The organism is Haematobacter sp., from assembly GCF_032102465.1.
In the GTDB taxonomy this organism is placed as follows: domain Bacteria; phylum Pseudomonadota; class Alphaproteobacteria; order Rhodobacterales; family Rhodobacteraceae; genus Haematobacter.
This window is the reverse complement of record NZ_DAMDHB010000001.1, coordinates 262,958-319,325: the sequence shown is the minus strand read 5'-3', so window position 1 is coordinate 319,325 and position 56,368 is coordinate 262,958. Positions and strand designations below refer to the sequence as shown.

The following is a 56,368-nucleotide window of genomic DNA, read 5'->3' as shown; positions in this document are numbered from 1 at the left end:
ATCGGCTGCACCGCCTGGAAATAGCCTTTGGAGGGGGGAATCACCCCGCCCGCGCCCTGAACCGGCTCGGCAAAGAAACCGGCAATGGTATCCGGCCCTTCGGCAAGGATCGTGTCCTCCAGTTCCTTTGCCATGCGTTGGGTGAACTGCTCCTCCGTCTCGCCCTGTTCCCCGAAGCGCCAGTAATGCGGGCAGGAGAGATGGATGAACCCCGGCAGCGGCAACCCGAAGACGGAGTTGTAGGGCTTGCCGGTCATGGAGGCCGAGACCGCTGTCACGCCATGATAGGCATTCACCCGTGTCAGAATCTTACGCCGCTCCGGCTTGCCCTCCGATTGGGCGAGGAACCAGAGCATCTTGACCATGGTGTCATTCGCCTCCGACCCGGAGTTGGTGTAGAAGACCTTGCCGCGCGGGAAGGGGGAGACATCGACCAGCCGCTCCGACAGCATGACCGTCTGGTCCGACATGCGCCCGAAGAAGGCGTGGTAGCCCGGGAAACGGGCGAACTGCTCCTGCCCGGCGGCGATCAGCCCCGGATGGTCGAAGCCTGCCACCATGTTCCACAGGCCGGAATTGGCGTCGAGATACCGCTTGCCGTGGGTATCGACGATATAAGGCCCCTCGCCATGCGTGAGGACGACCGTGCCCCGTTTATGGACGGAGGGCAGGTCGGTGAAACCGTAGAGGCTGTATTCCTCCGCCCGGGCTTCCCAGCTGTTCGGCACATCGTCACGCATCGCACGGTCCTTTCCTTGGCTCGCCTGAAAGCTAGCCCCTGCGCCACGTTTCTTCAACAGCGGCTCAGACTCCCAGCCGGTCGCGCAGGCCGTACCAGGTCATCGCCAGCACGAGGAGAGGATGGCGCAACGCCGCACCACCGGGAAAGCGGGGCGTGGGCAGGCGCGCCATCAGGTCGAACCGTTCCGCCTGACCGGCCACCGCCTCTGCCATGATCCGCCCGGCGAGCGTCGCCATGGCGACGCCATGCCCGGAATACCCCGAGGCGGACAGAAGGGTCGGCCCGAGCCGGAGAAAACAGGGCAAGCGCGTCATCGTGATGGCCAGCGTTCCACCCCAGGCGTAATCTATCCGCACGTCGCGGAGCTGCGGATAGACCCGGAGCATGGGTTTCCGCACCGTGGCGATCACGTCGGGAAAGCGGTAGCCGAAGCTCTCCCCCCCGCCGAACAGCAGCCGGTTGTCCTCCGACAGCCGCCAGTAGTTCACCACGAAGCGGGTGTCGGCAACGGCGACCGGTTCGGCCAGAATATCGCGTGCCGCATCCCCCAGCGGTTCAGTCGCAACAATGAAATTGTTGATCGGCATGACCCGCGCCGCGACCTCCGGCACCAGATCGCCGAGATAGCCATTGCAGGCGAGGATGACGTGATCCGCCGTAACGCTGCCGCTTGCCGTAACAACGCGCGTCGTCTGCCCGCGGGTGATCCCGGTGACGAGGGTATTCTCGTGGAGGGTGACGCCCGCGGCTTCTGCGGCCCGCGCCAGCCCGATGGCGAAGTTCAGCGGGTGGATATGGCCCGCGCCACGGTCGATGTCGCCGCCGACATAATCCTCGGAGCCGATCAGCGCCCGGATGCCCGCCCGGTCCAACGGTTCCACCTGATCGTAGCCATATTCGTGGGCGAGCTTTTCCGCCATGGTGCGGGAATGGCGAACTTCGGCTTCCGTCCGGCAGGCATGGGCAACGCCGGAATGGAAACGGATGGGCATCGCATGACGGGCGATAAGGTCGCGGACCAGCGCTTTCGCCTCCTCCGCGATGGCCCAGAGCCGGTGGGCATCGTCCCGACCCATGCGGCGTTCAAGCTCGTCCTGTTCCAGCCGCTGGCCGGAGCCGACCTGTCCCCCGTTCCGCCCCGAAGCACCGAAGCCCGCGCGATGCGCCTCCAGCAGCACGACAGAATAGCCCCGCTCGGCCAGATGCAGCGCCGCCGACAGACCCGTATAGCCTCCGCCCACGACGCAGACATCGGCCCGATGCGAGCCCTGAAGCGGGGGCGCGGGTTCCCGATCCGTGGCCGTCGCGGCGTAATAGCTGGCGGGGAAGGATCCCTGACGGTCGTTGGCGGTGAGAAGGTTCATACGTTGAGCAGCAGGTGCTCCCGCTCCCACGGGCTGATAACCTGAAGGAACTCCTTGTATTCGTTGCGCTTGACCGAGTCATAGACGGAGCAGAAGCCAAGGCCCAGAACCTCTCGCACGCCCTCGTCCTCCGCGAACAGGTCGAGCGCATCGCCGAGGTTGTAGGGCAACTCGTCGGCGGACATATAGGCATCGCCCAGACATTCGGGACGCGGCATCTTCTGTTCCAGCAGACCCAGATAGCCGCAGGCGAGCGATGCGGCCAGCCCGAGATAGGGGTTGCAGTCCATACCCGCCAGCCGGTTCTCGATCCGCCGCCCGGAGGGTTCGGAAATCGGCACGCGCAATCCCGTCGTCCGGTTGTCGCGCCCCCATTCGAGGTTGATGGGTGCCGCGAAATCCGGGACATAACGCCGGTAGCTGTTCACATAAGGCGCCAGCAGCGCGATGACCGCGGGCAGGTGATTCTGCATCCCCGCGATGAAATGCAGGAATGCCTGCGTCTCCGCGCCCTTTGCGTCGGAAAAGATGTTCTGGCCCGTTGCCGTATCCACCACCGAATGGTGGATATGCATGGCAGAACCCGGCTCGCCCTCGATGGGCTTGGCCATGAAGGTCGCAAAACAGTCGTGGCGGAGCGCGGCTTCCCGGATCAGGCGCTTGAAGTAGAAGATCTCGTCGGCCAGCCGCACCGGGTCGCCATGGGCGAGGTTGATCTCCACCTGACCCGCGCCGCCTTCCTGAAGGATGCCGTCGATCTCGAACCCCTGCGCCTCGGCGAAATCGTAGATATCGTCGATGACCGGACCGTACTCATCGACCGCGGACATGGAATACGCCTGCTTGGCCGCCGCACGACGGCCCGACCGGCCCATCGGCGGCTGCACCGGCATGTTCGGGTCGATGTTGCGCGCGACGAGGAAGAATTCCATCTCCGGCGCGACGATCGGCGTCCAGCCCTTTTCCTTGTAGAGATGCAGGACGCGTTTCAACACGTTGCGGGGCGCGGCGGCCACCGGTTCCCCCGTCTGGTCGATGGCGTCATGGATCACCTGAAGCGTGACATCGGCCGTCCAGGGCGCCGCGGTGGCGGTCGAGAAATCAGGCGCCATGATCATGTCGGGCTCGGTGAAGGCGCCTGTCGGATTGTCGGCCCAATCCCCGGTGATCGTCTGGAGAAAGATCGAATTCGGCAGGAAGAAGGATGTCTGCTTGGCGAACTTGAACGCGGGCATCGCCTTGCCGCGGGCGACGCCTGCAATGTCGGAGACGATGCATTCCACTTCATCCACACGGCGGCCCTGGATGTAGCGTTGCGCGGCTTCGGGGAGCTTTTCGGTCCAGTCAGACATGGGCCCTCTGCGTAAGAAAATCGGCGATCCGGTCGGCGAGAAGGGCGGAGCCGCCTTGTGTATCGGCATCATCCTCCGTCAGGCGGGTGAGGGCTGCGGAGACCCTGTCGTCCGGCACGCTGCCGCTCCGATGGTCGATGAGGCCCTGCGTCACCGTGCTGTCGAACTCAGGATGTGCCTGCACTGTAAGGATATCGTCACCATAGGCCAGCGCGGCATTGTCGCAGAAACCGGAGGAGCCGACGACCCGGGCTCCCTCCGGCCGCTCGACCACCTGATCCTGATGCCAGGCGTTGAGAGTGACGGTCCTGCCGCCGAAGTCGTAATCCTGCGGCCCGACCGACCAGCCGCCGGAGAATTTCTCCACCCGTCCGCCAAGCGCCTGCGCGATGATCTGGTGTCCGAAACAGATGCCGACCATCGGCACATGCGCCTCCTTCACCGCGCGGATGAAGGCTTCGAGCGGAGCGATGAAGGGGTGGTCCTCATAGACGCCGAAGCGGGAGCCGGTGATGATCCAGCCATCCGCGTCGCGGGGGGAGGCCGGAAATTGCATGTCCAGCACGCGCCAGGTGCGGAAGTCGAACCCCCGGCCTGCGAGCAGACGCTCGAACATGTCGGGGTAGTTGCCGGAGGCGGGCTGAATGGCGTCGGGCGCGTCGCCGGTCTGCAGGATGCCGATGAGCATGGGAGTCCTCGATGGAATGGCCCAAGGCTATCCCCGCCCGCCGCCGTCGGCAAGCGGCTCACACCGTGTCGAGATAGAGATCCATCTGCTCGTCCGGCCCGAGTTCCGCCATGTAGCGCACCTCCTGCCGCTTGGTCAGCACGTAGTTGCGGATCAGTTCCTGCGGAAAGATTCGCGCGACCAGCGAAGAGGTTTCGAAATCGTCGATCGCCTCTTCCCACGACGTCGGCAGGCGGGGCGATGCGCTGTCATAGGCGTTGCCAAGGAGCGGTGGCGGCGGGGTCAGCCCATCCTCGATGCCGATGAGAGCGGAGCCGAGAACGCCTGCGATCATCAGGTAGGGGTTCACGTCGCCCCCCGCCACGCGATGCTCTATCCGGCGCGCGACCGGCTTGCCGGAGGGAATGCGGATCGCGGTGGTCCGGTTCTCATAGGCCCAGCTTATCGCTGTGGGCGCATGGGCGCCGGGAACCAGTCGGTCGAAACTGTTGGCATGGGGTGCGAACACGAGCGTCGAATCATGCAGCGCGGCAAGGCATCCGGCGACGGCGCTTTTCAGGGCAGCGGTGCCCTCCGGCCCGCCGTTGTCGAAGATATTCCGCCCCTGCCGGTCCAGCACGGAGAAATGCATGTGCATTCCGTTGCCCGCATAATCCTCATAAGGCTTGGCCATGAAGCTCGCCGCGAAACCGTGTCGCCGGGCAAGGCCCTTCACCAGCAGCTTGAACAGCCACGTATCGTCCGCGGCCTTCAGCGCGTCGGACTGATGCATGAGGTTGATCTCGAACTGACCCAGACCTGCTTCCGAAATGGCGGTGTCGGCGGGAATGTCCATCTCCTCGCAGGCATCGTAGAGATCGGTGAAGAAGCGGTCGAAGGCGTCCAGCGCACGAAGGGCCAGCGTCTCCGCCCCGATCCGCCGCTTGCCGGAGCGCGGCGATTTGGGCATCTGGGGGCGCTTGCCGGAATCGTCGATCAAGTAGAACTCCAGCTCGGTCGCTACCACCGGGCGCAGCCCGTCCGCCGCATAGCGCTTGAGCACGGAGGCCAGCGCATGGCGGGGATCCCCGTCGTAGGGCCGGCCATCCTCGCGGAACATCCATAGCGGCAGAAGGGCGGTCGGCGCTTCCAGCCACGGCATCGGCATGAAGCCACGGTCAGTCGGCAGCAGGATGCCATCGGGATCGCCCTCGTCAAAGACAAGCGGGCTGTTCTCGACATCCTCTCCCCACACATCCAGCGACAGGACCGAGAGGGGGAAGCGCGTCCCGTCCTCGGCAATACGGTCGGCGAAGCGGCGGGGAATGCGCTTGCCCCGCGCCTGTCCGTTGAGGTCCGCCGCCGCTACGCGGATGGTTCTGACTTCGGGGTGTTCGCGCAGCCAATCGTGCATTCTTTACCTGACGTATTGCGGCCTGAATCTCAGTTTTCGCCGCGCCGTCCTTGGAACATGCCGGTTGAGCCGCCGGTTCACCAGCCCGAAAAGCCCGATCACCAGCAGGGTCAGCACAATGAAGTAGAGCCCGACCAGCGGATAGGCCACGAACGGGTTGAAGGTTCTCGAAACGAAGTAGCTCGCATAATAGAGACTGTCGCCGGATTGCTGCCACGCCGGGAAGGCGGAAAAAAAGATGAGCGTCGTGGCATGGAGCAGGAAGATCGCCTCGTTCGTATAGGCGGGCCAGGCGAGGCGCAGCATGGTCGGCCACACGATGCGCGTGAATTTCTGGCGGCTGGAGAAGCCATACGCATCCGCGGCCTCGATATCGCCTTTCGGAACCGCCATCAGCGCGCCGTAGAAGATCTGCCCCGAATAGGCGGCCGTGTTCAGACACAGCACGATCAGCGCGCCAAGCCATGCCCGCGTGAGCCAGCGCGTTTCAACGGTGAGCGTGGTGAAACCGAGCGGGATGTCCACGCCCACCTTCGGCAGCAGCATGAACAGTTCGTAGGCAAAGAAGAACTGGATGAAGAGCGGAGACCCGCGGAACAGGAAGATGAAGAGGTCCGCCGGTTTCGACAGCCAGCGCCGGGGGCTGGCCTTGGCAAGCGCAAGACCGGTGGCGAGGAAGAACCCGATCAGCAGGGCGAGCGCCGCGAAATAGATGTTCCACAGCAGGCCGGAACCGATGAGGACCACCTGCTCGCAAAGCCCGATCTCTCCCGTCGGGAGCCGCCGCTCCCCGAACCCCAGCGCGCGGAGGCCATAGAGCTGAAACGCCTCGCCGCAGGTCATGCCGCTCTCCTGATCTGTTCACCCGCGAGCGTGGCCTGCCCCATGGCGAGCCTGCGCGTGTAACGGGCGAGAACCCGCTCGCTCACCCATGTCAGCAGGAGATACCAGGCGAGCAGGACGAGAAAGTACCACAGCCGCCAGTCGCCATGCGGATAGTCGAAATGCGAGGTCTTGGAGGCACCGAGTTCGCGCGCCCAATAGACGATGTCCTGAACCCCCAGCAGGAACAGGAGCGGCGTGGCCTTGATGAGGATCATCCACAGGTTGGACAGGCCCGGAATCGCGTAGGTCCACATCTGTGGCACAAGGATGCGGCGGAAGATCTGGCCGTGGCTCATCCCGTAGGCTTCGCCCGTTTCCAGCTGCGCCCTGGGCACGGAATTCATCGCGCCATAGATCACATTGGCGGCGAAGGCCCCGAAGACGATGGCGAAGGCAACGACCGCCAGCGTGAACCCGTAGGTCTCATGGATCCACGGCGGCGACGAGGCGAGCGGCAGCTTTGCCTCCGGGCAGACGATAAAGTCCGACCCGCGCCGGACGGGCTCGGTCCAGTCGGGGCATTTGATCTTGTGACGCATCCATTCGAGCCCCTGGTCGATCATCAGCGGCACGAACAGGAAGAACACGATATCCGGCACACCGCGCACCATGGCGCTGTAGCCTTTGCCGATGAGGCTCATCGGCGCGAAATGCGACCGCGCGGCAACCGCTCCGGCAAAGCCGAGCGCGAGCGCCAGCGGCGCGGTGATGAGAAGAAGCGCGATCACCACCAGAAAGGAGCGGTAGAACAGCAGGTGCTTGCCCGATGTCAGGTAGCACGCATACCATTGAAGGCCGTCGAGTGTGGCGGGATCGGCGCAGAAGCTGAACATCGGCGGCTCGGATTATCCGGGAAGGGGAGAGAGGATCGGGGACGTACCCCGATCCCCGTCGCAATCAATAGACGACGGCGTCCTCGCCAAACCATTTCAGGATGAGCTTGTTGATGGAGCCGTCCTGCTTCATCTCCGCAATAGCGCCGTCGAAACGGTCGCGGAGCGCCGCATCGGACATGCGGAAGGCCGCGCCGACACCTTCGCCAAGCTGCACGCGATCCACGATGACCAGCTCGCCGTTCGACTGATCCGCGATCGGCTTGAGATAGTCCAGATCGGCCAGAACGGCATCGGCCTCACCGTTGCGCACGGCAGAGACGGTTTCGTCGGGCGTCGCGAACTCAACCAGCGTCGCGCCTGATTCGGCCACGTGCTGTGCCTGAATGGTCGCGGTCTGTGCGGCCACGATGCCCTTGGTCACATCGACATCATCGGAGGTGGCGACGTAGAGCGAGACGGTGGGCGGGGTGTAGTTTTGCGTGAAAAGCCGGTCCTTCTTCCGCTCGTCGGTGATGGACATGCCGGCCATGATCAGGTCGTAGTTCCCCGAGTTGAGGTTCGCCATGATCGTGTCCCAGTCGTTCTGCACGAATTCGCAGGTCAGGTTGAGCCGCTTGCAGAGTTCGCCGCCGAGTTCGATCTCATATCCGTCAAGCTTGCCGCTGTCGTTGATGAAGTTGTAGGGGGCATATGCACCCTCCGTCCCGATCCGCACCACCTGCTGGGCGAAGGCGGATCCCGCCATCGTCGCCAGAACCGCGGCGGTCATTGCGATTTTCTTCATAGTAGAACTCCCTGTCCTTTTATGGGCTTGCCGGGCGTTATTCACCGCCCGCGCGAAGAAACTGGCGCAACCGCTCGCTTCGCGGTGCGCCGAAAAGCGTATCCGGCGATCCTTCCTCCTCCACCCGTCCCTGATGGAGGAAGACGACGTGATCGGAAACGTCGGCGGCCATCCGCATGTCATGGGTCACGATGATCATCGTACGCCCCTCATCGGCCAGCGCCTTGATGACGCGGATCACCTCCTGCTCCAGCTCCGGGTCCAGCGCCGAGGTGGGTTCGTCGAAGAGCAAAGCCTTCGGTTCCATGCAAAGGGCCCGCGCGATAGCGGCCCGCTGCTGCTGCCCGCCGGAAAGCTGCGAGGGATAGCGGTCGGCCTTGTCGCCGATCCCCACCTTGTCCAGAAGCTGCAGCGCACGCGCCTCCACCTCCTCGCGGGGTTGTCCAAGCACGGTGACCGGCGCTTCCATGACATTCTGGAGAACCGTCATGTGGGACCACAGGTTGAACTGCTGGAACACCATGGACAGGTTCGTGCGGATCCTGAGCACTTGCGGGCGGGAGGCCGGCCGGCGGTGCAGCCCCTCTCCGTGCCACAGGACGGCTTCCCGCTCGAACAGGATCTCACCCTCCTGACTGTCCTCCAGCAGGTTGGCACAGCGCAGCAGCGTGGACTTCCCCGATCCTGAGGAGCCGATGAGCGAGACCACATGCCCCCGCGGTGCAGTGAGGCTGACGCCCTTCAGCACCTCGAGGTTGCCATAGGATTTGTGGAGATTGATGATTTCGATGACGGGCGGTGTCGCTGTTGTCACGGGGGGCATCGTCCTGTTGCTTGGTCGATAGTTGGACGATTTTCCTGATGAATTGCAACAAGTCCCGCGCGTCAGGGGCGATTGGTCGCATAAAATGCAGGCAATCTTTCACGTCCTGCCCCTTGGCTGGGCAGACTCGGTCAAGCGCGACGGCTTTCCACCCGCTGGCGGGCAAGTGCGCTGTCCCGGTCGTTCACGCCCAGCAGGTTCGCGGTGAGCCGCAGCATCGCGTTTTCCTCCTGGTTCCGCATCCCGTCAGCCAGGGCCACGTCCCACAAGGCCTCCATCACGCCTTCGCGCTCCTCATAGGCGACGGCATCCTTGATGACGCGGGTGAAACGCACCGTATCGGGGGCGACCTGCTCCAGCTTCTCCGCCTCGCGCAGCAAGGAGGCCGCCTCAAACGGACCCAGGGCGAAGCGGGTGCCGACGATCCGGGCGATCCGGTCGCTCTCTTCGTCGGAGTAGGTGCCGTCCACGCGTGCGACGCGGACCAGCAGGGCCGTCAGTGCCAGACGCACGTCGTCGGTGGCAAAGGAATGGCGATCGGTGTCGCCCGTGAAAAGGCGGATGAGATCCTGGAGCATGGGTGTCGATATAAGTCCGGTGGTGCGTGTTCGCGAATCACATCCTGCGGCGCAGAGTCAGATGCAGGCCCAGTAGGGGCCGGCGCCCTCGGCCATGGAGCAAGTGCAGATCTCCTGCTTGCTCTGCCCGTTCAACGGCTGCGGATTGATGAATCCGATGCCGCGATACTGACCGGTCAACGCCCGAATCGCTTGCGAGCCCTGCGGATAGGCACGGTCCCCGATAAGGCAGGCGGCAGGCAGGCTGATGGCCGCGACGCCGGAGCGGTCCCGAACCACCGGCACGCTCATGGCTTCGGTTTCCGGGGAAACGGTGACGGTGGGGGCGGAAGTGTAGGAGCCACGCTGCGAGCGGCCTGCCGGGTAGCTGGCGCCCAGATCACGGTCCCAGACGGTCTGGCAGCGGGCTTCCGCTCCTTCGCCGAGGCAGTTCAGACGATCAGGATCGGCTCCGCCGTTGATCAGCGGCCCGCAACCCGCGAGCGTGAGCAGAAAGGCGGGAAGAAGGATGTGGCGGATCATTGCGCGCTCCGATGTGTCTGGTTGAGCGAAATCTAACCGCTCTCGCGCGTCGGGCAAGGAAGAAGGCGGCCGGTATCCGCTTTCTGGCAGCTTTCTGTCTGGTTGCGGCATTGCTTTGCCGGTGACGCCGGGGGGCGCGGGGGGCGTCCCCCGCGCCGTGGCGCAGGGTCAGACCAGACGTTCGGCCTCTTTCGCGGCCCGCACGAAATCGGCGAACAGCGGATGCGGCGCAAAGGGTTTCGACTTCAGTTCCGGGTGGAACTGCACGCCGATGAACCACGGATGGTTCTCGTATTCGACGATCTCGGGGAGGCGCCCGTCGGGCGACATGCCGGAGAACACCAGCCCGTGCCCTTCGAGCTGATCGCGGTAGCGGATGTCCACCTCATAGCGGTGCCGGTGGCGTTCCTCGATCTCCGGCGAGCCATAGATGCCCGCAACGCGCGATCCCTGCTTCAGCACGGCCGTATAGGCGCCGAGCCGCATCGTGCCGCCCTTGTCGTCGCCCAGTTTGCGCTCGACCCGATGGTTGCCCTGCACCCATTCCTTGAGATGGTAAACGACCGGGGTGAAACGCTTTTCCCCCGCTTCGTGATCGAACTCCTCCGACCCCGCGTCATTCAACCGGGCAAGGTTGCGGGCGGATTCGATCACCGCCATCTGCATGCCGAGGCAGATCCCAAGATAGGGGATTTTCCGCTCCCGTGCAAAGCGGGCCGCGTTGATCATGCCTTCGGTGCCGCGCTCCCCGAAGCCGCCCGGAACGCAGATCGCGTGGAAATCCTCCAGCCAGGGGCCGGGATCCTCCCGCTCGAAAATCTCGCTGTCCACCCATTCCGCCTTGACCCGTACGCGGTTGGCCATGCCCCCATGCGTCAACGCCTCCGCGATGGATTTGTAGGCATCCTCAAGCTGCGTGTACTTGCCGACGACGGCTATGCGCACCTCGCCTTCGGCATTCTCGAGCCGGTCCATGACATCCTCCCAGCGGGAGAGGTCCGGGCGCGGGGCGGGGGCGATCTGGAAGGCGTCGAGCACCGCCTGATCCAGCCCTTCGCGGTGATAGGCCAGCGGCGCCTCGTAGATGGTCTTGAGGTCGGGCGCGGCGATCACCGCATCGGGCCGGACGTTGCAGAACAGGGCGATCTTCTCGCGCTCCTTCTGCGGAATGGGCTTCTCCGACCGGCAGACCAGAACGTCGGGCGCGATGCCGATGGAGCGCAGCTCCTTCACGGAATGCTGGGTGGGTTTCGTCTTCAGCTCACCGCTCGCGGCGATATAGGGCAGGAGGGTGAGATGCATGAAGATGCACTGCCCGCGCTGCCGCTCCTGCGCGAACTGGCGGATCGCCTCGAAGAAGGGCAGCCCCTCGATATCGCCGACGGTGCCGCCGATCTCGCAGAGCATGAAATCCACCTCATCTTCGCCCACGCGAAGGAAGTCCTTGATTTCGTTTGTGACGTGCGGGATCACTTGGATCGTCTTGCCAAGGTAGTCGCCGCGCCGTTCCTTCTCCAGCACGTTGGAATAGATCCGGCCGGAGGAGACGCTGTCGGTCTTGCGGGCCGAGACGCCGGTGAACCGCTCGTAATGGCCGAGGTCGAGGTCGGTCTCTGCGCCGTCATCGGTGACGAACACTTCACCATGCTCGAAAGGCGACATGGTGCCCGGATCGACGTTCAGATAGGGGTCCAGCTTGCGCAGGCGGACAGAATAGCCGCGCGCCTGAAGAAGCGCGCCCAAGGCAGCCGAGGCGAGCCCTTTTCCCAGGCTGGAGACTACCCCGCCCGTGATGAAGACGTAACGTGCCATGAAGCTGCTCCCGTGAGTTCCAATAAGAATCTGCCGCGGTTCATGCAAGAATCGCGGCATCACGGGACTTGGGATATAGCGGAAACCTTAAGGGTGCGCAATATCCTGCGGAAAGACTTCCTGAAGCCCCGATAACTTGTGTTGATGTAACAGTGAAATGGCGGGCGCGCGGGCGTCCGCCGGTATCGATCTTTCAGCCGGTCAGCCTGCTGGTCAGTCTGCGCGGGGCGGCGTGGCCGGTGCGCTGCCGGTCGAGGGCGGCAGGAGGCTGCCGCCATCCGCGGGAAGAGCAGGCTCGCTCGCCGCGGGCGGAGGCGTGAGATCGGAGCCGAGCCGGTCGAGAACCGAACCGCCGCCCGACCGCTCCGCCGAGATGATCGTCAGTGCGACCGAGGTGCACAGGAAGGCGATCGCAAAACCCCAGGTCAGCCGGGTCAGCGCGCTCGCCGCCTGCCGCCCGGTCATGACACCGGTTCCGCCGCCCCCGCTGCCCATGCCCAAGCCGCCGCCTTCCGACCGTTGGAGCAGCACGACGACGATCAGCGCCAGCGCGAGCAGGAGGTGGATGATGAGCAGGATGTTTTCCATGGGGCAGCCGGCCTTTCGTTCCGCGCCTATCTAGAGGCATGGCGGACGGGTCGCAAGTCACCCTGTTCGCCCCCGGTGCGATTTTCGCGTGGTTTTGCGCGCGCGGTCGCGGTAAGGACTCCCCGCATCGACCAGAGGCGGAGTCTTGAAATGGCCAATGTCGTCGTCGTCGGCGCCCAGTGGGGCGACGAGGGTAAGGGAAAAATCGTGGATTGGCTCTCGGAGCGGGCGGATATCATCGCGCGCTTCCAGGGGGGGCACAATGCCGGCCATACGCTCGTGATCGGCGAGAAGGTGTTCAAGCTGTCCCTGCTGCCCTCCGGGATCGTGCGGCCGGGCAAGCTCGCCGTGATCGGCAACGGCGTGGTGCTGGACCCGTGGGCGCTCTTTTCGGAGATCGACAAGCTTTCCGGCCAAGGTGTCGCGATTTCCACCGACAACCTGATGATCGCGGAAAACACGCCGCTGATCCTTCCTCTGCATCAGGATCTCGACAAGATCCGCGAGGAAGCGGCAGGCGCCTCCAAGATCGGCACCACGGGGCGCGGCATCGGCCCGGCCTATGAGGACAAGGTGGGCCGTCGGGCGATTCGCGTGGCCGATCTCGGCGATGAGGAAACGCTCGAGGCGCGGTTGGACAGGCTGCTCGCCCATCATGACGCGCTGCGTCAGGGTCTCGGCGCGCCTGCCGTGGATCGGGCGGAGCTGAAGGCGAAGCTGCTGGAGATCGCGCCGAAACTGCTGCCCTATGCGCAGCCGGTGTGGAAAATCCTCAACGAACAGCGCCGGGCTGGCAAGCGCATCCTGTTTGAAGGGGCGCAGGGCTCACTGCTGGATATCGACTTCGGCACCTATCCTTACGTGACCTCCTCCACCACCATGTCGGGGATGGCCGCGACGGGGACGGGGCTTGGCCCCTCCGCCATCGGCTTCGTGCTGGGAATCGCCAAGGCCTATACCACGCGGGTCGGTTCCGGTCCGTTCCCGACGGAGCTGGAGGATGAGATCGGTCAGCGTCTGGGCGAGCGGGGCCATGAATTCGGCACTGTCACCGGGCGGAAGCGCCGCTGCGGCTGGTTCGACGCGGTTCTGGTCCGTCAGACCTGCGCGATCTCGGGCGTCAACGGCATCGCGTTGACGAAGCTCGATGTGCTGGACGGGTTCGACACGCTGAAGATCTGCGTGGGCTATGAGGTGGACGGCGTGAAATACGACCACCTGCCGACCGCTGCGGCACTCCAGACCCGCGCGACGCCGATCTATGAGGAGCTGGAGGGCTGGCAGGAATCTACCGCGGGCGCGCGCTCATGGGCGGAGCTTCCGGCGGCGGCGGTGAAATACGTCCGCCGTATCGAGGAGTTGATCCAGTGCCCCGTGGCGCTCCTGTCCACCAGCCCGGAGCGGGACGACACGATCCTCGTCACCGATCCGTTCGCGGACTGATGGCGCTTGGCTACAAAGCCCGGCGGCGGTTGTCGCTGCTCATCCTGCTGGTGGGTGTGCCGCTCTATATCGCCGTCGCGGTCACGCTGATGAACTGGTTGGACGCCCGTTTCGGGCGCCAGCCGTTCTGGGTGGAACTGGCGATCTATGTCGGCCTGGGCATCCTCTGGGCGCTGCCGTTCCGGGCAGTGTTCCTGGGGGTGGGGCGCGCCGATCCCGACGCGCCGGAGGAATAGGCGGGATCAGGCGACGCTGCTGTGGGACTCATCGAAATACGCGGAGTCCTCCGCAACGGCGAAACGCCCTTCTCCCAGCCGCCGGAAGCGGCCTTCGCGGACGAGAACACCGAAGGATTTCAGCTCCTCCTCGAACGGATAGGGCGTGTTGCTCGATTTGGACAACGCATCCAGAAGCGCCGGACGGGTGAAATCCGTCCAGCCTTCCACCGCCATAAGATAGGCTGCGATCGCCTCCATCCGCTCCGTCAGACTGGCCGGCGCAATCTCGGCCAGCACGCTTTTCAGACGATCCGCCGAAATGGCGGGGTATTTTGTGACGGAAAGCTCATGAGGCATGAGCTTCAGGGGCGGCAGGCTCACCTGCTGGGCCGGGGCGGGCATGTCCACCCGCTGGGTTGCAAGAAGCAGGAGGGGAGCGCTCATGTCGTCCTGCAACGCGCGCTCTGCCTGGGCGGCGGGCTCCGCGCTTTCCCCGATATTCGGCTCCGCAAATGCCGCGATTTCCTCCGCCGAAAGGCCGTAGGTGGGTCTGTGATCCCGCTCTTCCGTCGTGGACGCCGTCAGCCGCAGCACGCCCTCGGAAACAGAGACGTCAGCGGGCGGAAACGCCTTCGACAGGGCCGCCAAGTCCGCCTGATCCACGACACGCGTGCCGAGCGCTGTGTTTCCCCCCGCGGCCTGCCGCAAAGCGGCCAGCACCTGCGCGAGAACCGGTGCGGGGGCCTCGTAGCCTTCGATACGGCAGGAGAAGTCGCCGTAGGTGACGGAAAGGGTCTTGCCGCTCGTTGTCATTCTTTTCGCCATATCCGCCGGACCGGGCCTGTTCCCGATCAAGCTGTTCCGCCCGTCCGAATGCGGCTTGCCGCCGCCGCCCGGACCGGTCAATCTGACGCGAGAGATTGCCAGTCCGGGCGTGGCCCGTCAACATGAGCCCATGCCCGAACCCGTCCTTACCGCAACATCTGGCATCACTTTGCTTGGCGGTGCCGATATTTCGCCATCCTCGCTTGAGTTGGCGCTGTCCCTCGCGCCGGTGGCCGTTGCCGCCGACGGCGGGGCCGACAGGGCGCTGGCCTTGGGTGTCCGTCCTGAGCTCGTCATCGGCGATCTCGACTCGCTGAGCGCTGCTGGCCGGGAGGCGATGGGCAACGCCGTTCTGGAGGTGGCCGAGCAGGACACCACGGATTTCGAGAAGTGCCTGCAGCGCCTGGCGGCTCCCTTCGTGCTGGGGCTGGGGTTTCTGGGCGGGCGGCTGGATCACGCCCTCGCCGCGCTGACGGTGCTCATCCGCGCCCCCATGCCCGTCCTGCTGATCGGCGAGGAGGATGTGGTGTTCTGCGCGCCCTCCACGCTGACGCTGCGCCTGCCCGTGGGAACGCGCCTCTCGCTCTATCCGCTCGCACCGGTCCGGGGGCGGAGCGAGGGGCTGGTCTGGCCGATCGACGGTATCGGCTTTGCTCCGGCGGGCAGGGTCGGCACCTCCAATCGCACTGCGGCGGAGGTCGTGCGCCTGTCCTTCACGGGACGAGGGATGCTGGTGCTGCTTCCCCGACAGGCATTGCAGCCGGCGCTGTCGGCGCTGCTGTCCGCTGTGCCACACGTTCCCGGTGCACGAGATAAAGACCCGAAGCGGTGATGATGGCGATTCCCGCCCAGCTGATGGCATCGGGGAGATCACCGAAGATCGTGTAGCCGAAGAACACCGTCGCGATCATCTCAAAGTAGTGCAGGGGGGCGAGCGTGGTCGATCCGGCAAAACGCAGCGCATAGGTCATCAGCATGTGTGCGACGGTGGCAGCGGCGCCCACCCCCGCCAGCGCCAGCCAGATCGCTCCGTTGTCCGGCCATGCCAGCCCAAGCTGCACGCCCGGAATATCCAGCGGCAGCAGCAAGGCAGGGATCGCCAGAACGCAGGCGGCGAGCGCCGTATGCGCCTGCATGGCGACCGGATGTTGCTGACGGGCGAGGCTCCTCGTGATGAGGATATAGAGCGCGAAAAAGACCGCTGTCATGAGGGGAAAGAAGGCGACCGGCCCGAAGGTCACAAAGCTCGGCCGAATAACGAGCAGGGCTCCCGCGAAACCAACCGCGCAGGCGGCGATCCGGCGCGGACCCACGCTTTCGCCGAACAACGCCCAGCCAAGCAGCAGGATGATGAACGGCTCCACGAAAGCGATGGCCAGCGCATCGGCCAGCGGCATGACCTGAACTGCGGCTATAAAGGCGTAGGTGGCGAGAATCGATACGGCGGCGCGGAGGAACGTCAGCCCGAGCACGCGGCGTGACATGCGCCATTCCACCCGCATCAGGATGACCACCGGCACCATGAGCGCGGCCTGCACGACAAAGCGCGCCACAGTCACCTGTCCCACCGGCACCGCCTGCGAGGCGATCTTGGAGGCCACGTCGATCATGGGGGCCGTCAGGCAGAAGCCGAGCATCAGCGCGATGCCGAGAAAGGTGCGATCCTGTGTCATCACGCCTCTTTAAGTCAGGCGGGGAACGGCTGGCTGTTCATTTGCGACATTCGGTGACGGTTTGAGCCATCCGTATTGACGGAACAATGTCGGCTTCGGCCGGAAAATCGCCTTGACGGGATCCATGGGCTCCTGTAATCCCCGCCTCGCGTCGGGCGACGTGCTGCAAGGTGCGGCAGCGGACTGTAACTCCGCCGGGGAGACCCATGCCTGGTTCGATTCCAGGGTCGCCCACCACTTCCACAAATTTCTTCGAGAAATCAATGGAGTGGCGGTTCCGCGACAGATGGCATGGACCATGCCTCTGGCATGGGATATGTGCATGTTTCCCTCTTTCATCATTAGGCCGTGGACGCGGTCCGGGGGCTTTTGAACGCCGGTTGCAACCGGTTGTCTGTGCGGGGCGTGCCATGAAAAAACCGGCTTGGGTCATTGATAAGGAGCGGGCCAAACGGGCCGCTGCGGCGGAAACCGTCTGGCTGTTCGGGCTGCACGCGGTGCGCGATGCGCTGCTCAACCCCAGACGCACGCGGCTGCGGCTTGTCGTGACCAAGAACGCCGCGGACCGGCTTGGGGACGCCATCGCCGAAAGCGGTATGACACCGGAGATTGCCGATCCGAGAAAGTTCGACGTTCCGATCGATCCGGGCTCCGTACATCAGGGCGCGGCTCTCGAGGTGAAGCCGCTCGACTGGGGCCGGCTGGAGGATGTCGCCATTTCGGGAGAAGGGGCGCCGCTTGTTGTCCTGCTCGATCAGGTGACGGATCCGCATAACGTGGGCGCGATCCTGCGATCCGCAGAGGTTTTCGGTGCGCGGGCCGTCATCGGCACCCAGCGGCACTCCGCCCCGGAGACGGGAGCCCTTGCGAAAAGTGCGTCCGGCGCGCTGGAGCGCCAGCCCTATCTGCGCATCCGTAACCTTTCCGACGGGATGGAGACGCTGCGCAACATGGGTTTCACGCTGATCGGTCTTGCCGGGGAGGCGACTGTCGCGCTGGACGCGGCGCTTTCCGATCTCGGTGACCGCCCGGTGGCGCTGGTGCTTGGCGCGGAAGGTCCGGGGCTGCGTGAAAAGACGCGGGAAACCTGCGATGTGATCGTCCACATTGCCGCAGCAGGAGAGTTCGGTTCCCTCAACGTCTCCAATGCTGCTGCGGTGGCGCTCTATGCTGCCGGTCACCGTGGCCGGTTGGGCACAGGTTCGGGAGAGTAGGCCCCGCGCCATCACGGTTGCGGGAGCGCGGGTTTTCCGCGCCCTTGGGCCATGTCATCTGTGACGGACAACTGACCGACTGAAGGAGCGCGCCATGACGGTGCTCACCGCACCCGGCGCTTTGCCGCACAGCCTTTCAGACCGCCGCGGAACCCTGCGCGGGGCAGGTCGCCGGATGGGGCGCCGGGAACTGTTCTTTCTGGGTGCGGGCGGGGTGGTGGCCTTGTCCGGGGCTGTTCCAGCGCTCGCGGGGACAAATCGCCGCATCTTCGCGCCCGGCGGGATCGCGCTCGCGGGCCGCGACCCGGTATCCTATTTCAGTGCCGCGCATCCCGTGAAGGGCAAGACGCAATACGCCCTGAAGTGGAAAGGTGCGATCTGGCTCTTTGCCTCGCATGAAAATCTTCTGGCTTTTGAAGCGGATCCGCGCGCCTATGCGCCGCAATTCGGCGGATGGTGCAGCCGGGCGATGGAGAGCGGCGGCCGAAAAGTAGCCTCCGACCCGGAGGTTTTCGCCATCCAGGACGGGCGCCTGTACCTGTTCCGCAGCGCCGATGAATTGACGGTCTGGGCCGCCGCGACAACCGGGATCGACAAAACTGCCACAGCGGAGGAGCAATCCATCGCATCCGGAAATTAGCATTCGTTCTGAATATGTTCACAGATTCGCGACTCCCCCCTTTAAAAGCGGGAAAGGGTCTCTATCTGCTCAATCAGAAGCGCGGAATCGGAACCTCCGTGCTTCGGTTCACTGTCCCTCGTTCCGCGACTGGCGCCCGGTCTTCGTGACTGGGCGCTTTTTTATTCTGGAGACACAGTCATGGTCCAGAGCGAATCCGCCCTGTTTGCCCGCATCCTGCGCGATACGCGAAATGTCGCCGTCGTCGGTCTGTCACCCAATCCGACGCGCCCCAGCTATGGCGTGGCCCGCTTCCTTCAGAGCCTGGGATGGCGGATCGTGCCGGTCAATCCGGGCCATGCGGGCGAAACCATCCTGGGCGAGACAGCGGTGGCCAGCCTCGCCGATATCCCCGATCCCGGTGCCATCGACATGATCGACATCTTCCGCCGTTCGGATGCCGCGGGCGCCGTTGTGGAGGAGGCGCTTGCCACCCTGCCCAATCTCAGGACGGTCTGGATGCAGCTGGGTGTCACCGCGCCTCAAGCGGCGGAGCTCGCCCGCGCCCGCGGGGTCGATGTGGTGCAGGATCGCTGCCCCGCGATAGAATTTCCCCGCCTGCTCGCGGCACGCTGACATTCTGTCACACAAGCGTCGCTTGGCAGTCGCCGCGATCGCTGGCAAAGTCATGCCATGCCACAGATGACAGAGTCCGCTCCCTCCGATCTGCCCTCCGATTTGCCCGGTGGCGTGCCGCGCCTGCGGCCCCGCCGTGAGGAGCTGATCGCGGATGGGATCGTGCATGGCGTCGGAGTGGCGCTGGCGCTTCTCGGGACGGTCGTTCTCGTCGTCTCTGCCTCGGGCGCGGGGTGGAGCGGGCAGGCGGCTGCCGCGCTCTACGGCGCCATCCTGGTGGTCGCTCTCTCAGTCTCGCTGGCTTACAACCTCTGGCCCGAAGGGGCGGTGAAGCTGGTTCTGCGCCGCTTCGATCACTCTTCAATTTTTCTTTTGATTGCAGCCACATACACGCCGTTTCTTGAGCGAAGCGCGAGCCATTATTCCGCCGTGGTGATGCTCTGCGCTATCTGGCTGATGGCTATCGCCGGAGTTGCGAGCAAGTGGATTTTTCCCGTCGGATACGGGTGGTTGTCGCTGATTCTCTACCTCTCGATGGGTTGGAGCGGCCTGCTGATCGCGGCACCGGTGATGCAGAGCATTCCCGTCCTGTCACAAGTGCTGATCCTGGCCGGCGGGCTGGTCTATTCGCTGGGCGTTATATTCTTCCTTTGGGAAAAACTGCGTTTCCAGACGGCGATCTGGCACGGGTTCGTGGTGACGGCGGCGGCGATGCACTATGCGGCCATTCTCGCCTGCTTCCGCTAGCGGAATGCCTGTCTGATCGGGGGTTGCGCCTGCGGGGCGGCGCGTCATCATGGGGGTGTTCAATCTCCGAGGTTCCCCATGATAAAGACGCCCTACCTCCTTTTTCTTGGTGACGCACCCGACCCGTTGGCGGCAAAGGTGGCGCAGGGCATCCGTGACTGGCGCCCCGAATTCGCCGTGGCGCAGTTCCGCATGGAGGGCTGCAAGGCCGACATGAAACTCCCCGACATGACCCTGGCGGAGGCGAAGGCGGCGGGCTGCAAGACGCTGGTCGTCGGGGTGGCGAACCGTGGCGGGGTGATTTCGGACAGCTGGATCAAGGTGTTGGTGGAGGCGCTGGAGGAGGGATTCGACATTGCCTCCGGGCTGCACAACCTGCTCCGGGATGAGCCGCTGCTGGTTGCCGCCGCGGAACGTTTCGGGCGGGAGCTTCATGATGTCCGGGTTCCGGTCGTGGATTATCCCATTGCCAACGGCAAGAAGCGCTCCGGCAAACGGATGCTGGCCGTGGGCACCGATTGCTCGGTCGGCAAGATGTACACCTGCCTTGCCATGGACAAGGAAATGCGGGAGCGGGGCCTGAAATCCGATTTCCGTGCGACCGGGCAGACGGGTATCCTCATTACCGGCGGGGGTGTGCCGCTTGACGCGGTCGTCGCTGATTTCATGGCGGGGTCGGTGGAATACCTGACGCCGGACAATGACGAGGACCATTGGGACATGATCGAGGGGCAGGGGAGCCTGTTCCACATCTCCTATTCCGGGGTGACGCTGGCGCTGGTGCATGGGGGCCAGCCGGATGCGCTGGTGCTCTGCCATGAGCCGACCCGGCCGCATATGCGCGGCCTGCCGGACTACAAACTGCCCAGCCTGGAGGACCTGCGGGACGTGTCGCTCCAGCTCGCCCGCGTGGGCAACCCGGAGTGCAAGGTCGTCGGCATCTCCGTCAACACCCAGCACATGAGCGAGGAGGAGGCCGTGCGTTATCTTCAGAACGTGGAGCAGCAGATGGGCCTGCCCACGGTCGATCCGTTCCGGCATGGCGCGGGCCGGCTGGTCGATGCGCTGATGGCGTCCTGACCATGAAGCTGACCGTAATCCCCGATACCTTCCGGCTCGCGGAAGTGTTCACCATATCGCGCGGCTCCCGCACGGAGGCCAAGGTGCTGACCGTCACGGCGGAGAAGGATGGCATCACCGGGCGCGGCGAATGCGTGCCCTATGCCCGCTACGGCGAAAGTCTGGAGAGCGTGACCCGGCAGATCGAGGGGCTTGAGCTTCCCGTAAGCCGGACGGAGCTGCAGGCCATGCTGCCGCCGGGCGCCGCGCGGAACGCGGTCGATTGCGCGCTCTGGGACTGGGAGGCGAAACGCGCGGGCCGGCGTGTCTGGGATATGGCGGGGCTGCCGAGGCCGGAGCCGATGATCACCGCCTTCACCCTGTCGCTGGATACGCCGGAACGGATGGAGGCGGCGGCGCGCCGGAACGCCTTCCGTCCTCTGCTGAAGATCAAGCTCGGCACCGCCGATGACATGGGCCGGCTGGAAGCCGTGCGGCGTGGCGCCCCGGAGGCGCGGATCATCGTCGATGCGAACGAAGGCTGGACGGCGGAGGTCTATCGCGACCTTGCCCCCCATCTCGTGCGGCTCGGCGTGGCGCTGGTGGAGCAGCCGCTCCCTGCAGGGGCGGACGAGATGCTGGCGGAAATGGCACGCCCCCTGCCGGTCTGCGCCGACGAAAGCTGTCATGACCGGCATTCGCTGGACGACATCGCGGGCAAATACGACCTCGTCAACATCAAGCTCGACAAGACAGGCGGCCTGACGGAGGCGCTGGCGCTGCGTGATGCGGCGCATGCGGCGGGCTATGGCATCATGGTCGGCTGCATGGTGGGGTCTTCCCTCGCCATGGCGCCTGCTGTGCTGGTGGCGCAGGGCGCGGCTGTTGTCGATCTTGACGGGCCGCTGCTTCTGGCCGAAGACCGCGTCAGCCCGCTGCTTTACGACGCTGCGGGCGTGCATCCGTCCGACGCCGAGCTTTGGGGGTAACATGAGCCGCATCGTCTATGTGAATGGTGACTATCTGCCGGAGGAGGAGGCGCGCGTCTCCATCTTTGATCGCGGCTTCCTCATGGCGGACGGTGTCTATGAGGTGACGAGCGTTCTGGGCGGCAAGCTGGTGGATTTCGACGGCCACACAAGGCGGCTCGCCCGCTCGCTGGGCGAGCTGGAGATGGCCGCGCCCGTTTCGGATGATGAGCTTCTGGAGATCCACCGGGAACTGATCGCGCGCAACGGGGTGGAGGATGGCATGGTCTATCTTCAGGTCACCCGCGGCAATCCGGGCGACCGCGATTTCGCCTTTCCCGACAAGAGTGTAACGCCAACGCTGGTGCTGTTCACCCAGTCGAAGCCCGGTCTGGCGGACAGTCCGCAGGCGAAGACCGGCGCGAAGGTGATCTCCGTCCCCGATATCCGCTGGGGGCGCCGGGACATCAAGACGGTGCAGCTTCTCTACCCGAGCATGGCCAAGATGATGGCCAAGAAAGCGGAGGTCGATGACGCCTGGTTCGTGGAGGACGGCTTCGTCACGGAGGGGTCGTCCAACAACGTCTATATCGTGAAAGGCGGGCGGATCATCACCCGGCCCCTCTCCGAGGAGATCCTGCATGGCATCACCCGCGCCGCGGTGATCCGTCTCGCCGCCGAGGCGCAGATGGAGGTCGAGGAGCGGCTGTTCACGGTCGAGGAAGCGCAGGCGGCGGACGAGGCGTTCTTCACCTCCGCCTCCGCTTTCGTGATGCCGGTGGTCGAAATCGACGGGGCAGCGATCGGGGAAGGGAAACCCGGCCCGGTGGCGGCACGCCTTCGGGAAATCTATCTCGACGAGATGCGCAAAGCGGCGGTCTGAGCTTCGGGTCTGAGCCCCCGGTCTGAGCCTCGGGCGGCAGGCCTTTGATAATGTGGGCGGGACGCAGGCGATGGCTTGCGTCCCGCTTCATTTCCGGCCGCTGTCCTCAGCCAGGGCTGAGGCCGCGGAGACGCTCCGACCGACGGCGCAGGAGTTCGACCGTGGTCAGAAGACCGATGGAGACCACGATGAGGATGGTCGCCACGGCGAGGATGGCGGGGCTGATCTGCTCCCTGATGCCGTTCCACATCTGGCGGGGAATGGTCTGCTCGTCCGGGCTGGCGAGGAACAGCACGACCACCACCTCGTCGAAGGAGGTCACGAAGGCGAAGAGCGCCCCGGAGATCAGCCCCGGCAGGATGATGGGCAGCGTCACCTTGAAGAAGCTTCGGACGGGAGACGCACCGAGGCTCGCCGCCGCGCGGCTGAGCGACCGGTCAAACCCGACCAGCGTCGCCGTCACCGTGATGATGACAAAAGGGATCCCGAGCGTCGCATGCGACAGGACAAGGCCGAGGTAGGGCACGCCCCACTGCTGGATCTGGATACGCGAGTAGAAGAAGAACAGCCCCGTCGCGGTGATGATGACCGGCACGATCATCGGCGAGATCAGCAGCGCCATGATCGACCGGCGGAACGGCATCTCGGGCCGGGAAAGGCCAAGCGCTGCAATGGTGCCGAGCGTCGTGGCGACCAGCGTCGCAAAGAAGCCGACGATGATCGAGTTCTTGGCGACCTTCACCCATGTCGCGTTCTGCCACACGTCTGCCCAGAAGGCGCTCGTCCGCGGAGCATCCGGGGCTTGCGTGCCGAAGGTCAGGAGCATGTCATACCAGCGCGTCGAATAGCCTTGGGGATCGAAGGCCAGCATCTTCTCCGTGAAGGTGAAGTAGGGCTCCGCGTTGAAGGAGAGCGGGATGACGACAAGGATCGGCGCGATCAGGAACAGGAAGATGAGCGTGCAGAGCGTCAGATAGACATAGTGCCAGACGCGTTCGAGCGGGCTTGCATAGACGGGAAGGGCCATCGTCGTTCCTCAGCCGAGCTTCATGTTGTCGATGCCGATCAGGCGATCATAGAGCCAGTAGAGCAGCAGCACCGCGGCCAGCAGGATCGCCGCCAGCGCCGCCGCCATCGACCAGTTCAGGCTGCCCTGCATGTGATAGGCGATCAGGTTGGAGATGAGCTGCCCGCTTGCCCCGCCGACCAGCGCGGGGGTGATGTAGTAGCCGACCGCAAGGATGAAGACGAGCAGCGACCCCGCCCCGATCCCCGGCAGGGTCTGCGGGAAATACACCCGGCGGAAGGCTGTCCAGGAGGTCGCGCCGAGGCTCCGCGCCGCGCGCACGTAGGAGGGGTTGATCGGCCGCATCACGGAGTAGAGCGGCAATACCATGAAGGGCAGCAGGATATGCGTCATCGCGATGATCGTGCCGAACTGGTTGTACATCATCGGCAGGCGCTGATCGTCGTTGATGATCCGCAGCGCGACGAGCATGTTGTTGACCACGCCCTGTTCCTGCAAAAGCACCATCCACGCCGTCGTCCTGACAAGAAGCGATGTCCAGAAGGGCAGCAGGACAAGGATCATCAGCAGGTTGGACCGCCGAAGCGGCAGCGTCGCCAGCAGATGCGCGATGGGATAGGCCAGAACGAGGCAGATGCCGGTGATGAGGGCGGAGAGCCAGAAGGTGCGCAGGAAGAGCGGCACATAGATGCGGCGGTCCTCCGGCACGCGCTCGATCGCGCCGGCGTCATCGCGCTGCATGTCGATCGCGGCGAGGTAGAAGTTGGCGGTATAGGGATGCGCGGCCTGACGCATCACGCCCCAGAGCACGGGGTCGCCCCAGCGCGCATCCTCCGCCACGATCGTCTCATGGTAGGGCGGCTGCCAGTCGCGCGACTTTCGCGCCGCGGAGGTGAAGAGCGAACGCGTGCCGGGCAGGTCGTAGTTCACCCGCGTGGCGACGGTGCCGAGGGTCTTGGCCTCCGCCGCATTCCTGATGTCGGTGGCGAGCGCGGCAAAGGCGCTCTCGTCGGGTTCCGCACCCGGGTGATCGTCCAGCCAGCCGGAGACCGCAGGCATGTTGGCCGAAAAGCCGTCGTTATAGACCGAGCGGAGCAGAAGCTGACCGATGGGCATCACGAAGGTGACGACGATGAACAGCAGCAGCGGCAGCACAAGCAGCAGCGCCCTGCGCCGTGCGCTCCTCTGCGACCGTGCCAGTGACCGTCTGAGCGCTTTGCCGCTCTCTTCCGGCAGGACACTGTCGGGCTGTCGTCCGGGCGGATAGACCGCGGTGGTTTCGACCATCTTGCTTCGATGCCTCTGGATTGGCGGCAGGCGCGCTGACATCCCGCCGCCGGATAGACTGGACATGCCCGGTCCCGCAGGGGCGGGGCCGGGACGGGCTTCTTCAGGTCAGTTGATGAGCCAGGCGTTGAAACGCTCTTTCAGATCCGCGTCGTGATCGACCCAGAATTCGAAGTTCGTCTCGACCGCATTGGTCATGTTGGCCGGGGTGGTGGGCAGATAGGGGGCCATGACGGTCTTGCCGTCCTTGTAGGTCCGCTCCATGGTCGCGGTGGATTTCCGCGTCGGGCCATAGCTGATGTATTGCGTCATGTCGGCGAGCTTCTCGGGCGAGGTCGAATAGTCGAGAAACTTGATCGCGTCCTCCAGATGCGGGGCACCTTTCGGGATGACGTAGCCTTCGAACTCGTACTGCATGCCATCCCAGACGGTGACGAAGGGTTTGCCCTCGCCGATCACCGCGTTGAAGATGCGCCCGTTATAGGCCATCGTCATGGAAACCTCACCATCCGCCAGAAGCTGCGGCGGCTGGGCGCCGGCTTCCCACCAGACGACATCCTTCTTGATCGTGTCGAGCTTCTTGAACGCGCGGTCCAGCCCTTCCGGGGTGGCCAGCACGTCATAGACCTCGGCCGCCGGCACGCCGTCCGCCATCAGGGCGAGTTCGATCACCGTCTTGGGCGATTTGCGCATACCGCGCTTGCCCGGGAACTTGGCGGTGTCGAAGAAGTCGGCGGCGGTTGCGGGCTTCTCGCCGGGGAACTTGGTCTCGTCATAGGCATAGATGGTGGCCCAGACGTCGGTGGCGACGAGGCAATCCGTCACGGCGCCCTCAAAGAAGTCGTCCGCGGCAGCGGTGCCATCGGGCGCCGCGGCGAGCTTGGAGACGTCGATCTCCTCCAGCAGCCCTTCGTCGCAAAGCCGCACCGCGTCGGAATATTCGAGCGACGCGATGTCCACGGTGACGTTGCCCGCCTCCACCATCGCCTTGATCGGCGCGGCGGGGTTGTCGGAATCCAGCATCGTCGCCTTGATGCCGGTGTCCTTCTCGAAGGGTTTCACATGCGCCTCGGTCTGCGCCATGCCATAGGCGCCGCCCCAGCTCATCACCACGACCTCGGCCTGCGCGGTGCTAAGGCCCGCCGCCGAGAGCGCCGTCGTCAGCGCAAGTATCTTCTTCATCTTCAGGCTCCCTGTTTGCCCTGTTATCCGGCGGTTTCCGCGGAAATCCGCCTTATGCTGTCCGTTGCCGCTTCCGGAGTCAGACCGGATCGAGCGCGCGCGCATCCTGCGGTGCCCAGCCGATCCTGAGTTGCTGCCCTGGCGAGAGTTTCGTCTGGCTCAACGTGTTGCGGCATTTCATCACGAAATCGTCCGACCCCGCGACCTTCATCCGGGTGCGGAGAACGTCGCCCATGTAGATCACCTCGATCACTTCCGCGTCGATCATGTGGGCGTCCTTCGGCATCATCTCCGGCTTGAACTCCACTCGTTCCGGGCGGATCGAAACCAGCGTCTCCTGCCCTTCGTGGCGCAGGTTGACCGGCGTCGCGTCGATCACCTCGCCCGTAGCGAGCCGGATGAGAGCCTTGTCCGGGCCGAGCTTCTCGACCGTGCCCGGAAGGCGGTTGTTCTCGCCGATGAACTGGGCGACGAAGCTGTTCCGCGGGCGTTCGTAAAGCTCATCGGGCGGGGCGAGCTGCTGGATGCGCCCGTCGTTGAACACGGCGACCCGGTCGGACATGGTCAGCGCTTCGCCCTGATCGTGGGTGACATAGACGACGGTGATCCCAAGCTCGTGGTGCAGGCGCTTTATCTCGAACTGCATGTGCTCGCGGAGCTGCTTGTCCAGCGCGCCCAGCGGCTCGTCCATCAGCACGAGCTTCGGATCGAACACCAGCGCCCGGGCGAGGGCGATGCGCTGCTGCTGGCCCCCCGAAAGCTGGGCCGGGCGCCTTGCCCCGAATGCGCCCATCTGCACCATGTCGAGCGCGCGGGCGATCTTTGCCTCACGTTCCGCCTTCCCCATCCCCCGCACTTCGAGCGGGAAGGCAAGATTTTCGGCCACGGTCATATGCGGAAAGAGCGCGTAATTCTGAAACACCATGCCGATGCCCCGCTTGTGCGGCGGCACGGTATTGATCGGACGGCCGTCCAGCCGGATCTCTCCGTGAGTCGCGGTCTCGAACCCTGCCAGCATCATGAGGCAGGTGGTCTTGCCCGAACCGGAGGGTCCGAGCATGGTGAGGAATTCTCCCTCGGAAATCGTGAGATTGAGGTCTTTGACGACGAGGTTTTCGCCGTCGTAGCTCTTCTGAACGTGCTCGAACTCCACGAACCGGTCGCGGCCCTGGGCTGGTTCCACGCAAGTCTCCCTGTCTGGCGGCTCGGGCCGCTCGTTCTTCTATAGCTCCATCGGAGCCATGAGTGGGTATCACGACCAGCGGCGCGCCTTGGCGCTAGGTCGTTTGCGACAATCCCGGTCAATTCTCGACATTTCTGCATAAACTAGCGGCATAATTCGAAACTATGCCCAGAGAATCACCGACTTTATGGTCGGAACGCTGCGATTATGGCCCCGGCAAGGCTAAGGTTTCGGCAGCAGTGAGGCGCAACGGGCGTTGTTGCCGCCGCTGATTTTCTGTGGCAAGACACCTTCGACGCAGGACTGGACGGGAACGGGCAATGTCGGATTTCGCGAGCCGCCGCACGGTGATGGTGGACACCCAGATCCGCCCCGCTGATGTGACGAAATACCCGATTATCGATGCGATGCTGAGCGTTCCGCGCGAAGTCTATATTCCCGCCCCGTTGCGCGAAGCCGCCTATGTCGGCGAGAACGTCTATATCGGGCGGGATCGGTTTCTGCTGGAACCCCGCACACTGGCCAAGCTCCTTGATGCTCTGGATATCGGGGCGGACGATCTCGTGCTCGATATCGGTGCGGGGCTCGGCTATTCGACCGCGGTGATCGCACGGCTGGCCGAAGCCGTCGTCGGCATCGAACAGGATGAGGAATTTGCCGCAGAAGCGCAGGATCTGCTCGCGGCGGAGGGTGTGGACAACGCCGTAATCGTCAAGGGTGACTTCGCCGAAGGCTCTCCCAAACACGGGCCTTTCGACGTGATCATCCTCGAAGGGGCTGTCGAAGACGTTCCGGAAAAGATCCTCGCCCAGCTCAAGGATGGCGGCCGCATCGGTTGCCTGTTCATGGAGCGTGCTCTCGGCGTCTGTCGCATCGGATACAAGATCGACGGCGAGATGACTTGGCGCTATGCTTTCAATGCTTCCGCGCCCGTCCTTCCGGGCTTTGCGGCAGAGCGGGGTTTCGTGTTCTAGACTGGATCTGGACAGGACACCGCCTGACTAATGAAAAAAAGATCAGGAACGAGGCGGGACATGGCAGGGCGATCGAAGGTCAGGTTTTTCGCGGCGTTATTCGCGGCGGGTTTGTCCGTTACTTCGGCTGGGGCCGAAACGCTGACAGACGCGCTCATCGCGGCCTATCGCAATTCCAACCTTCTGGAGCAGAACCGGGCCGTTCTCCGCGCAGCGGACGAAGATGTGGCTACTGCCGTCGCAGCGCTGCGCCCGACGCTCGCTTTCGTGGCGCAGTCGCGGTGGGTGGATCCCGTACTGACGCGGCGGCTCACAAGCACCATAGGGCTGTCCACAAGTCTCACGCTCTATGATTCGGGCCGCAATCGGCTTGGGATAGAGATCGCGCGCGAATCGGTGCTTGCCACGCGCGAGGCGTTGGTCGGGGTTGAGCAGCAGGTGCTGCTGAATGCCGTTCAGGCCTATATGAACGTGCGCAGTGCCATTGAGTATGTCTCGCTGAACCAAAATTCGGTGCGCGTGATCGGCGAGGAGCTTCGGGCCGCGCAGGATCGATTCGACGTGGGCGAGGTGACACGCACCGATGTCGCGCAGGCGGAGGCTCGGCTGGCCTCGACCCGCGCGCAGCTTTCCAGCGCTCAAGGTGATCTGACCACGGCACGGGAGGCTTACAAGGCCGCGACCGGGCAGTACCCGGGCACTCTCGCCACGCCGCCGACGCCGCCCCGCAGCGCGGCATCCGTGGATGATGCAAAGGCGGTCGGCGTTCGTACCCATCCCGATGTGCGTCAGGCGCAGCGTCAGGTCAACGTGGCGGAACTGAACGTCTCGCTCGCGGCGGCACAGCGCCTGCCGACAGTTTCTGCCACCGGTTCCGTCGCGCGGGATCAGAGCGGGGATGATGCCTCGGCCCTTACTCTCTCGCTGACCCAGCCGATCTATCAGGGGGGCGCGTTGTCATCCCTGCATCGTCAGGCGATCGCCGGTCGGGATCAGGCCCGCGCGGCGCTTCAGCAGTCGGCTGTGAACGTGGCCTATCAGGTTGGTGCCGCCTGGTCGCAACTGCAGGTTTCGCGTGCCTCTCTGGCGTCTATCGATGAACAGATCCGGGCGGCGCAGGTCGCCTATGATGGTGTCCGGGAGGAGGCCCGCTTCGGCGCGCGCACCACGCTTGACGTCCTGGACGCGGAGCAGGAGTTGCTGAACGCCCGGGCAAGCCGGATTTCCGCGCAGTCGCAACAATATGTTGCTGCCTATTCGGTCCTGTCCGCGATGGGCCTTCTTACCGTGGATCACCTGAAGCTCGGCATTCCGACATATGATCCGGCCGCCTACTACAATGCGGTGCGCGAGGCCCCCTATACTTCCATCCAGGGCCAGAAACTTGACCGTGTGCTGCAGAGCATAGGGAAAAAGTAACTATTTCCTGTCATGATGACATGTGAGTCGTGGGCTGGCCAAGCCACGTAGGGCGGCTCGATGCTCCAGCGGACAGAAGGATCGAGGCGATATGTCTGACTCCGGTAAACGTGGCGAGATCGAAGATGTGCTGACGGCGATCCGCCGTCTTCTCGCGCAGGACAGCGACGGGTTGGAGATGCGCCTCCAGGGAGAACGCGCTGCGGGGGAGCGTCTCATGCTCACCCCGGAATTACGCGTGGAGCACGCGGATGGACGTGGCTCCATAGAGGATGCGCTGGCCGTGCTCGAAGCGGCAGTCGCGGCGCGGGCAAGCGCACCCGAGCCGATAGAGAGCAGGGGGTTCCGCGACGATCTTCATGATGTCGATGAAGCGCCGTTTATCTCGATTGACGAGCCGGAACCACATACAGCGGAACCGATCGCTTTCCGTCAAACTCAAGCCCGCCGGTTCCAGCTTGTGCGGAATTCCTTCTCCCATAGCGATGAGAGCGAGGAACAGGACGAACTACATGCGGAGGCCGGTCGCCCTCCCGTGGAAGTTCCTCCAGAGCCCGATGCGCCCACCGAACTGCCCCCGGATACACCGGAGGAGGCACCTCCCCCCGACATCCCGGAAGACCCGGTAGAGGAGCCTGCCGAAATCCCCGTCGAAGAGCCGGTAGAGACCCCGCCGGACGCCCCCGATGAACTCCCTCTTGACGACCCGGGCGTGGAACAGATGGAATTCGCTCCTGCCGTCGGCCGCATTGAGGCAGAGGAACAGGTATATCTTCCCGAGGAGGTGCGCGTCGGTTGCGGCGCGGAAAACATGCCCTCGGCGGCGCTGCCTGATCTGGAAGACGACATTGGTCTTTTCGCGGATGAAAAACCGGAACTGAATGATGAACATCTCCGGATGCTTGTCGCGGAGATTCTGAGGGAAGAACTTCAGGGCCCGCTGGGCGAGCGTATGACGCGGAATGTCCGCAAACTCGTGCGGACGGAAATTCGCAGGGCGCTCGCGGGCAGAGAGTTCGAATAGTTCAGGGGCAGATGGACTCCCGTCAACCCAGCCGATCGCTGCGGAGCTTGGAAAATTTGTCAGGCATTGGTTAGCTCGAAGCGGACGCCAGCTGCCAAATTGCCATTGGTCTCGACGGTGCTGATGGAAAATCGATCGAGATGTGATCACGCGGTTGGATCAAAACCGTGGCCGCGAATGATCCGGCGCTTCATGTTTGAAGAACGGTCTCAATGCTGCAGTTGAAGTGATCCACGGCTCGGACCGGCGATTGGGGATACGCAGGCCTCGCAGCAGGTCGCGCCCTTACGTCCTCAATCAGAGGACGATCGGCCACGAATGCGAATCGACTGAGGAGCAGTGATATGCTCTCCCGCGAACTTCGGTCTTTTCATGTCCGGTCCTCTCCTCGGGCCGCACTCTAGGATCAGGCGGAAGAGTTATCGGGGGCCATAGCAGTTTCTGGCTGCAGTATTGCCAAACGCTGATGCACTCCATTGACATGTGTCTCAAAGTCCCGAGGCCCTTCGCCGCCTTCGCCGCCTTCGCCGCCTTCGCCGCCTTCGCCGCCCCAGATAAGCGAGGATCGATTTTATGGGATTTAGCCTATTATGGCTGAACTTCTTTGGGGTTGATGATCTGCTAGCATGGTAGCGAACTAGGTGGGCTGCAGCTGTTGTTCCATGTCGGCGCTCACTAGCGGGCCGGATACGCTCGGATCAACGGGCCAGCTTGCCTTTAGCAATCGCGGCTCCCTCCGCACTCCGAAGGATGTCTCTCAGCGGTCCTTGATCTTCGGCCCCCCTTGCCCGTCGTGATTACATGCTGGTTACAGCCTGCGCCAAGGGCTCGACGGGCCAATGAGGGTGGCGAGGCTGGAAGCCCATGAGATCAAAGTTGCCACGCGACAGAAGCAAGTGTGTTCAGCGCGCAGTATGAACTATTGCAGACAGCTTCTTCTGATCGCCTCGACCGGCTCCTAGCGCGGACATTGTTCCCTAGGGCATCCGACAGATTGAATGACGGCGATACAGCGCCATGCTGAGCGGAGCGAGAAGTGAGGAAAACGTCCGCTACAGGTTTCCCTTCTGCCCCGAACGATACCCGAACGATATCCGGCTGGCAGAAGCCCCGGGTAGTGCGTCTGCACGGACGGCGGCTTCCCTGATCGTTTGCCAGCCGAAATGTTCGGATGGCCATAAAAAAGGCGCGCCACGAGGCGCGCCCTTTTTGAGGCCAATCCTTCGGGCTCAGGCAGCTTCGGCCTGTTCCAGAAGATGGCGGCGTTCGCTTTCCTCACGGGAGAGGGCGACAGAAGTGCGGATGCCCTTCGCGACGAATTCCATGAGGCCCTTCACGACACGCTCGTTCGGGTCGATCCCGGCGCAGGAAAGAACTTCGCGCCCATCGCGAGACCTTGCCCAGCGAGCGATCTGTTCCGGTCCGTTCCCGTATTTCTTGTCATCAGCAATCGCATCGTCCAAGGCAGCAAGGACAACCGCGGCGAAGAGTTTACGAGCCCGCGCGCCTTGCTCGAAGTTGAAGGCATTGCCGTCGACGGAGTCGGCCATGATATCCGGTCCTTTTCTTGTTATTGCTCTTGCGTTCTTCGGAAGGTCGCCGAATATCGTGTTTAGGGCCGGGTTCGGTATTACCGTTCGGGAATACCTGCCATGCGGGCATGGCATGCCGAAACGGGGCCCATCACAATATGCAGTCGCCTTACCAGGGGAGTGCCGCCGATATATAGGCCCCCCTGTCTTTCGATCAAGCATTTATCGGCGGCGACGTCTTGTTGTTTTGCCGCAGGCGCAGTGTCGTCGCGTCACGTTCTGCGGAGCGCGATCCCGTCGGCGGTGAGCGGTCCGGCGGCGCGGTCGAAACGGAGATAGGCAATGGCGTGATTTCCGGCGACGGTAAAGACGCGGCCCGCAGGTTTTCCCTCTGCCAAAACCTCGGTTCCGGGCGTCACGGGACTGTCCAGCACGACCGAAACGAAGCCCTTGCGAAGCTCTGTCTTGTGCTTCATGCGGGCGGTCACTTCCTGTCCCACGTAGCAACCCTTGCGGAAGTCAACGCCGTTGATGCGGTCGAACCCTGCTTCGAGGATATACGTGTCGTCCGGCAGCAGCTCCACCCCCGCTTCGGGAATCGTTTCCGCCACCCGGATGGCATCCCAGTCCACGGCGGGCGGGCCACCTTCTTCATCTGTATAAAGCCGCCAGCCCAACGCAGGATGGCGCGGATCGCGCAACGCCCCTTCGGGCGGTTCTCCGAGGCCGCGCAGCACGTGGAGGGGGCTGGGTGCGATGGCGACAGCGGCGCGGAGCCGATACATCTGGAGACGGCGGGCGAGGGGCTCCGCCTGTTCCGCATCGGCGTCGAGCAGGATCCGGTCCCCCGCATCGGCAAGGAAGAAATCCGCCAGATACTTGCCCTGCGGCGTCAGCAGCGCTGCATAGACCAGCCCATCCTTCAACCGGCCGAGATCGTTGGTGACAAGGTTCTGCAGAAAGCTGACCCGGTCTGCGCCGGTGATTTCATAGATCTTGCGGTTCGATGCGCGTTCGCCCGTCATGCCCCTGCCTCCGTGTCATTCACCGATATGGGCATGGTCGACTGGAATTGCAGCCGGTAGAGCCCGGCATAGAGCCCGTCGCGGGACAGCAACTCCTCATGCGTACCCTCATCGACCACACGGCCCTGATCCATCACGACGATCTTGTGCGCGTCCCGGATGGTCGACAGCCGGTGCGCGATGACCAGCGTCGTCCGGCCGACGGAGAGCCTGTCCAACGCCGCCTGCACCAGCGCCTCCGAGCGGGCGTCTAGGGCGGAGGTCGCCTCGTCCAGCAGCAGGATCGGCGCGTCACGGAGCAGGGCGCGGGCGATGGCCACGCGCTGTCTCTGCCCGCCGGAGAGGGCGGAGCCGCGCGGCCCGGCCGGAGTGTCCACGCCAAGGGGCAGATGCTCCACGAACTCCGTCACATGGGCCGCGTCCATCACCTCGCGGAGCCGCTCGTCGCTCACATCCTGTCGGCCCAGGGTGATGTTCTCCCGAATCGTCTCGTCGAAGAGCGCGGCATCCTGGGTGACGACGGAAAACATGGCGCGGAGTTCGGGCAGCGGAATGTCCATGATGTCCACCCCGCCCACCGTCACAAGGCCGGACTGCGCATCCACAAGCCGGGTGAGCAGGTTGAACACCGTGCTCTTGCCAGCGCCAGAGGCGCCGACGAGCGCCGTCGTCCTGCCCGCTTCCGCCGTGAAGGTAACGCCGCGCAGCACCGGCATCTCACCATAGGCGAGGGTCACGTCCTGAAGCCGGATCTCCGTCTCGCCCGGTGCGGGAAGGCGTGGGTGAGCAGGCGGGCTGATGGAGGGAAGCGTATCCATCAGCCGATAGACCCGCTCAAGGCTCGCCGCCGCCACCTGCCAGGTGCCCGCCGTGTCGCCGAGCCTGCGGATCGGCTGGAAGGTCAGCGCCATGGCGGTGAAGAACGACATGAACTGCGCGAGGGTCTTTTCGCCCGCGATGATCTCCCGCCCGCCGAGCACGAGGACGGCAAAGAAGCCAAGCCCCGTCACCACGTCGATCAGCGCCGGGATGGTCGAGCGGCCGGCGGCGTTCTTCACCTCCGCCTTCACGATCGTATCGATGATTCGCTCGAACCGGCCGGACTGGTAGCCCTCCATCCGGTTCAGCTTGATCGGGATGATGCCGTGGAAGATCTCATCCAGCCGCGTCGCGCGGAGGCTGGCCTGACGGCGGCTCTGCGTCGTCTTCCGGCGGACGTAGCGCTGGATGCTGGCAATCGGCAGGATGAGGAGCGGCGTGCCGACCAGCGCCACCATCGTCCACACCGGGTCGATGGAAATCGCCACGGCAAACAGCGACACAAGCGCCACGCCATCCCGCCCCACGGCGGAGATCAGGGTGATCCAGATGCCCTGAATGGCCATCGTGTCACCCTGCACCCGTTCGATGAGGGCGCCGGGCGGGTTTTCCTGAAAGAACCGGCTGTCCAGCGTCAGGATATGGCGCAGCAGGTCAGCCTGCATGGCTGTGGAGGTGCGCTGTGCGATGCGCGACAGCATCGTCTTGCTGAGGATGGAGGTGATGGCGCGGATCAGGAACAGCCCGAAGATCGCCGCACCCACCCACCAGATCGCGGATGGGTCGGCGCCTGCGAACACCTTCTCGAACAGCGGCTGGAGCATGTAGCTCAGCGCGCCGAGGGTCGAGCCCTCGATCACCATCAGCACGGCGACCAGCGACATGGCCGGGATCTGGTGGCGCAGGTAATCGTGCCAGAGCCGGCCGAACAGCCTGCGGGAGGTATAGGGATCGCCCGTCGCGTGGCGGGACTTGCTCGGGTCAGACATCCGGGCGCTCTGCCTAGGGGGCGTTGGCTGCGGTGTAGCGGCTCTGCGGCCCAAGGGCAAGCCGTGCGCCCGGTTGACCCGTGCGGCGGCGCGCACTAGGGGTTGAACCACGCCTTGCATGGAGAGTTTTCGATGAGCCTCGGCTTCGGTCGTCATTACCTTGCCATCCCCGGTCCGTCAGTCATGCCCGACCGGGTTCTGAACGCCATGCACGTGCCGGCGCCGAACATCTATACCGGCGCGCTGGTCGATACGGTGGACGGTATCGTGGCGGATCTCCGCACGCTGGCCCATACGAAGGACAATGTGGCGATCTACATCGCCAATGGTCACGGAGCCTGGGAAGCGGCGAATGCCAATGTGTTCAGCCGGGGTGACCGGGCGCTCAGCCTTGCGACCGGGCGGTTCGGCATCAACTGGGCGGCGCAGGCGCGCGAGATGGGGGTGGAGATCGACATGATCGACTTCGGCCTGCGCGCGCCGGTCGATGCGCAACGGGTGGAGGAGGCGCTGCGCGCCGACACCGGGCACAGCTACAAGGCGGTCCTGCTGACGCATGTGGACACCGCGACCTCCGTCCGCAACGACGTGCAGGCCGTGCGGCAGGCAATGGACGCGGCCGGGCATCCGGCGCTGCTGATGGTGGATTGCGTGGCCTCCTTCGCCTGTGATCCTTTCGAGATGGACGCCTGGGGCGTGGACGTTCTGGTAACGGCGAGCCAGAAGGGCCTGATGACGCCGCCGGGGCTTGGCATCCTGTTCTTCTCCGACAAGGCGAAGCAGGCGACCCGCGGCAATGACCTGCGCACGCCCTATTGGGACTGGCAGCCGCGGGCGGAGCCGCAGGAGTTCTATCAGCATTTCTACGGCACCGCGCCCACGCATCTGCTGCTGGGTCTTGCCGAGGCGCTGAACATGATCCTGCGGGAGGAAGGGTATGAGGCGGTGATGCAGCGCCACAGGACGCTTGCCCGCACCGTCTGGGCTGCCTTCGATGCCTGGAGCCACGGGAGCGAGATCGCCCTCAACATCGCCGATCCGGCGTTCCGCGGCCATTCCGTGACCGCGGCCCGCATGGGCGCCCCGCACGGCACCGCGCTGCGCGAATGGACGGAACAGAACGTGGGCGTGACGCTGGGCATCGGGCTTGGCATGGCGGAGCCGGGTGACCCATCGTGGCACGGCTTCCTGCGGGTGGCGCATATGGGGCATGTCAACGCCCATATGACGCTGGGCGTTCTGTCGGTGATGGAAGCAGGGCTGCGCGCGCTCGACATTCCGCACGGGCCGGGTGCGCTGGACGCGGCGGCGCAGGTGATCGCATCCAGCTGCTGACCCGGATCGGCTCGCCTAGTGTCCGTGCTTGGCGAGCCAGTCGTTCATCCAGCCGATTTCCTTTTGCTGGGCGGAGATCACTTCCTCGGCAAGTTTCTTCACCTCGGGGTCCTTGCCGTATTCGAGCACGACCTTCGCCATGTCGATGGCGCCCTGATGGTGCGGGATCATGCCGCGGATAAAGTCCACATCGGCATCGCCGGTATAGGGCACGCCCATAGCGGAATGCATCTTCTCCATCGCCTCCATGTAGGCGGCGGTGGAAGGGCTTTCCATGCTGCTCCCCGGCATGCCATGCGCCGAATGATCCTGCGCAAGCGCGGGGAGGGTGAAAAGGCTGAGCGCCGCTGCGCAGAGAGCGGTGGTGATCGGTTGCATGATGGCCTCCGTTACTGGGAAACCGCACCGTCGGACCTTCCAGCCGGGGGAAGGCAAGTCACGCGAGCGTGACGCCCTCCCGTGCGGCGGCCAGCGCCCCCGGCAGCACCTCCTCCAAAAGGTCGAGATCGGCGGGCCGCCCCGCGCTGATGCGGATGCAGCGGTCGAGGGGCGCGACCCCCGGCATGCGGATGAACACGCCACGCGCGCCGAGTTCCGCGACGATCCGGCGGGCGAGCGCCCCATCCCCGCCGCTGTCGATGGCGACGAAGTTGGTGGCGGAGGGGAGGGCATGCAGCCCGTTCGCGGCGGCAATCGCACCGATCCGCTCCCGCGCAAAGCCAACCTTCCTGCGGGTCTGTTCCAGCCATTCGTTATCGGCCAGCGCGGCGAGCGCCCCCGCCTGCGCGATCCGCGACATGCCGAAATGGTTGCGCACCTTGTCGAACGCGCGGGCGAGGGGGGCGGCAGCCAGTGCATAGCCGACCCGTGCCCCCGCCATGCCGTAGGCCTTGGAGAAGGTCCGCATGCGGATCACCCGCGGATCCTCCGCCGCGATCCGCGCCGCCGTCCCTTCGGGGGCCAGCTCCACATAGGCCTCATCCAGCACGAGGAGGGTGCCGTCGGGCAGGGCCTCCACCATCTGCTCGATCAGCCTTCCGGGATGGTGGCTCGCCATCGGATTGTCGGGATTGGCAAGATAGATCAGCTTGGGCCGCAGCGTCGCCGCGAGCGCGACAAGCGCCGCTGGATCTTCATGATCCTGCCGATAGGGCACCTTGTGCAGCACCCCCCCGCAACCCGCCACATGGAAATTGAACGTGGGATAGGCCCCCTCCGAGGTGACGACCGCATCGCCGGGCGCGATGACCAGCCGGGCGAGATAGCCCAGAAGCCCGTCAATCCCTTCGCCGACCACCACGTTCTCCGGCCGGAGGCCATGATATGCGGCGAGCGCCTCCTTCAGATCGTGGTTTTCGGGATCGCCATACATCCACACGTCGCTGGCCGCGCGCGCCATGGCTTCGATCGCCTTTGGCGAGGGGCCGAAGACGTTCTCGTTCGCGCCGAGCCGGGCGCGGAAAGGGATGCCGCTCCGCCGCTCCAGCGTTTCGGGGCCGACGAACGGCACTGTGGCGGGGAGTGCATCGACAAGGGGGGTATAACGGGGTCCGGTCATGGCGCATGACAAGCGCAAACGCGCGCGCCGCGCAAGGGGGATCAGCCCTCCCGGCGGAAGGGACTGAAAAGCGCGGCGATACGCACGGAGGTTTCCCTCTGATCGGGGGTGTCGATGCGCCGGACCTGCCGGGTCGGCGTATGGAACCGGACGGTCGGGTGAAGGCGACCCTTCACCGGCCCGTTCGCGCGGGGACTGCGGATAAGGAACACCTTGCCCCATCCGTCGAATGTGCCCACCGCACGCGCGCTGGCGTCGCAGGGAAAACGGAGCCGCCAGTCCTGCGGCAGCGGCATGCCTTGCGCCTCCACGCGCTCGAGCATCCAGACCAGCGGAATATTGGCAAGCTGCCGACCCTGCCGGCCGGTATGCACCTGCCCGCCGATATCGGGATGCGCGCCGCGAAACCACGTGTCTTCTGCCTGTCCTTCCCAGTCGGGCAGGGTCTGCCACGGCAGGGGGCTGAAGGCGACGCGCGTCTCGTCGAGCGCCAGAGCCTGCGCGGCGTAGCGAACGGACGGGCCGAGGTCGAGCTGGTGAAAGGCGTGTTCCGCTTCCGTCAGGCGCCAGAGCAGCGGAAGCCGTAGGCCGAGCGCCTTCACGGTATCCCAGACGCCGATCATCGCGATTTCGACCTGCGTATGACAATGGGCGGCGCGGAAGGCGGAGGCGCTGTCGCTTTGGGGGGCAAGCCGGTAATGACGGAAGACCTGCCGGATGTTGCGCTCCGTGGCTTCTTCCGCACGCAAAAGGCCAAGCCGGTCGATCATCCCCGCAAGCGACCTGACGGCGAACCCGCCCCGAGAATACCCGAACAGGAACACCCGATCGCCCGGACGGTAGCGGGAGGCAAGGAAGCCATAGGCCCGCTGGATCTGATCGTTGATCGAGGCACCCGTGATGATGTCCGGCAGGCTGGACCAGCCCTTCCACTGAATGCCCGCCTCATAGAAAAGCGAAATCCGGGAAGCGCATCCGGCCTCCCGGAGCAGGCGGAACGTGTGGCCGGCATTCGTCTCCTGTCCCGAGGTCAGGCTGGAAAGCGTGCCGTCGAGAATGATGACGTGATCCATTGCGGGGCGCGCCTTCCGGCGCTTCGGCAGGGGAGTCGTGGCGGTGATCGGGGCAACATCCGCGAGGCCGAGGAGCCGCCGCATATCCGTGAACCGCCAGATGCCCATTCCGACCTCCGCTCCGCCGTCTGCCGATACCGGTTGACCGTCTCCCTGAAGGAGTGACACAGCCAGATCACCGTAACACGGCGAAAGCCCATCGACTTCATGACAATGCGGCGCGGCCGCTGCGGGTTGCGTGTGGGCGGAAAAATACTTTTTCTGCATGAAAAAGGCGCGTCCGCGGACGCGCCTCGGGCAGTTCTGTATCGGCCTGTTAGCGGGTGTCAGCCCTTCAGCTTGAGCACCGTCGCGACGCTGAGTTCGCCGAACCCGTTGAAGCGCGTATTGGTGGCGATGGAGTAGGCGCCCATGCCGTGGAACAGCACGTAATCTTCCTCGCGCATGTCGCCGGGCAGAGCCACGACGCCCGGCAGACGGTCAACACTGTCGCAGGTCGGCCCGAAAACGATGCGCTCCACCGTCTCGCCGCCGCGTTTCACCCCATCGGGAGAGATGACCTCCGTCCGGTCGATGATGCCGATGAGCGGGAGTTCCGCGAAGGCGCCATAGACGCCATCGTTGAGAAAGACGTGCTCATCGTCGCGCACCGCCTTCACCCGGCTGGCGAGCGAAAAGGCCCCGGCGCAGAGACCCCGCCCCGGCTCGCAGACCAGCGCCGGACGATCCGCGCCAAAGGCTTCCGTCGCGACCGTGTCGATCAGCCGGAAGATCGCCTCCAGTTGCGGCTCGATCTCGTTCAGCCGGTGAGAGGGGAAGCCGCCGCCGACATTGAGCCGCGCGATCCTCACCCCCGCCATGGACGAGATCTCTGACGCCGCACGGATGTACGCCTCCCATGCGGTGGGATCGGTGCATTGCGTGCCCGGATGGAAGGTCAGCGAGGGGATGAACCCCGCGCTGGCGACCATCGCCAGCAGGTCCGCCGCAAGCTCCACCGTCGCGCCGAATTTCGCACCGAAGTTGTAGGCCGCACCGGCGACGGGCAGCTTGAACCGCACGGAAATCTCGGTGCCCTGTGCGGGAACCAGCGCGATGAGCTTGGCCAGTTCGCTCCGCGAATCGACGGAGTAGGACGCCACGCCCAGTTCGACAGCCGTGAGGATTTCCGAGCGGGCGCGCACCGGGTTGTTGTAGTGCATGGCCGCGCTGGGCGCGAGCCGGCGGATCAGCCGCATCTCGGCGGGAGAGGCGACATCGAACCCCTGCACACCAGCGGCGGCAAGATTTTCGATGACGATCTCATCGGGATTCGATTTCACGGCATAGGTGACGAAGCCGGGGAAACCGTCGATGAACCGCCGCGCTGTCGCCTGCAGAACGGCGGGCGAGAAAAACATGACAGGCGCGTCGGGTTGCTGAATGCGGAGATATTCGGACGGAGTCGTCCAGATCGTTTTCGAGAGCCCCATCGGCGTGTTCCTTCTTCTGCCAACAGAGCGCAGCCTACCCCAGCCCTGGACCCACCAGTTCGGAGCCGCTTACGCGTCAAACCAAACCAGGCCAGGTGCGTATGAGCCGCCCTTTTCCTGAAAACGAGGATGTCGCATATGGAGCCAAACCGGGGCCTTGGGAAGTGTTGTTTTTGCCTGTGGCTTCGTTAAATTGACGAAAGACGCTGACAGATTCACGAGGTGAGATTCTGGACGATCTGGACAGGTCCATCGTTGCCCAACTGGCCGCGGATGCGCGCATTTCCCTCGCCACGCTGGCGCGGCGGCTGAAGGTGGCGCGCTCCACCCTGCAGTCGCGTCTGGAGCGTCTGGAAAGCTCCGGCGTCATCACCGGCTATACAGTCAAGCTGGGGGAGGCCGGACAGCGGGGGCGGTTGCGGGCGACCGTGTTGCTGACGATCGACCTTCGGCTTCAATCCGGAATCGTGAACCGGCTGAAGGCGATGCCGGAGGTGGAGACGATCCATTCCACCTCCGGGCGCGTCGATCTTCTGCTGACCCTGGCCGCCGCGACAACACAGTCGCTGGACACCGTGCTCGACGCCATCGGCGCGATTCCGGGCGTCAAGGCGTCGGAGAGCTTCATCCATCTGACGACAAAGCTCGACCGTGTGGTGGCAGGGGGCCTTCCGGCCTAATCCCGGCGCTTCAAGCCGCCGGTGCGGGCGACCTGCTCCACGGTCGCAATCACGGTGGAGAGGCGCTTCTCGTCCGGCGGATGGGTTCCCCAGAACGAAAGCTCCCCGTCCGTGGTCTTCGCCGCCTCGGGCCGGGCAAAGAAACGGGCGCCCTTCACCGGGTCATACCCGGCCCGTTCGGCGATCACCGTGCCGATCGCATCTGCCTCCAGTTCATAGGTCTGGCTGTAGGCCATGCCGCCCACCGCGCCCCCAAGCGCCATGTTCGCCTGCATCTGTTGCAGGTCGTCCGCCCGCGAGCGATAGGGGTTCGCGTTGCTGGCATTCACCTGTGCGGCTGCGGTCAACACGCCCATGATGACCGTTCCGGCAAGCATCTGCTGCCGCCTTTTCTCGATATGCTGGCCGATATGGTGCCCGAACTCATGGCCCAGCACAAAGGCGATCTCGTCCTCGTTCCGGGCGTCGCGGATCAGCGGCAGGGTGAATGTGACGGTCGGCTTGCCATCTTCGTAATGCTGGAAGGCGTTGCGCTGCCGCGCCGCCCCATCCACGACGAGTTGCACGTCGCAGTCGAAGCCCTTCCGCTCGACGGTTTCCTCACGACAGAACCGCTCTGCCACCGGCTTCACCCGCGCCAGCACCCGCTGATGCCGGGAGAGGGCAGCAGTGTCGCTCATGACGGGGGCGGATGTCTGGTGGGACTGTTCCTCCGCGAACATGGCGCGGGCGGCGGTGACATGGCCCTCCCCGGGGCGGGCGACCTGATAGGTGGTTCCGCAGGCCGTGATGCCAAGGGCTGCCGCAAGCAGCAGGGCGCTCCGACCCGTCAGTGGGCCGAAGGGAGGCAAAACGCCGGGCGTTGGAATGGCGAACAATGCGGTCTCCTGAAAAAAGCTGCAAACCGCGCCTTGGCGGCGGGGCAGTCCTTGGATAGACCTGCGGACGTTAAGAAAGTGGAACCCGACCATGGAAAAGACGTTCGACGCGCAATCCGCGGAAGCGCGGATCTACGAAACCTGGGAAAAGGCGGGTGCCTTCAAGGCGGGCGCGAATGCGTCGCGCGCGGAGACTTTCTGCGTGATGATCCCGCCGCCGAACGTCACCGGATCGCTCCATATGGGGCATGCGTTCAACAACACGCTTCAGGATATTCTGGTCCGCTGGCACCGGATGCGCGGCTTCGACACGCTGTGGCAACCGGGGCAGGACCATGCCGGGATCGCCACGCAGATGGTCGTCGAGCGGGAACTGGCCCGCAGCCAGCAGCCGGGCCGCCGGGAAATGGGACGCGAGGCCTTTCTGGAAAAGGTCTGGGAGTGGAAGGAACAGTCGGGCGGCACGATCATCAACCAGTTGAAGCGCCTTGGCGCCTCCTGCGATTGGTCGCGCAACGCCTTCACCATGGACCCGAACTTCCAGCAGGCGGTCATCAAGGTCTTTGTCGACATGTATGACAAGGGCTACATCTACCGCGGCAAGCGGCTGGTGAACTGGGATCCGCATTTCGAGACGGCGATCTCCGATCTGGAGGTGGAGAACGTCGAGGTGAAGGGCCACATGTGGCACTTCAAATACCCGCTGGAGAATGGCGAAACCTACGAATACGTGGAGAAGGACGCCGACGGCAATGTCACGCTCCGCGAGGTGCGGGACTATATCTCCATCGCCACCACGCGGCCCGAGACGATGCTGGGCGATGGGGCCGTGGCGGTTCATCCGTCGGATGAACGCTATGCGCCAATCGTCGGAAAACGTGTGCTTCTTCCGCTCGCGGACCGCTACATTCCGATCATCGCGGACGAGTATCCCGACCCGACCTTCGGTTCCGGCGCGGTGAAGATCACCGGCGCGCACGACTTCAACGACTACAAGGTCGCGGAGCGGCACGGTCTGCCGCTTTACGTGCTGCTGGACGGCAAGGGCCGGATGCGGGACGATGCTGCCGACGACAACATGGTGCCGGAGAAATACCGCGGCCTCGACCGGTTCGAGGCGCGCAAGCAGGTCATCGCCGATATCGAGGCGCTGGGACTTCTCGAGAAGATCGAGGACAAGATCATCACCCAGCCCTTCGGCGACCGCTCCAAGGTGGTGATCGAGCCGATGCTGACCGACCAGTGGTTCGTGGACACCACCCAGATCGTCGGCCCGGCGCTGGACGCGGTGCGCAACGGCGACACGCGCATCCTGCCGGAGCGGGACGAGAAGGTCTATTTCCACTGGCTGGAGAATATCGAGCCGTGGACCATCTCGCGCCAGCTCTGGTGGGGCCATCAGATCCCGGTGTGGTACGGGCTGGATCTCGGCGTGTCACAGGGCAGCGATCTCGGGGACGAGGATCGCGACGGGGAGATCGACGAGGTCGAGATCTTCGACCTGCTGATGAACGGCGGCATGCTGCATCGGGGTGAGGTCCATTACGCCGCCACCGATTTCGATGCCGTGCGGGAGCGGTTCCTCGACGAGATCGCCGATATTCCCGCGCCCTTCAGCCATTCGATGGTCGTGGAGGTGGCGGACAAGGCGGAGGCCATCGAGCGTCTGGCGGCGAGCCTTGCCGAATACAACATCAATCAGGATCCGACAAAACTCGTCTATCCGGTCTGGCGCGACGCGGATGTTCTGGACACGTGGTTCTCCTCCGGGCTCTGGCCGATCGGCACGCTTGGCTGGCCGGAGGATACGCCGGAACTGCGCAAGTATTTCCCGACGGATGTGCTCGTCACCGGCTTCGACATCATCTTCTTCTGGGTCGCCCGGATGATGATGATGCAGCTTGCGGTTGTTGGGAAGGTCCCGTTCCATACGGTCTATGTCCATGCGCTCGTCCGCGACGAAAAGGGTAAGAAGATGTCCAAGTCGCTGGGCAACGTGCTGGACCCGCTGGAACTCATCGACGAATACGGCGCGGATGCGGTGCGCTTCACGCTCACGGCCATGGCGGCGATGGGGCGCGACCTGAAGCTTTCCACCCAGCGGATCGCGGGCTATCGCAACTTCGGCACGAAGCTGTGGAACGCCACGCGCTTTGCCGAGATGAATGGCGTCTGGGAGAACCATGCGACCGGATCCGCGCCTCCGGCGACGGCGACAGCGAACCGCTGGATCCTCGGGGAGACGGGTCGCATCCGTGCGACAGTGGACGAGGCGCTGGCCGCCTACCGGTTCAACGATGCGGCGAATGCGCTTTATGCCTTTGTCTGGGGCAAGGTGTGCGACTGGTATGTGGAATTCGCCAAGCCCTTGCTGGCGGATGAGGCCACCGCGGCGGAAACCCGCGCGGTGATGGCTTGGGTGCTGGACCAATGCTTCATCCTGCTCCATCCGATGATGCCCTTCGTGACGGAAGAGCTGTGGGAGACGACGGGCAAACGGGCGAAGATGCTCGTCCATACCGACTGGCCGACCTATGGCGCGGAGCTCGGCGATGCCGAGGCCGACCGCGAGATGGGCTGGGTCATCGCGCTGATCGAGGAAATCCGCTCCGCCCGGGCGCAGATGCATGTGCCGGTGGCGCTGAAGCTGGCCATCGTCGTGACGTCCATCGACGCGGCTGGCCGCGCGGCCTGGGCGCGCAACGAGGCGTTGATCCGGCGGTTGGCGCGGATCGAGTCGCTGACGGAAGCGGAGACGGCGCCCCGTGGCTCCGTCACCATCGCGGTGGAAGGGGCGACCTTCGCCCTGCCGCTCGATGGGGTGATCGACATCGCGGAGGAAAAGGCGCGGCTGGAGAAAACGCTCCAGAAGCTCGACAAGGACCTGTCGGGGCTGCGCGGGCGGCTTGCCAACCCGAAGTTCGCCGAAAGCGCGCCGGAGGATGTGGTCGAGGAAACCCGTGAGAAGCTGGAACTCGGCGAGGAGGAGGCCGCGAAACTCCATGCCGCGCTGACCCGGCTGGCGGAGATCGCTTGATCGGGGATCGGGGGGAAGGCACGGGCTCAGGCGGGCGCTGCCCGCCCTCGCCCCTGCCTCGCGGCCTCCCTTCGGGGAGCCGCGGGACTGCCGATGATGTCTGGACTCAGTGAACGGCGGGGGGCAGCCGTGTGTCCTGCATGTGCGCCATCTCTGACGGCGCTGACCGGGTTCAGGCAGCGCTTTCGGCGGCGGGACGGATGCCGAGATTGGCGCAGACCTGTTGCGTCAGTTGCGGACGGTTCAGCGTGTAGAAGTGCAAGTCCTCAACCCCACCCGCGATGAGCGCCTCGCAGAGTTCGGTGCATTGCTCGACTGCGAAGGCGGCCTCCCGGCCCGCGTCCACCGCAGCGGTGAAGCGCGCATCGAGCGAGGCAGGCACGGATGCGCCGCAGCGGGCGGCAAAGCCGCGCACACCCTTCCAGCTGTTCACCGGCATGATGCCCGGTATGATCGGCACATCGACCCCCGCCGCGACAGCTGCATCCCGGAAACGGAAGTAGATGTCGGGCGAGAAGAAGAACTGGGTGATCGCCGATGAAGCGCCCGCGGCCACCTTGCGGCGGAGCCAGGCGACATCGGAGGGGGTGTCGGGCGACTCGGGATGAGGCTCCGGGTAAGCGCCGACATGGAGCCGGAAATCTCCCGTCGCGGCCAGCGCCTCCACCAGCTCCACCGAACTCGCGAACCCCTCCGGGTGTGGCGTGAAACCGGAGGCGCCCTTGGGCGGATCGCCCCTGAGCGCGACGATTTCCTTCACCCCGGCCTCGGCATAGGCGCGCGCGATCTCCAGCGTCTCCTCCCGTGTGGCATCCACGCAGGTCAGGTGTGCGGCGACGTTCAGCCCGTAGTTCCTGTGGATTGTCGTTACCGCCTCATGCGTGAGCTTCCGCGTCGTCCCGCCTGCACCGTAGGTCACGGAGACGAAGGCCGGGTTCAGCGGCGCGAGCGCCTGCACCGTCTCCCACAGGCGAAAGCTCGCCTCCAGCGACTGCGGGGGGAAGAACTCGAAAGAGATGCGAGGGGTCGTCATGGGCGTATCCGTCTTCTGGGCGGGTTCTTCTGCCATGTTCGCCGACCCGAGGCAAATCTTATGTCCCGAAGGCTGGGGAGGGCTTTCCTTTTCCTGCGCGCCCGCAGGCCCACCGCGTGGCACGGCTTGCCAATGGGGTGGCATTCGGGAACTCTGTCCGCCAGAAAACAGCCAGGAGGCCAGGATGAGCTGGAACCCCGCCCTCGACCCCACATGCCCGATCGGTGACGAAGTCGATGCCATCGAGACGGTCATCATCCCCCGGGCACGCGACATCGGCGGGTTCGAGGTGCGTCGCGCGCTTCCCGCCGCCTCCCGCCGGATGGTCGGCCCTTTCGTGTTCTTCGACCAGATGGGGCCGGCCGAGTTCCTGACGGGGCAGGGGATAGACGTGCGCCCGCATCCGCATATCGGTCTTTCCACCGTCACTTATCTTCTGCGCGGGCGTCTCCACCACCGCGATTCCATCGGCACGGACCAGTGGATCGAGCCGGGCGCGGTGAACCTGATGAGCGCGGGCAACGGCGTGACCCATTCGGAGCGCACGGATGGCGAGGCGCGGGAGCGGCCGCTGTCGATGTTCGGCATTCAGACATGGCTGGCCCTGCCGGAAGCGAACGAGGATGATCCCGCCGCCTTCCAGCATATCGAGAAAGCCTCCCTCCCCCTGCTGGAGGGGGAGGGCAAGCAGGTCCGGCTGATCCTTGGCGATGCCTGGGGAGAACGGGCGCCCGTGGCCCTGCCCTCCGAGACCTTCTATGCGGATGCCGTGCTGGAACCGGGCGCCGCGGTTCCGCTGCCCGACAACCATGAGGATCGGGGTGTCTATGTTCTTACGGGAGAGGTGACCGTAGCAGGACAATCCTTCGAGGCGGGCCGGATGATGGTCTTTCGCCCCGGGGACCGGATCAGCCTTGCCGCGGGGGTGAGGGGCGCGCGCATCCTGATCCTGGGCGGTGCCACGCTGAACGGTCCCCGCTTCATCTGGTGGAACTTCGTCGCCTCTTCGAAGGACCGGATCGACGCCGCGCGGGAGGCATGGCGGGCGGGTGACTGGCAGCATGGCCGCTTCCGCCTGCCACCGGGCGATAACCGCGAATTCGTGCCCGCGCCGGAGCGGTGAGGGCTCCTGACGGGACGTGGGCAAAAGTTTTTCCATGCGATCTATTTTTCCTTGCGCAATGCGCTTGACGCCACCCGCGGCGTTGCCTATTAGACCCCCACGCCCGACGGGATCGGGCGAAAAAGAGATGCGCGGTTGTAGCTCAGTTGGTTAGAGTACCGGCCTGTCACGCCGGGGGTCGCGGGTTCGAGCCCCGTCAACCGCGCCACTCTCTTCTTCCCTCTTCATCATAACATGTTGAAAAGGCGGCACTTGCCGAAGGAAGAAGAGTGTTGCGTCCCGTTCGCCGTTTCCGCTTTATGGGCCAACCGACAGGGGCATGGAATGAAGAACAGCGCAGAGATCTGGGATCTGGTGGAGCAGCGGCGGGCGCCTTACGTGGTCCTGGCCGATCAGGTGTTTGACACGCCGGAGATCGCCTATACCGAACGCCGCTCCGTCGAAGCGCATCTGGCGCAGATGGAGGCAGAGGGCTTCCGCGTCACGCGTGATCTTGCAGGTATTCCGACGGCGGTGATGGGAGAAGCGGGCGCTGATGGCCCGGTGATCGCGATTCTCGGTGAATATGACGCGCTTCCGGCACTGGGCCAGGAACCCGGCGTGGCAGAGCCGCGGCCCACGACGGAGTTTGACGGCGCCGGTCATGGATGCGGGCACAATCTTCTCGGTTCGGCGGCTCTCATGGCGGCGGCTGCGGTGAAGGACTGGCTGGAGCGGACGGGTACGCCGGGGCGCATCCGCTACTACGGCTGTCCGGCCGAGGAGGGTGGTGCTGCCAAGACATTCATGGTTCGCGCGGGCCTGTTCGATGACGTGGATGCGGCGATCTCCTGGCATCCCTCCGATTATAATGGCGTGTTCGAGGCCAACAGCCTGGCGAATACCCGGATCGATTTCACCTTCAACGGGCGCGCGTCCCACGCTGCTGCGGCGCCGGATCTGGGCCGGTCGGCGCTCGATGCGGTGGAGCTGATGAATGTCGGCGTGAACTACATGCGGGAGCACATGCCGGACGGGGCGCGGGTGCATTATGCGTATCTCGATGCCGGTGGGGTCGCGCCCAACGTGGTGCAGGCGAAGGCGACGGTGCGCCAGCTTATCCGTGCTCAGACCAACCGGGAGCTTCTGGATCTCGTGGCGCGCGTGCGCAAGATCGCGCAGGGTGCGGCGCTCATGACGGAGACAACCGTTTCCGAACAGGTGGTCAGCGCCGTCTCCAACCTGCTCGGCAACAGCGTGCTGGACAGGCTGATGCAGGCCCATATGGATCGGCTTGGTCCCGTGTCCTACGACGACGCGGACCGGGCTTTCGCGCAGGCGATCCGGTCCACGCTGACGCCCACGCATATTTCGGAGACCTTTCGCCGGTTACAGCGCCCGCTCGACGCCGATCTGCCGCTTTGCGACTTCGTCGCACCGCTCGGCGCGGCGCTGCCGGGTGGGCAAGGCTCCACGGATGTGGGCGATGTGTCCTGGGCCGTTCCGACGGTGCAGGCCTGGGTCGCCACATGCGCGATCGGCACGCCATTCCATAGCTGGCAACTGACGGCGCAGGGAAAGTCGCCCGCTGCCCACAAGGGAATGGAGCTGGCGGCGAAGATCATGGCGGCAACGGCGCAGGATCTCATTGCCGATCCTGCCGCTTTGGCCGCCGCGCAGGAAGAACATCGGCTGGTGCTGAAGCGGGAACCCTATGTCTGCCCGCTGCCCCCGGAGGTCAACCCGCCGATCCCGGCGGGCTGATCGAGGCTTCCCCGGGTGATCCCTGCAAGGGGATCCCCGGTCCGGGGCTACTGCTTGCGGAATTTGTCGAGACTGACGACCTCTCCCGAACCGCCATTGGAGCTGCCGCCCGACCCGTCCGGGTCGGTGTCGTCATCTCCCATGCCATGCTCTTCGATATCATCCAGTTCCTCGTCATCGGCCACCTGGCTTTCAAAGCGCAGCCCGAACTCCACCGAAGGATCGACAAAGGTCAGAAGCGCGTCGAAGGGCACATAGAGCCGCTCCGGCTGATCCCCGAAGTTCAGGGTGATGCCGAACCCGTCCTCGTCCACGTCCAGATCCTCGTACCAGTGCTGGATGACGACGGTGATCTCCTCTGGGTAGCGCGCGCGGAGCCAGTCGGCCAGCTCCACCTCCGGATGGGTGGTGTCGAAGCTGATGAAGAAGTGATGCTCTCCGGGAAGACCTTCGTCCGCCACCTGCTGAAGCACCTGACGGATCAGGCCCCGCATCTGTTCGTGCATGAGGCGACCGTAGTCTATCGTGTCGTGCATCCGTTCTTTTCTCCCTTGCCCGATGGGGCGGCGGTGGAACCAGACAATAGGCGTTTTGGGCCGGAAGAAAAGGGTTCGCGGCAGAATCCAGCCCTAAGGCGGATCAGGGGCGGGTCGGAAGGCTGATGCACCTTTCCCGCCGGGCGGCGTGAAGGAGCCAGCCCCCCTCCATCTCCCTGCTGGACCACTCGATGCGACCTCCATCCCGTGCGAGCACCGGCTTCAGCGAGAGAGACGCCGTTTCCTCCGCAACCTTCGCCAGTTCCGACGTTCCGAAGCACCAGACCGCATCGACCGCGTCGTGCCCTGCGAGAGGGGGAAGCAGCGCATCCCGGTTCCCGCTCACGACGCTGACCGTGCCCGGCGGCAGCCCGGCCGCAGACAGAAGCAGGGCCAGCCCGATGGCAGGTTGCGGATCTCGGGGGGAGGGCAGCATGACCACACGGTTGCCCCGGGCAAGGAGCGGCAGCAGGAGCGAGAGCGGCGCCATCAGCGGCGCATCTGCCGGGCAGGCAAGGGTAACGATGCCGAAAGGGTCCGGCTGACGCAGCATCAGCCGCTCCGCCCCGATCTGGCTCTCGCCCGTGCCGAGGGGCAGGGTGGCGTTTCGGAAGCGGTCGATCGCTGGCCCGAGCGCCTCCCGAGCGGTGGTGCCCGCAATGCGCCCCGCCTCGCGGGAGAACCGCTCCGCGCCGAGGTGCAGGATGCGCGCACGCTCCGCCGGGGGGAGGCGGCTCCACGCGGAGGCCTTCTGGGCGCTTTCGATGGCGGCCGCCACGTCCTTGGCAGAGCCGAGCGGTGCCACGCCGGCTTCTGCCGCATAGCCTTCGCCGCCTGCGGGTGACCTGGCCACGCCTCCGATCACCAGCCGGGCGCCGCTGTTCACCGGGATCGCCTGCGGCGGAGCCGAGGCCCGCTCCGGGCGTCCGCGCGATGGCACCTCGGGCCGCGACCAGTCCGCAAGCGACCAACCGCCGAAGCCGCTGTCGCCCCGCGGTGGCGCGCTGGCTTCGACCGGCGCATTTACCGCGATGCTGCCCGAGCGGAGTTGGAGCGTGAGCTGCAGGGCTCTTCCACCGCTGCCGCTCCAGACGGATACGGGCGCGGCAAAGCGGCTGTTGTTCGCAAGCGCCACCGCTTCCTCCACCGAGCGGAAAGTCGCGGTGATCGCGACCGGGCCGGGGATCGACGCGTCCCAGAGGGCGGAGGCGGGCGATACCGCCCGGATCAGCTCGGGCGCAACGCCGCCTTCTGCCGCGCGCCCGCGGACGATCTCCAGCCCCTCCGCCGAGGCGGTGGACAGGAGGTGCGCGAGCCGCGCTGTTGCCGCAGAGCGGAGCGCCCCCAGATCGTTGCCGCGCGCCAGCGGGTTGCCGGTGCGGAGCCGCTCGAACCGTCGCAGCAGCAGTGTCTCGAACCGAGCTGCCATGTCCGCCGCGATCAGCACCCGCGCGCCATGCCTGCCGAAACCTGCAACGATCGCCTCGATCGCTGCATCGGGATCGGCATCACCGAAGACGATGAACACCGGCGTTCCGCCGAGGCGAAGCGCCAGCGACTTGTGCAGACCCGCCGTCTCCCTGAGCAGCGAGCGCCCGGCCTCCTCACTGCCGAAAAGGACGATCCGCCCCGGGATTTCGCTTTGCGCCAGCGCGGTGCCCAGCGGAGCCCCGCCGCTCACGACGTTCAACAAACCGCGCGGGAGCCCGCCCTCCGCTGCAATGGCGGCAAGGGCGAGGGCGGTCAGGGGGGTCTTCGGCGCCGGTTTCAGCACGAGCGCATTTCCCGCCGCCAGTGCCGCCGCAAGGTCATGCGCTATGTCGCCAAGCCCCGTATCGGCCGAAAGGAGCATCAACCCCACACCCAGCGGGGCGTCGGACGGGGCCGTTGCAGCCGCGCGGAGCCGGCCGGGAAGCGCGGCGATCTCCTCCTGCACCCGCGTGATGGGGCGGCCGGTCTCCAGCACCGAAAGCAGGGTCAGCAGGGTGCGGTTCTCCTCCACCCTCCGCGCGAAGGACAAAAGATGGTCCGTCCGCTCCCAGGGGGCGAGTGCGGCCCAGCGTTTCCCCGCACGGCGCGCGACCCGCAGCGCCCGCAGACCTTCCTCGACCGTCGTCTCGGTTGCATGAGCGATCATCGCCCCGTCGAGCGCGGTGATGACCGGAAGGTCCGCGCCCGGCGGGGCGAACCTGCCATCGACAAAGGCGCCAAGCCGATTTCCGTGGCTTGAGAGCCAGCGGCGGGCAGGTGCCGGATCTTCCACCGCAGGGCTGTAATTCAGATCCGTCATGAGATCGGTAAGGCCGGTCATCCTGCTTCCCCCTCAGGCGATGCCCTGACGCCAGTCGGCTGTGCCCCGACCCGTCACGTGTTGTTCAAGTTGACGCTCGATTCCCGCCAGGAGGGACGAGGCGCCGATGCGGAAAAGATGCGGCTCCAGCCAGGCGCGGCCCAGCTCCTCCCGCATCAGGATCTGCCAGTCGAGGGCGTCTTCCGCGCTTCTCAGGCCACCGGCCGGCTTGAAACCCACGGCATGGCCGGTCGCATCGTGGTAATCGCGGATCGCGCGCATCATCACCAGGCTCACCGGCAACGTGGCGTTCACCGTCTCCTTGCCGGTCGATGTCTTGATGAAATCCGCCCCGGCCTGCATGGCCACCATGGAAGCCTGATAGACACGAGAGAGGTCGCCCAGTTCGCCGGTGGCAAGGATCGCCTTCAGATGCGCCGCGCCACATGCCTCCCGCATCGTCGCGATTTCGTCATGGAGCGCGCCCCAGGCTCCCTTCAGCGCCCATTCCCGCGTGATGACGATGTCTATCTCCGCAGCACCCTCCGCCACGGCATAGCGGATCTCCTCCAGGCGGAGGCGGAGCGGCATCAGCCCGGCCGGGAAGCCCGTCGCGACCGAGGCCACCGGAATGCCCGAACCCTGCAGGGAGCGGACGGCGTGGGGCACCATCGTCGGGTAAACGCAGACCGCGCCCGTGGTCAGCCCCTCGACCCCCAGCGCATGGCGGATCGCGGGGGACAGCGGTCGGCGGGCCTTGTCACAAAGCCGCGCAACACGCTCCGCCGTATCGTCGCCGGCGAGGGTGGTGAGGTCCATGCAGCGGATCGCATTCAACAGCCACGCCACCCTGTTCTCTCCGGAAAGCGCGCGGTTTCTGGCGATACGCGGCGCATCCCGTTCCGCCGCCGTGGTGTCCACCGTCCGCTCCTCGAAAAGCCGCGGGTTGAGTGGGGTGCCGGGATTTCGGGGCGGCGCTGGCAGAAAGGCGGCGAGGCGGGCGGGCAGCCCTGTGCGGTGCCGTCCGATACGCTCCTGCTCCATCGCCGCTCCTTTCCCGTTCCGCTTTCGTCAGCGGGCGATCTTCTGTTTCAACCCGTCCACCGTGCTGGCAAAGGCATTGGCAAGGGTGAAGGTATCATGCCCGACGGAGACGACCTGATAGCCTTCGGCGATAAGCTCCGCCGCGCGTTCCGCCCGGCCGCCAAAGGCACAGGCGAGCTTGCCACGCGCCCGCGTGCGCCGCGCGATCTCCCGCATCGCCTCTCGCACGGCCGTGCCCTCCGGTTCGATGGTCCCGTTGGAAAGCGCGATCGACAGGTCGGCCGGGCCGACAAGGATGCCGTCGATACCCGGCACGGACAGGATATCGTCCAGCACTGCGAGAGCTTCCCGCGTCTCGCACATGGCGATGGCGGCGGTCGAAGCGTTGGCTTTGCCGAAGTAATCGGCGGGGGTCATGCCGTGCGCCTGAAGCGCCCGCCCCGGACCCCAGCTTCTGCGCCCGAGCGGGGGATACTTGATCTCCGCGGCAAAGGCGGCGGCATCTTCCGCCGAGTTTATCATCGGAGCCACGATCCCCGCCGCGCCGAGATCAAGCGCGCGGGCCGCCATCGCCCAGTCCCGTACCGGAACCCGGACCAGGGCGGGGGTCTGTGCGAGCGTCGCCTCGGTGATGCTGTCCCGCATGCTGGCGATATCGTGCTGACCGTGCTGAAGGTCTATCAGAACCGCGTCGTAACCCGAACGCGCCATCAGCCCCACCACGGCAGGAGCGGCGATCTCCGACCAGCCCAGAAGGACTGTCCCCTGTTCTTCGGCAGTGAGGGAGAGGGAGGGGAGCGTCTGTGTCATGGCTTGTGCCTTCGTTGCTTCGCCTAAGGCGTAGCGCGGGCCTTGTCGTGGGTTCAAGCGGAAGTTCTGCCCGCTCATGCTCCATCCTGTTCGGCCATCACCTCCGACATCGTGTCGATCAGCGCACGTCCCAGCGGGCCGGGGCGGCGTTCGACCGGCCAGGCGGCGGCGATGGTGCGGGCCGGATGGAACTGCGCATCCGCACAGGTCAGCCGCCGGATGCGCCCCGACCGGACCTCGTCCTCGAAGGTGCCGGAGGCCGCGAAACACCAGCCGAGACCCAAAAGGACGATCTGCCGGATCTGCTCGACATCATTCACCGTCCAGACATCGGTGGAGAAGACCCGGCCCACCCGTTCCATGTCGATCTCCGGCGCGCCGACATAATAGATCTGGCGCTCCCGGTCGAAGGCGCGGGCGGCGAGCGGCAGGGGAAGCGCCGCGAGCGGGTGCGTCATCGCGCAGACGGGCGACAACGTCTCTATGGCGAAGGAGCGCGCCTCCATGTCCAGCGGAATGGCTGCGGCGAGGGAGAAGGCCATGTCGAAGCGCCCCCCGCGGAGATCGTCCCACAATGTCGCGAGCGATGAGTTGAAGAACTGAAAGGTGGCCCGGGGATGCAGATCCGCGAACCGGCCCAAAGCCTGCGTCAGCCGCGCGCGTGGGAAAAGCACATCCACCGCCACCCTTATGCGCGTCTCCAGCCCCTGCTCCAGAGAGGCGGCGTGCGAAGTGAAACGCCGCGCCCGCTCCACCACCGATTTCGCCTCGGCAAAGAGCGCGCGGCCCTGTTCCGTCAGCGTGGCGGGGCGCTGGGCGCGCTCAATGAGGGGAAAACCGCACTGTGTCTCCAGTTGGACGAGCGAGTAGTTGATGGAGGAGACCGGCCGCCGCAAGGCGCGCCCGGCGGCCGACTGGCTGCCCGTTTCTATCACGGCAATGAAAGCGGTCAGGTGATCGACCAGATTGGGATGCACTTTCCGATTTCCTGAAAGATATTTACGATTATTTTCATATTACCAGAAATCAGAATCATGCTAACCTCCAAGTTGCCGGAAAATGCCTAAGGCATGCCGGACCTGTTTTGGGAGGAACGGGAATGCGGGAGGATCGTCGGGCCGCGCTTCACGCGCAGCCGCCGCTGCGTCATTTCACATTGCTCAACGGGCCGCGCGCGTGACGGGGGCTTCACCTGCCGTCGCACCGGCGGAAGCGGTAACACCGGCGGAAGCTGTGCTGGTCTGCGACCATGTGAGCCGCCGTTTCGGTGGGGTGAAGGCGCTGACGGATGTCTCGGTCGCGGTGCGGCAGGGTGAAATCTTCGGGCTGGTCGGTCCGAATGGCTCGGGCAAGACGACCCTTGTCAATGCGATCACCGGGTTCTATCCGCCGCAGGAAGGCACGATCACGCTTGAGGGCAGGCAGATCAACGGCCTGAAACCCTATCGTATCGCCGGTATGGGGGTGGCGCGGACCTTTCAGAACGTCGCGCTGTTTCACGGGATGAGCGTGCTCGACAACATCCTGATGGGCCGGCACATCTACATGAAGCCCAATCCGCTGGCCTCGTTCTTCTACCCGTGGTGGGCGCGCAAGGAAGAGGTCGCGCATCGCCGCAAGGTGGAGGAGGTCATCGATCTTCTGCAACTCGAAAGCGCGCGGGACGAGCATGTGGATGTCATCCCGCTCGGCCTTCAGAAGCGGGTGGAACTGGCACGCGCCCTTTGTGCGGAGCCGCGGCTTCTGGTCCTGGACGAGCCCATGGCGGGCATGAACCAGGAGGAGAAGGAATACATGGTCCGCTTCATCCTCGATGCTCAGGAGGCGCTGGGCCTGACGGTTCTCATCATCGAGCACCACATGGACGTGATCACCGCGATCTGCGACCGGGTGCTCGTCCTGTCCAACGGCACCGAGATCGCCCAGGGTCCGGCACGCGAGGCGATCGCCGATCCGAAAGTGGTCGAAGCCTATATCGGAAAGGCACGCCATGCAGCTTGAGCCGGTCCGCGCCGCGCCCTTGTCCGCGCCCGAGGCACTGCATCCCGACTGGGTCGCCGATGATCACCTGATGAGCCTGCTGGCCCGGAATGCGCGCGACCACGGCTCCGATGTGGCCCTGCGGGAGCGCAACCACGGCATCTGGCAGGAGTACACCTGGAAGGATTACCACGACGCCGTGCTTGCCTTTGCCGCCGGGCTGGAGGCGGAGGGCGTCGGGCAGGGTGACATCGTTCTGGTGATCGGGGACAACCGGCCCAACCTGTATTTCGGCATGCTGGGGGCCGTGGCGCTCCGCGCGATCCCGTCGCCTGCCTATGCGGATGCCCCGGCGGAGGAGCTGGCGCAGCAGATGAAGCGCGAAGGCGTTCATGTCGCCATCGCAGAGGATCAGGAGCAGGTGGACAAGTTGCTCGCCGCCCGCGAAACCCATCCCGGTCTCCGGCTCATCATCTATGATGATCCGCGCGGGCTGAAGGGGAAGGAGGCGCCGGGCGTCATTGCTTTCAGCGAAATTTCCGAGCGGGGCAGGGCGCGGCTGGCGGCGGAGCCGGGGCTGGCGGAGGATCTGCTCTCGCGGCCCTCCGTGCATGATGTGGCGATCCTGCTGCATTCCTCCGGCACCACAGGCGCGCCGAAGGG

General features: G+C 65.0%; 53 protein-coding genes and 2 tRNA genes (2 of these 55 cut by a window edge). 22 read left to right on the top strand and 33 right to left on the bottom strand.

From position 1 onward, the window contains the following. The 13 genes from RT513_RS01525 to secG all read right to left on the bottom strand — a co-directional run. Positions 1–740, bottom strand: partial view of an aminotransferase gene (locus tag RT513_RS01525; RefSeq protein ID WP_290689672.1) — the 5' portion only. It extends 628 nt beyond the left edge of the window; the window shows 740 of its 1,368 coding nt (coding positions 1–740); the start codon lies at positions 738–740; its stop codon lies beyond the left edge, outside the window. A 64-nt stretch (positions 741–804) separates the two neighbouring features. Next, on the bottom strand, positions 805–2,106 hold the full coding sequence (locus RT513_RS01520) for an FAD-binding oxidoreductase (RefSeq protein WP_290689670.1): 1,302 nt from the start codon (positions 2,104–2,106) through the stop codon (positions 805–807). After that, positions 2,103–3,458, bottom strand: coding sequence for a glutamine synthetase family protein (locus RT513_RS01515; RefSeq protein WP_088216158.1), 1,356 nt, complete (start codon positions 3,456–3,458; stop codon positions 2,103–2,105). Before RT513_RS01515 ends, RT513_RS01520 begins: the two co-directional genes overlap by 4 nt. After that, a complete protein-coding gene (locus RT513_RS01510) occupies positions 3,451–4,146 on the bottom strand; it encodes a type 1 glutamine amidotransferase (protein ID WP_088216157.1) in 696 nt (231 codons plus the stop codon). Before RT513_RS01510 ends, RT513_RS01515 begins: the two co-directional genes overlap by 8 nt. Before the next feature lie 58 nt (positions 4,147–4,204). After that, positions 4,205–5,539 carry a glutamine synthetase family protein gene (locus RT513_RS01505; RefSeq protein WP_290689669.1) on the bottom strand — a complete coding sequence of 445 codons (1,335 nt, stop codon included), beginning with the start codon at positions 5,537–5,539 and terminating at the stop codon, positions 4,205–4,207. Between the two features lie 3 nt (positions 5,540–5,542). Then, the gene (locus tag RT513_RS01500; RefSeq protein WP_088216155.1) at positions 5,543–6,382 is read right to left on the bottom strand and encodes an ABC transporter permease; all 840 of its coding nucleotides are present in this window, start codon (positions 6,380–6,382) and stop codon (positions 5,543–5,545) included. Further along, positions 6,379–7,257: an ABC transporter permease gene (locus RT513_RS01495; protein ID WP_290689668.1), complete on the bottom strand. Its 879-nt coding sequence runs from the start codon at positions 7,255–7,257 to the stop codon at positions 6,379–6,381. Before RT513_RS01495 ends, RT513_RS01500 begins: the two co-directional genes overlap by 4 nt. A 64-nt stretch (positions 7,258–7,321) precedes the next feature. Beyond that, entirely contained in the window at positions 7,322–8,044 is a 723-nt protein-coding gene (locus RT513_RS01490) for a transporter substrate-binding domain-containing protein (RefSeq protein ID WP_290689667.1), read from the bottom strand. A gap of 37 nt (positions 8,045–8,081) precedes the next feature. Then, on the bottom strand, positions 8,082–8,858 hold the full coding sequence (locus RT513_RS01485; RefSeq protein ID WP_256947355.1) for an ABC transporter ATP-binding protein: 777 nt from the start codon (positions 8,856–8,858) through the stop codon (positions 8,082–8,084). Positions 8,859–8,998: 140 nt separating this feature from the next. After that, positions 8,999–9,445, bottom strand: coding sequence for a TerB family tellurite resistance protein (locus tag RT513_RS01480; protein ID WP_290689665.1), 447 nt, complete (start codon positions 9,443–9,445; stop codon positions 8,999–9,001). Between the two features lie 57 nt (positions 9,446–9,502). Then, entirely contained in the window at positions 9,503–9,967 is a 465-nt protein-coding gene (locus tag RT513_RS01475) for a hypothetical protein (protein WP_088216150.1), read from the bottom strand. A 168-nt stretch (positions 9,968–10,135) separates the two neighbouring features. After that, the gene (locus RT513_RS01470; protein ID WP_088216149.1) at positions 10,136–11,779 is read right to left on the bottom strand and encodes a CTP synthase; all 1,644 of its coding nucleotides are present in this window, start codon (positions 11,777–11,779) and stop codon (positions 10,136–10,138) included. A gap of 213 nt (positions 11,780–11,992) precedes the next feature. Beyond that, positions 11,993–12,367: a preprotein translocase subunit SecG gene (gene secG, locus RT513_RS01465; RefSeq protein WP_088216148.1), complete on the bottom strand. Its 375-nt coding sequence runs from the start codon at positions 12,365–12,367 to the stop codon at positions 11,993–11,995. 150 nt (positions 12,368–12,517) lie between these two features. Between secG and RT513_RS01460 the strand changes: the two genes are divergently transcribed. Next, positions 12,518–13,810 (top strand): adenylosuccinate synthase, encoded by a 1,293-nt coding sequence (locus RT513_RS01460; protein WP_088216147.1) that lies wholly within the window; start codon positions 12,518–12,520, stop codon positions 13,808–13,810. After that, entirely contained in the window at positions 13,810–14,046 is a 237-nt protein-coding gene (locus tag RT513_RS01455; RefSeq protein ID WP_035740816.1) for a DUF2842 domain-containing protein, read from the top strand. The genes RT513_RS01460 and RT513_RS01455 overlap by 1 nt, the downstream gene beginning before the upstream one ends. A gap of 6 nt (positions 14,047–14,052) precedes the next feature. Here RT513_RS01455 and RT513_RS01450 read toward each other — a convergent pair whose 3' ends face one another. After that, the gene (locus RT513_RS01450) at positions 14,053–14,841 is read right to left on the bottom strand and encodes a hypothetical protein (protein ID WP_290689661.1); all 789 of its coding nucleotides are present in this window, start codon (positions 14,839–14,841) and stop codon (positions 14,053–14,055) included. On the opposite strand from RT513_RS01450, the gene RT513_RS01445 reads away from it, so the two are divergent. Beyond that, positions 14,825–15,685 (top strand): thiamine diphosphokinase, encoded by an 861-nt coding sequence (locus RT513_RS01445; protein ID WP_290689660.1) that lies wholly within the window; start codon positions 14,825–14,827, stop codon positions 15,683–15,685. The genes RT513_RS01450 and RT513_RS01445 overlap by 17 nt on opposite strands. Here RT513_RS01445 and RT513_RS01440 read toward each other — a convergent pair. After that, positions 15,567–16,526, bottom strand: coding sequence for a DMT family transporter (locus tag RT513_RS01440; RefSeq protein WP_290689659.1), 960 nt, complete (start codon positions 16,524–16,526; stop codon positions 15,567–15,569). The two genes, RT513_RS01445 and RT513_RS01440, sit on opposite strands and share 119 nt — an antisense overlap. Positions 16,527–16,679: 153 nt before the next feature. Here RT513_RS01440 and RT513_RS01435 point away from each other — a divergent pair. The 8 genes from RT513_RS01435 to RT513_RS01400 all read left to right on the top strand — a co-directional run bounded on the left by RT513_RS01435 (position 16,680) and on the right by RT513_RS01400 (position 22,652). Then, positions 16,680–16,763, top strand: a tRNA-Tyr gene (locus RT513_RS01435). 173 nt (positions 16,764–16,936) lie between these two features. After that, positions 16,937–17,740, top strand: coding sequence for a 23S rRNA (guanosine(2251)-2'-O)-methyltransferase RlmB (gene rlmB, locus RT513_RS01430; RefSeq protein ID WP_035741257.1), 804 nt, complete (start codon positions 16,937–16,939; stop codon positions 17,738–17,740). Positions 17,741–17,834: 94 nt separating this feature from the next. Then, positions 17,835–18,380 carry a YHS domain-containing (seleno)protein gene (locus RT513_RS01425; protein ID WP_290689658.1) on the top strand — a complete coding sequence of 182 codons (546 nt, stop codon included), beginning with the start codon at positions 17,835–17,837 and terminating at the stop codon, positions 18,378–18,380. Between the two features lie 180 nt (positions 18,381–18,560). Continuing rightward, positions 18,561–18,995, top strand: a complete 435-nt coding sequence (locus RT513_RS01420) for a CoA-binding protein (protein WP_088216143.1) — start codon at positions 18,561–18,563, stop codon at positions 18,993–18,995. Between the two features lie 57 nt (positions 18,996–19,052). Next, positions 19,053–19,742 (top strand): PAQR family membrane homeostasis protein TrhA, encoded by a 690-nt coding sequence (gene trhA, locus RT513_RS01415; protein ID WP_290689656.1) that lies wholly within the window; start codon positions 19,053–19,055, stop codon positions 19,740–19,742. 78 nt (positions 19,743–19,820) lie between these two features. Continuing rightward, entirely contained in the window at positions 19,821–20,822 is a 1,002-nt protein-coding gene (dgcN, locus tag RT513_RS01410; RefSeq protein ID WP_290689655.1) for an N-acetyltransferase DgcN, read from the top strand. A 2-nt stretch (positions 20,823–20,824) separates the two neighbouring features. Continuing rightward, complete coding sequence (gene dgcA / locus RT513_RS01405; RefSeq protein ID WP_290689654.1) at positions 20,825–21,790, top strand: N-acetyl-D-Glu racemase DgcA; 966 nt, start codon at positions 20,825–20,827, stop codon at positions 21,788–21,790. Between the two features lies 1 nt (position 21,791). After that, positions 21,792–22,652: a D-amino-acid transaminase gene (locus RT513_RS01400; RefSeq protein ID WP_088216140.1), complete on the top strand. Its 861-nt coding sequence runs from the start codon at positions 21,792–21,794 to the stop codon at positions 22,650–22,652. A gap of 106 nt (positions 22,653–22,758) precedes the next feature. Here RT513_RS01400 and RT513_RS01395 read toward each other — a convergent pair whose 3' ends face one another. From RT513_RS01395 to RT513_RS01380, 4 genes are all read right to left on the bottom strand, one after another. Then, positions 22,759–23,679, bottom strand: coding sequence for an ABC transporter permease (locus RT513_RS01395; RefSeq protein ID WP_088216139.1), 921 nt, complete (start codon positions 23,677–23,679; stop codon positions 22,759–22,761). Positions 23,680–23,688: 9 nt separating this feature from the next. After that, entirely contained in the window at positions 23,689–24,966 is a 1,278-nt protein-coding gene (locus tag RT513_RS01390; RefSeq protein ID WP_290689652.1) for an ABC transporter permease, read from the bottom strand. Positions 24,967–25,074: 108 nt separating this feature from the next. Then, a complete protein-coding gene (locus RT513_RS01385; RefSeq protein ID WP_290689650.1) occupies positions 25,075–26,148 on the bottom strand; it encodes an ABC transporter substrate-binding protein in 1,074 nt (357 codons plus the stop codon). A 79-nt stretch (positions 26,149–26,227) separates the two neighbouring features. Further along, positions 26,228–27,331, bottom strand: coding sequence for an ABC transporter ATP-binding protein (locus RT513_RS01380; RefSeq protein ID WP_088216137.1), 1,104 nt, complete (start codon positions 27,329–27,331; stop codon positions 26,228–26,230). A 320-nt stretch (positions 27,332–27,651) separates the two neighbouring features. Between RT513_RS01380 and RT513_RS01375 the strand changes: the two genes are divergently transcribed. The 3 genes from RT513_RS01375 (at position 27,652) to RT513_RS01365 (ending at position 30,748) form a co-directional block, all read left to right on the top strand. Then, on the top strand, positions 27,652–28,305 hold the full coding sequence (locus RT513_RS01375; protein WP_088216136.1) for a protein-L-isoaspartate O-methyltransferase family protein: 654 nt from the start codon (positions 27,652–27,654) through the stop codon (positions 28,303–28,305). A gap of 60 nt (positions 28,306–28,365) precedes the next feature. Continuing rightward, on the top strand, positions 28,366–29,724 hold the full coding sequence (locus RT513_RS01370) for a TolC family outer membrane protein (RefSeq protein WP_088216135.1): 1,359 nt from the start codon (positions 28,366–28,368) through the stop codon (positions 29,722–29,724). A 91-nt stretch (positions 29,725–29,815) separates the two neighbouring features. Beyond that, positions 29,816–30,748 carry a hypothetical protein gene (locus RT513_RS01365; protein ID WP_290689647.1) on the top strand — a complete coding sequence of 311 codons (933 nt, stop codon included), beginning with the start codon at positions 29,816–29,818 and terminating at the stop codon, positions 30,746–30,748. A 1,229-nt stretch (positions 30,749–31,977) separates the two neighbouring features. Here the strand turns inward: RT513_RS01365 and RT513_RS01360 are convergent. The 3 genes from RT513_RS01360 to RT513_RS01350 all read right to left on the bottom strand — a co-directional run bounded on the left by RT513_RS01360 (position 31,978) and on the right by RT513_RS01350 (position 35,113). Next, positions 31,978–32,298 carry a DUF6280 family protein gene (locus RT513_RS01360; protein ID WP_035706383.1) on the bottom strand — a complete coding sequence of 107 codons (321 nt, stop codon included), beginning with the start codon at positions 32,296–32,298 and terminating at the stop codon, positions 31,978–31,980. Positions 32,299–32,552: 254 nt separating this feature from the next. Next, the gene (locus RT513_RS01355) at positions 32,553–33,305 is read right to left on the bottom strand and encodes a folate-binding protein YgfZ (protein WP_290689645.1); all 753 of its coding nucleotides are present in this window, start codon (positions 33,303–33,305) and stop codon (positions 32,553–32,555) included. Next, the gene (locus RT513_RS01350) at positions 33,302–35,113 is read right to left on the bottom strand and encodes an ABC transporter ATP-binding protein (RefSeq protein WP_290689644.1); all 1,812 of its coding nucleotides are present in this window, start codon (positions 35,111–35,113) and stop codon (positions 33,302–33,304) included. Before RT513_RS01350 ends, RT513_RS01355 begins: the two co-directional genes overlap by 4 nt. 132 nt (positions 35,114–35,245) lie before the next feature. Here RT513_RS01350 and RT513_RS01345 point away from each other — a divergent pair, with 132 nt between their 5' ends. After that, a complete protein-coding gene (locus RT513_RS01345) occupies positions 35,246–36,448 on the top strand; it encodes a pyridoxal-phosphate-dependent aminotransferase family protein (RefSeq protein ID WP_088216131.1) in 1,203 nt (400 codons plus the stop codon). 15 nt (positions 36,449–36,463) lie between these two features. On the opposite strand, the gene RT513_RS01340 is transcribed toward RT513_RS01345, so the two are convergent. The 4 genes from RT513_RS01340 to RT513_RS01325 form a co-directional block, all read right to left on the bottom strand. Next, positions 36,464–36,826, bottom strand: a complete 363-nt coding sequence (locus tag RT513_RS01340; protein WP_290689643.1) for a DUF305 domain-containing protein — start codon at positions 36,824–36,826, stop codon at positions 36,464–36,466. A gap of 58 nt (positions 36,827–36,884) precedes the next feature. Next, a complete protein-coding gene (locus tag RT513_RS01335; RefSeq protein WP_290689642.1) occupies positions 36,885–38,006 on the bottom strand; it encodes a pyridoxal phosphate-dependent aminotransferase in 1,122 nt (373 codons plus the stop codon). A 41-nt stretch (positions 38,007–38,047) separates the two neighbouring features. Further along, entirely contained in the window at positions 38,048–39,187 is a 1,140-nt protein-coding gene (locus RT513_RS01330; protein WP_290689640.1) for a DUF2235 domain-containing protein, read from the bottom strand. 218 nt (positions 39,188–39,405) lie between these two features. Next, positions 39,406–40,551 (bottom strand): type III PLP-dependent enzyme, encoded by a 1,146-nt coding sequence (locus tag RT513_RS01325; protein WP_088216128.1) that lies wholly within the window; start codon positions 40,549–40,551, stop codon positions 39,406–39,408. A gap of 230 nt (positions 40,552–40,781) precedes the next feature. Here RT513_RS01325 and RT513_RS01320 point away from each other — a divergent pair, with 230 nt between their 5' ends. Next, positions 40,782–41,231, top strand: a complete 450-nt coding sequence (locus RT513_RS01320) for an Lrp/AsnC family transcriptional regulator (protein ID WP_035706364.1) — start codon at positions 40,782–40,784, stop codon at positions 41,229–41,231. Here RT513_RS01320 and RT513_RS01315 read toward each other — a convergent pair. Further along, on the bottom strand, positions 41,228–42,109 hold the full coding sequence (locus RT513_RS01315; protein WP_290689637.1) for a M48 family metalloprotease: 882 nt from the start codon (positions 42,107–42,109) through the stop codon (positions 41,228–41,230). The genes RT513_RS01320 and RT513_RS01315 overlap by 4 nt on opposite strands. 91 nt (positions 42,110–42,200) lie before the next feature. Between RT513_RS01315 and RT513_RS01310 the strand changes: the two genes are divergently transcribed. Then, positions 42,201–45,146, top strand: a complete 2,946-nt coding sequence (locus RT513_RS01310; protein WP_088216126.1) for a valine--tRNA ligase — start codon at positions 42,201–42,203, stop codon at positions 45,144–45,146. A 172-nt stretch (positions 45,147–45,318) separates the two neighbouring features. Here RT513_RS01310 and metF read toward each other — a convergent pair whose 3' ends face one another. Next, positions 45,319–46,179 carry a methylenetetrahydrofolate reductase [NAD(P)H] gene (gene metF, locus RT513_RS01305; RefSeq protein WP_290689636.1) on the bottom strand — a complete coding sequence of 287 codons (861 nt, stop codon included), beginning with the start codon at positions 46,177–46,179 and terminating at the stop codon, positions 45,319–45,321. Positions 46,180–46,363: 184 nt separating this feature from the next. Between metF and RT513_RS01300 the strand changes: the two genes are divergently transcribed. From RT513_RS01300 to RT513_RS01290, 3 genes are all read left to right on the top strand, one after another. Next, positions 46,364–47,302, top strand: a complete 939-nt coding sequence (locus RT513_RS01300; protein WP_290689635.1) for a pirin family protein — start codon at positions 46,364–46,366, stop codon at positions 47,300–47,302. A 131-nt stretch (positions 47,303–47,433) separates the two neighbouring features. Further along, positions 47,434–47,510: transfer RNA gene (locus RT513_RS01295), tRNA-Asp, on the top strand. Positions 47,511–47,626: 116 nt separating this feature from the next. Then, the gene (locus RT513_RS01290) at positions 47,627–49,045 is read left to right on the top strand and encodes a M20 family metallopeptidase (protein WP_290689634.1); all 1,419 of its coding nucleotides are present in this window, start codon (positions 47,627–47,629) and stop codon (positions 49,043–49,045) included. Between the two features lie 47 nt (positions 49,046–49,092). Here the strand turns inward: RT513_RS01290 and RT513_RS01285 are convergent, their stop codons facing one another. The 5 genes from RT513_RS01285 to RT513_RS01265 all read right to left on the bottom strand — a co-directional run bounded on the left by RT513_RS01285 (position 49,093) and on the right by RT513_RS01265 (position 54,702). Further along, the gene (locus tag RT513_RS01285; protein WP_290689632.1) at positions 49,093–49,581 is read right to left on the bottom strand and encodes an SspB family protein; all 489 of its coding nucleotides are present in this window, start codon (positions 49,579–49,581) and stop codon (positions 49,093–49,095) included. 103 nt (positions 49,582–49,684) lie between these two features. After that, entirely contained in the window at positions 49,685–51,892 is a 2,208-nt protein-coding gene (locus RT513_RS01280) for an aldehyde dehydrogenase family protein (RefSeq protein WP_290689630.1), read from the bottom strand. Positions 51,893–51,904: 12 nt separating this feature from the next. Next, positions 51,905–52,915, bottom strand: coding sequence for a deoxyribose-phosphate aldolase (gene deoC / locus RT513_RS01275; protein ID WP_290689628.1), 1,011 nt, complete (start codon positions 52,913–52,915; stop codon positions 51,905–51,907). A 27-nt stretch (positions 52,916–52,942) separates the two neighbouring features. Further along, the gene (locus tag RT513_RS01270) at positions 52,943–53,725 is read right to left on the bottom strand and encodes an HpcH/HpaI aldolase/citrate lyase family protein (protein ID WP_290689626.1); all 783 of its coding nucleotides are present in this window, start codon (positions 53,723–53,725) and stop codon (positions 52,943–52,945) included. 74 nt (positions 53,726–53,799) lie between these two features. Further along, positions 53,800–54,702 carry a LysR family transcriptional regulator gene (locus tag RT513_RS01265; protein ID WP_290689624.1) on the bottom strand — a complete coding sequence of 301 codons (903 nt, stop codon included), beginning with the start codon at positions 54,700–54,702 and terminating at the stop codon, positions 53,800–53,802. A 199-nt stretch (positions 54,703–54,901) separates the two neighbouring features. Here RT513_RS01265 and RT513_RS01260 point away from each other — a divergent pair, with 199 nt between their 5' ends. Together RT513_RS01260 and RT513_RS01255 are read left to right on the top strand one after the other, a co-directional pair. Continuing rightward, positions 54,902–55,726, top strand: a complete 825-nt coding sequence (locus RT513_RS01260; protein WP_290689622.1) for an ABC transporter ATP-binding protein — start codon at positions 54,902–54,904, stop codon at positions 55,724–55,726. Next, positions 55,716–56,368, top strand: the beginning of a protein-coding gene (locus RT513_RS01255; RefSeq protein ID WP_290689621.1) for a long-chain fatty acid--CoA ligase. Its footprint extends 1,318 nt past the window's final position; 653 of the gene's 1,971 nt are visible here — the first part of the coding sequence; the start codon lies at positions 55,716–55,718; the stop codon falls past the right edge of the window. The genes RT513_RS01260 and RT513_RS01255 overlap by 11 nt, the downstream gene beginning before the upstream one ends.

Coding starts and splice junctions, on each gene's coding strand:
- RT513_RS01495 (WP_290689668.1), bottom strand. CDS start 7,257: ATGTTCAGCTTCTGCGCCGATCCCGCCACACTCGACGGCCTTCAATGG.
- RT513_RS01390 (WP_290689652.1), bottom strand. CDS start 24,966: ATGGTCGAAACCACCGCGGTCTATCCGCCCGGACGACAGCCCGACAGT.
- RT513_RS01400 (WP_088216140.1), top strand. CDS start 21,792: ATGAGCCGCATCGTCTATGTGAATGGTGACTATCTGCCGGAGGAGGAG.
- secG (WP_088216148.1), bottom strand. CDS start 12,367: ATGGAAAACATCCTGCTCATCATCCACCTCCTGCTCGCGCTGGCGCTG.
- RT513_RS01375 (WP_088216136.1), top strand. CDS start 27,652: ATGTCGGATTTCGCGAGCCGCCGCACGGTGATGGTGGACACCCAGATC.
- RT513_RS01450 (WP_290689661.1), bottom strand. CDS start 14,841: ATGACAACGAGCGGCAAGACCCTTTCCGTCACCTACGGCGACTTCTCC.
- RT513_RS01460 (WP_088216147.1), top strand. CDS start 12,518: ATGGCCAATGTCGTCGTCGTCGGCGCCCAGTGGGGCGACGAGGGTAAG.
- RT513_RS01285 (WP_290689632.1), bottom strand. CDS start 49,581: ATGCACGACACGATAGACTACGGTCGCCTCATGCACGAACAGATGCGG.
- RT513_RS01360 (WP_035706383.1), bottom strand. CDS start 32,298: ATGGCCGACTCCGTCGACGGCAATGCCTTCAACTTCGAGCAAGGCGCG.
- RT513_RS01475 (WP_088216150.1), bottom strand. CDS start 9,967: ATGATCCGCCACATCCTTCTTCCCGCCTTTCTGCTCACGCTCGCGGGT.
- RT513_RS01455 (WP_035740816.1), top strand. CDS start 13,810: ATGGCGCTTGGCTACAAAGCCCGGCGGCGGTTGTCGCTGCTCATCCTG.
- RT513_RS01385 (WP_290689650.1), bottom strand. CDS start 26,148: ATGAAGAAGATACTTGCGCTGACGACGGCGCTCTCGGCGGCGGGCCTT.
- deoC (WP_290689628.1), bottom strand. CDS start 52,915: ATGGAGCAGGAGCGTATCGGACGGCACCGCACAGGGCTGCCCGCCCGC.
- dgcN (WP_290689655.1), top strand. CDS start 19,821: ATGATAAAGACGCCCTACCTCCTTTTTCTTGGTGACGCACCCGACCCG.
- RT513_RS01520 (WP_290689670.1), bottom strand. CDS start 2,106: ATGAACCTTCTCACCGCCAACGACCGTCAGGGATCCTTCCCCGCCAGC.
- RT513_RS01470 (WP_088216149.1), bottom strand. CDS start 11,779: ATGGCACGTTACGTCTTCATCACGGGCGGGGTAGTCTCCAGCCTGGGA.
- RT513_RS01505 (WP_290689669.1), bottom strand. CDS start 5,539: ATGCACGATTGGCTGCGCGAACACCCCGAAGTCAGAACCATCCGCGTA.
- RT513_RS01335 (WP_290689642.1), bottom strand. CDS start 38,006: ATGACCGGACCCCGTTATACCCCCCTTGTCGATGCACTCCCCGCCACA.
- trhA (WP_290689656.1), top strand. CDS start 19,053: ATGCCACAGATGACAGAGTCCGCTCCCTCCGATCTGCCCTCCGATTTG.
- RT513_RS01300 (WP_290689635.1), top strand. CDS start 46,364: ATGAGCTGGAACCCCGCCCTCGACCCCACATGCCCGATCGGTGACGAA.
- RT513_RS01325 (WP_088216128.1), bottom strand. CDS start 40,551: ATGGGGCTCTCGAAAACGATCTGGACGACTCCGTCCGAATATCTCCGC.
- RT513_RS01290 (WP_290689634.1), top strand. CDS start 47,627: ATGAAGAACAGCGCAGAGATCTGGGATCTGGTGGAGCAGCGGCGGGCG.
- RT513_RS01345 (WP_088216131.1), top strand. CDS start 35,246: ATGAGCCTCGGCTTCGGTCGTCATTACCTTGCCATCCCCGGTCCGTCA.
- RT513_RS01420 (WP_088216143.1), top strand. CDS start 18,561: ATGGTCCAGAGCGAATCCGCCCTGTTTGCCCGCATCCTGCGCGATACG.
- RT513_RS01330 (WP_290689640.1), bottom strand. CDS start 39,187: ATGGGCATCTGGCGGTTCACGGATATGCGGCGGCTCCTCGGCCTCGCG.
- dgcA (WP_290689654.1), top strand. CDS start 20,825: ATGAAGCTGACCGTAATCCCCGATACCTTCCGGCTCGCGGAAGTGTTC.
- RT513_RS01500 (WP_088216155.1), bottom strand. CDS start 6,382: ATGACCTGCGGCGAGGCGTTTCAGCTCTATGGCCTCCGCGCGCTGGGG.
- RT513_RS01350 (WP_290689644.1), bottom strand. CDS start 35,113: ATGTCTGACCCGAGCAAGTCCCGCCACGCGACGGGCGATCCCTATACC.
- RT513_RS01395 (WP_088216139.1), bottom strand. CDS start 23,679: ATGGCCCTTCCCGTCTATGCAAGCCCGCTCGAACGCGTCTGGCACTAT.
- RT513_RS01480 (WP_290689665.1), bottom strand. CDS start 9,445: ATGCTCCAGGATCTCATCCGCCTTTTCACGGGCGACACCGATCGCCAT.
- rlmB (WP_035741257.1), top strand. CDS start 16,937: ATGAAAAAACCGGCTTGGGTCATTGATAAGGAGCGGGCCAAACGGGCC.
- RT513_RS01270 (WP_290689626.1), bottom strand. CDS start 53,725: ATGACACAGACGCTCCCCTCCCTCTCCCTCACTGCCGAAGAACAGGGG.
- RT513_RS01340 (WP_290689643.1), bottom strand. CDS start 36,826: ATGCAACCGATCACCACCGCTCTCTGCGCAGCGGCGCTCAGCCTTTTC.
- RT513_RS01440 (WP_290689659.1), bottom strand. CDS start 16,526: ATGACACAGGATCGCACCTTTCTCGGCATCGCGCTGATGCTCGGCTTC.
- RT513_RS01370 (WP_088216135.1), top strand. CDS start 28,366: ATGGCAGGGCGATCGAAGGTCAGGTTTTTCGCGGCGTTATTCGCGGCG.
- metF (WP_290689636.1), bottom strand. CDS start 46,179: ATGACGACCCCTCGCATCTCTTTCGAGTTCTTCCCCCCGCAGTCGCTG.
- RT513_RS01490 (WP_290689667.1), bottom strand. CDS start 8,044: ATGAAGAAAATCGCAATGACCGCCGCGGTTCTGGCGACGATGGCGGGA.
- RT513_RS01510 (WP_088216157.1), bottom strand. CDS start 4,146: ATGCTCATCGGCATCCTGCAGACCGGCGACGCGCCCGACGCCATTCAG.
- RT513_RS01365 (WP_290689647.1), top strand. CDS start 29,816: ATGTCTGACTCCGGTAAACGTGGCGAGATCGAAGATGTGCTGACGGCG.
- RT513_RS01515 (WP_088216158.1), bottom strand. CDS start 3,458: ATGTCTGACTGGACCGAAAAGCTCCCCGAAGCCGCGCAACGCTACATC.
- RT513_RS01355 (WP_290689645.1), bottom strand. CDS start 33,305: ATGACGGGCGAACGCGCATCGAACCGCAAGATCTATGAAATCACCGGC.
- RT513_RS01280 (WP_290689630.1), bottom strand. CDS start 51,892: ATGACCGGCCTTACCGATCTCATGACGGATCTGAATTACAGCCCTGCG.
- RT513_RS01310 (WP_088216126.1), top strand. CDS start 42,201: ATGGAAAAGACGTTCGACGCGCAATCCGCGGAAGCGCGGATCTACGAA.
- RT513_RS01425 (WP_290689658.1), top strand. CDS start 17,835: ATGACGGTGCTCACCGCACCCGGCGCTTTGCCGCACAGCCTTTCAGAC.